The 57,671-nt window shown below is 35.1% G+C and carries 49 protein-coding genes (1 of these 49 running past the window's edge); 23 read left to right on the forward strand and 26 right to left on the reverse strand.

Going from position 1 to position 57,671, the window contains the following annotated elements; all coding sequences use genetic code 11:
* The 5 genes from C1638_RS05695 to C1638_RS05715 form a co-directional block, all read left to right on the forward strand.
* Positions 1-1,226: RHS repeat-associated core domain-containing protein (locus tag C1638_RS05695; RefSeq protein ID WP_317047556.1), on the forward strand; the 1,226-nt coding region annotated here is incomplete at its 5' end.
* Positions 1,207-1,713: a hypothetical protein gene (locus C1638_RS05700; protein WP_123838344.1), complete on the forward strand. Its 507-nt coding sequence runs from the start codon at positions 1,207-1,209 to the stop codon at positions 1,711-1,713. The genes C1638_RS05695 and C1638_RS05700, both read left to right, overlap by 20 nt.
* Positions 1,714-1,812: 99 nt before the next feature.
* A complete protein-coding gene (locus C1638_RS05705) occupies positions 1,813-2,205 on the forward strand; it encodes a hypothetical protein (protein ID WP_109619102.1) in 393 nt (130 codons plus the stop codon).
* Between the two features lie 1,004 nt (positions 2,206-3,209).
* Complete coding sequence (locus C1638_RS22270; protein WP_165826509.1) at positions 3,210-3,374, forward strand: hypothetical protein; 165 nt, start codon at positions 3,210-3,212, stop codon at positions 3,372-3,374.
* Between the two features lie 37 nt (positions 3,375-3,411).
* Positions 3,412-3,630: a hypothetical protein gene (locus C1638_RS05715; protein WP_109619106.1), complete on the forward strand. Its 219-nt coding sequence runs from the start codon at positions 3,412-3,414 to the stop codon at positions 3,628-3,630.
* A 411-nt stretch (positions 3,631-4,041) separates the two neighbouring features.
* Here C1638_RS05715 and C1638_RS05720 read toward each other — a convergent pair whose 3' ends face one another.
* The 3 genes from C1638_RS05720 to C1638_RS05730 all read right to left on the reverse strand — a co-directional run bounded on the left by C1638_RS05720 (position 4,042) and on the right by C1638_RS05730 (position 12,006).
* Entirely contained in the window at positions 4,042-7,125 is a 3,084-nt protein-coding gene (locus C1638_RS05720; RefSeq protein ID WP_109619108.1) for an FIDD domain-containing protein, read from the reverse strand.
* A gap of 89 nt (positions 7,126-7,214) precedes the next feature.
* The gene (locus C1638_RS05725; protein ID WP_228428048.1) at positions 7,215-9,563 is read right to left on the reverse strand and encodes a T9SS type B sorting domain-containing protein; all 2,349 of its coding nucleotides are present in this window, start codon (positions 9,561-9,563) and stop codon (positions 7,215-7,217) included.
* A 157-nt stretch (positions 9,564-9,720) separates the two neighbouring features.
* A complete protein-coding gene (locus tag C1638_RS05730; protein ID WP_109619112.1) occupies positions 9,721-12,006 on the reverse strand; it encodes a fibronectin type III domain-containing protein in 2,286 nt (761 codons plus the stop codon).
* Between the two features lie 382 nt (positions 12,007-12,388).
* Between C1638_RS05730 and C1638_RS05735 the strand changes: the two genes are divergently transcribed.
* Together C1638_RS05735 and C1638_RS05740 are read left to right on the forward strand one after the other, a co-directional pair.
* On the forward strand, positions 12,389-14,035 hold the full coding sequence (locus C1638_RS05735) for a helix-turn-helix domain-containing protein (protein ID WP_109619114.1): 1,647 nt from the start codon (positions 12,389-12,391) through the stop codon (positions 14,033-14,035).
* Positions 14,032-15,162: a hypothetical protein gene (locus tag C1638_RS05740; protein WP_109619116.1), complete on the forward strand. Its 1,131-nt coding sequence runs from the start codon at positions 14,032-14,034 to the stop codon at positions 15,160-15,162. The genes C1638_RS05735 and C1638_RS05740 overlap by 4 nt, the downstream gene beginning before the upstream one ends.
* An 81-nt stretch (positions 15,163-15,243) precedes the next feature.
* On the opposite strand, the gene C1638_RS22825 is transcribed toward C1638_RS05740, so the two are convergent.
* Positions 15,244-15,399 (reverse strand): bacteriocin-like protein, encoded by a 156-nt coding sequence (locus C1638_RS22825; RefSeq protein ID WP_164463034.1) that lies wholly within the window; start codon positions 15,397-15,399, stop codon positions 15,244-15,246.
* Positions 15,400-15,586: 187 nt separating this feature from the next.
* Here C1638_RS22825 and C1638_RS05745 point away from each other — a divergent pair, with 187 nt between their 5' ends.
* Together C1638_RS05745 and C1638_RS22275 are read left to right on the forward strand one after the other, a co-directional pair.
* A complete protein-coding gene (locus C1638_RS05745) occupies positions 15,587-16,162 on the forward strand; it encodes a hypothetical protein (protein ID WP_123838345.1) in 576 nt (191 codons plus the stop codon).
* A 232-nt stretch (positions 16,163-16,394) separates the two neighbouring features.
* Positions 16,395-16,571: a YodC family protein gene (locus tag C1638_RS22275; protein WP_165826510.1), complete on the forward strand. Its 177-nt coding sequence runs from the start codon at positions 16,395-16,397 to the stop codon at positions 16,569-16,571.
* A gap of 183 nt (positions 16,572-16,754) precedes the next feature.
* On the opposite strand, the gene C1638_RS05750 is transcribed toward C1638_RS22275, so the two are convergent.
* The 9 genes from C1638_RS05750 to amaB all read right to left on the reverse strand — a co-directional run bounded on the left by C1638_RS05750 (position 16,755) and on the right by amaB (position 28,581).
* Complete coding sequence (locus tag C1638_RS05750) at positions 16,755-17,465, reverse strand: hypothetical protein (RefSeq protein ID WP_123838346.1); 711 nt, start codon at positions 17,463-17,465, stop codon at positions 16,755-16,757.
* 738 nt (positions 17,466-18,203) lie between these two features.
* Positions 18,204-19,619, reverse strand: a complete 1,416-nt coding sequence (locus tag C1638_RS05755; protein ID WP_109619121.1) for an efflux transporter outer membrane subunit — start codon at positions 19,617-19,619, stop codon at positions 18,204-18,206.
* 97 nt (positions 19,620-19,716) lie between these two features.
* The gene (locus C1638_RS05760; RefSeq protein ID WP_109619123.1) at positions 19,717-22,863 is read right to left on the reverse strand and encodes an efflux RND transporter permease subunit; all 3,147 of its coding nucleotides are present in this window, start codon (positions 22,861-22,863) and stop codon (positions 19,717-19,719) included.
* The gene (locus C1638_RS05765; RefSeq protein ID WP_109619125.1) at positions 22,863-24,050 is read right to left on the reverse strand and encodes an efflux RND transporter periplasmic adaptor subunit; all 1,188 of its coding nucleotides are present in this window, start codon (positions 24,048-24,050) and stop codon (positions 22,863-22,865) included. The genes C1638_RS05760 and C1638_RS05765 overlap by 1 nt, the downstream gene beginning before the upstream one ends.
* Before the next feature lies 1 nt (position 24,051).
* Positions 24,052-24,507 (reverse strand): transcriptional regulator, encoded by a 456-nt coding sequence (locus C1638_RS05770; RefSeq protein ID WP_065394571.1) that lies wholly within the window; start codon positions 24,505-24,507, stop codon positions 24,052-24,054.
* Positions 24,508-24,623: 116 nt separating this feature from the next.
* Positions 24,624-25,136 (reverse strand): GNAT family N-acetyltransferase, encoded by a 513-nt coding sequence (locus tag C1638_RS05775; protein ID WP_109619127.1) that lies wholly within the window; start codon positions 25,134-25,136, stop codon positions 24,624-24,626.
* A 167-nt stretch (positions 25,137-25,303) separates the two neighbouring features.
* On the reverse strand, positions 25,304-25,531 hold the full coding sequence (locus C1638_RS05780) for a DUF2007 domain-containing protein (protein ID WP_109619129.1): 228 nt from the start codon (positions 25,529-25,531) through the stop codon (positions 25,304-25,306).
* Between the two features lie 61 nt (positions 25,532-25,592).
* Positions 25,593-26,918 carry an L-lysine 6-transaminase gene (gene lat, locus C1638_RS05785; RefSeq protein ID WP_109619131.1) on the reverse strand — a complete coding sequence of 442 codons (1,326 nt, stop codon included), beginning with the start codon at positions 26,916-26,918 and terminating at the stop codon, positions 25,593-25,595.
* A gap of 112 nt (positions 26,919-27,030) precedes the next feature.
* Positions 27,031-28,581 (reverse strand): L-piperidine-6-carboxylate dehydrogenase, encoded by a 1,551-nt coding sequence (gene amaB / locus C1638_RS05790; protein WP_109619133.1) that lies wholly within the window; start codon positions 28,579-28,581, stop codon positions 27,031-27,033.
* A gap of 135 nt (positions 28,582-28,716) precedes the next feature.
* Here amaB and C1638_RS22280 point away from each other — a divergent pair, with 135 nt between their 5' ends.
* A complete protein-coding gene (locus C1638_RS22280) occupies positions 28,717-28,866 on the forward strand; it encodes a histidine kinase (protein WP_068943159.1) in 150 nt (49 codons plus the stop codon).
* A gap of 191 nt (positions 28,867-29,057) precedes the next feature.
* Here C1638_RS22280 and C1638_RS05795 read toward each other — a convergent pair whose 3' ends face one another.
* The 7 genes from C1638_RS05795 to C1638_RS05825 all read right to left on the reverse strand — a co-directional run bounded on the left by C1638_RS05795 (position 29,058) and on the right by C1638_RS05825 (position 37,538).
* Positions 29,058-29,246 (reverse strand): type II toxin-antitoxin system antitoxin, encoded by a 189-nt coding sequence (locus C1638_RS05795; RefSeq protein ID WP_109619135.1) that lies wholly within the window; start codon positions 29,244-29,246, stop codon positions 29,058-29,060.
* A 71-nt stretch (positions 29,247-29,317) separates the two neighbouring features.
* Positions 29,318-30,184 carry an SPFH domain-containing protein gene (locus C1638_RS05800; protein ID WP_109619136.1) on the reverse strand — a complete coding sequence of 289 codons (867 nt, stop codon included), beginning with the start codon at positions 30,182-30,184 and terminating at the stop codon, positions 29,318-29,320.
* A gap of 167 nt (positions 30,185-30,351) precedes the next feature.
* Positions 30,352-33,621, reverse strand: coding sequence for a cytochrome c biogenesis protein CcsA (locus tag C1638_RS05805; protein WP_109619138.1), 3,270 nt, complete (start codon positions 33,619-33,621; stop codon positions 30,352-30,354).
* A gap of 290 nt (positions 33,622-33,911) precedes the next feature.
* A complete protein-coding gene (locus tag C1638_RS05810) occupies positions 33,912-34,493 on the reverse strand; it encodes a Crp/Fnr family transcriptional regulator (RefSeq protein ID WP_109619140.1) in 582 nt (193 codons plus the stop codon).
* A 65-nt stretch (positions 34,494-34,558) separates the two neighbouring features.
* Positions 34,559-35,203 (reverse strand): cysteine hydrolase family protein, encoded by a 645-nt coding sequence (locus tag C1638_RS05815; protein WP_109619142.1) that lies wholly within the window; start codon positions 35,201-35,203, stop codon positions 34,559-34,561.
* A gap of 134 nt (positions 35,204-35,337) precedes the next feature.
* Positions 35,338-35,838 (reverse strand): hypothetical protein, encoded by a 501-nt coding sequence (locus tag C1638_RS05820; RefSeq protein ID WP_109619144.1) that lies wholly within the window; start codon positions 35,836-35,838, stop codon positions 35,338-35,340.
* A gap of 11 nt (positions 35,839-35,849) precedes the next feature.
* Entirely contained in the window at positions 35,850-37,538 is a 1,689-nt protein-coding gene (locus C1638_RS05825; protein WP_109619146.1) for a DUF8202 domain-containing protein, read from the reverse strand.
* 642 nt (positions 37,539-38,180) lie between these two features.
* On the opposite strand from C1638_RS05825, the gene C1638_RS05830 reads away from it, so the two are divergent.
* The 5 genes from C1638_RS05830 to C1638_RS05850 all read left to right on the forward strand — a co-directional run bounded on the left by C1638_RS05830 (position 38,181) and on the right by C1638_RS05850 (position 44,589).
* Positions 38,181-40,757 (forward strand): FtsK/SpoIIIE family DNA translocase, encoded by a 2,577-nt coding sequence (locus tag C1638_RS05830; RefSeq protein ID WP_109619148.1) that lies wholly within the window; start codon positions 38,181-38,183, stop codon positions 40,755-40,757.
* A 93-nt stretch (positions 40,758-40,850) separates the two neighbouring features.
* The gene (locus C1638_RS05835) at positions 40,851-41,312 is read left to right on the forward strand and encodes a hypothetical protein (RefSeq protein WP_109619149.1); all 462 of its coding nucleotides are present in this window, start codon (positions 40,851-40,853) and stop codon (positions 41,310-41,312) included.
* A 147-nt stretch (positions 41,313-41,459) separates the two neighbouring features.
* Positions 41,460-42,107 carry an outer membrane lipoprotein periplasmic chaperone LolA1 gene (gene lolA1, locus C1638_RS05840; protein WP_106915813.1) on the forward strand — a complete coding sequence of 216 codons (648 nt, stop codon included), beginning with the start codon at positions 41,460-41,462 and terminating at the stop codon, positions 42,105-42,107.
* Between the two features lie 99 nt (positions 42,108-42,206).
* Positions 42,207-43,664, forward strand: coding sequence for an LptF/LptG family permease (locus C1638_RS05845; protein ID WP_109619151.1), 1,458 nt, complete (start codon positions 42,207-42,209; stop codon positions 43,662-43,664).
* A gap of 127 nt (positions 43,665-43,791) precedes the next feature.
* Entirely contained in the window at positions 43,792-44,589 is a 798-nt protein-coding gene (locus tag C1638_RS05850) for a hypothetical protein (protein WP_109619153.1), read from the forward strand.
* Positions 44,590-44,677: 88 nt separating this feature from the next.
* Here the strand turns inward: C1638_RS05850 and C1638_RS05855 are convergent, their stop codons facing one another.
* Both C1638_RS05855 and frr read right to left on the reverse strand, forming a co-directional pair.
* Positions 44,678-45,739 carry a 3-oxoacyl-ACP synthase III family protein gene (locus C1638_RS05855; protein ID WP_109619155.1) on the reverse strand — a complete coding sequence of 354 codons (1,062 nt, stop codon included), beginning with the start codon at positions 45,737-45,739 and terminating at the stop codon, positions 44,678-44,680.
* A 225-nt stretch (positions 45,740-45,964) separates the two neighbouring features.
* The gene (gene frr / locus C1638_RS05860; protein WP_109619157.1) at positions 45,965-46,519 is read right to left on the reverse strand and encodes a ribosome recycling factor; all 555 of its coding nucleotides are present in this window, start codon (positions 46,517-46,519) and stop codon (positions 45,965-45,967) included.
* A gap of 479 nt (positions 46,520-46,998) precedes the next feature.
* Here frr and C1638_RS05865 point away from each other — a divergent pair, with 479 nt between their 5' ends.
* On the forward strand, positions 46,999-48,357 hold the full coding sequence (locus tag C1638_RS05865) for a lipase family protein (protein WP_109619159.1): 1,359 nt from the start codon (positions 46,999-47,001) through the stop codon (positions 48,355-48,357).
* An 83-nt stretch (positions 48,358-48,440) separates the two neighbouring features.
* Here C1638_RS05865 and pyrH read toward each other — a convergent pair whose 3' ends face one another.
* Positions 48,441-49,148 (reverse strand): UMP kinase, encoded by a 708-nt coding sequence (pyrH, locus tag C1638_RS05870; RefSeq protein WP_045496358.1) that lies wholly within the window; start codon positions 49,146-49,148, stop codon positions 48,441-48,443.
* 167 nt (positions 49,149-49,315) lie between these two features.
* On the opposite strand from pyrH, the gene porQ reads away from it, so the two are divergent.
* From porQ to C1638_RS05895, 5 genes are all read left to right on the forward strand, one after another.
* Entirely contained in the window at positions 49,316-50,308 is a 993-nt protein-coding gene (gene porQ / locus C1638_RS05875; RefSeq protein ID WP_109619161.1) for a type IX secretion system protein PorQ, read from the forward strand.
* 73 nt (positions 50,309-50,381) lie between these two features.
* The gene (cmk, locus tag C1638_RS05880; protein WP_109619163.1) at positions 50,382-51,056 is read left to right on the forward strand and encodes a (d)CMP kinase; all 675 of its coding nucleotides are present in this window, start codon (positions 50,382-50,384) and stop codon (positions 51,054-51,056) included.
* A 95-nt stretch (positions 51,057-51,151) separates the two neighbouring features.
* Complete coding sequence (locus C1638_RS05885; protein ID WP_109619166.1) at positions 51,152-51,502, forward strand: YtxH domain-containing protein; 351 nt, start codon at positions 51,152-51,154, stop codon at positions 51,500-51,502.
* A gap of 80 nt (positions 51,503-51,582) precedes the next feature.
* A complete protein-coding gene (locus C1638_RS05890; protein WP_076355480.1) occupies positions 51,583-51,891 on the forward strand; it encodes a phage holin family protein in 309 nt (102 codons plus the stop codon).
* Positions 51,892-51,894: 3 nt separating this feature from the next.
* Positions 51,895-52,392, forward strand: coding sequence for a phosphoribosyl-ATP pyrophosphatase (locus C1638_RS05895; protein ID WP_109619168.1), 498 nt, complete (start codon positions 51,895-51,897; stop codon positions 52,390-52,392).
* Positions 52,393-52,461: 69 nt separating this feature from the next.
* Here the strand turns inward: C1638_RS05895 and C1638_RS05900 are convergent, their stop codons facing one another.
* Positions 52,462-53,187: a TrmH family RNA methyltransferase gene (locus tag C1638_RS05900; RefSeq protein WP_109619170.1), complete on the reverse strand. Its 726-nt coding sequence runs from the start codon at positions 53,185-53,187 to the stop codon at positions 52,462-52,464.
* On the opposite strand from C1638_RS05900, the gene tamL reads away from it, so the two are divergent.
* Positions 53,173-55,782, forward strand: a complete 2,610-nt coding sequence (gene tamL / locus C1638_RS05905) for a translocation and assembly module lipoprotein TamL (RefSeq protein WP_109619172.1) — start codon at positions 53,173-53,175, stop codon at positions 55,780-55,782. The genes C1638_RS05900 and tamL overlap by 15 nt on opposite strands.
* On the opposite strand, the gene C1638_RS05910 is transcribed toward tamL, so the two are convergent.
* Both C1638_RS05910 and C1638_RS05915 read right to left on the reverse strand, forming a co-directional pair.
* A complete protein-coding gene (locus C1638_RS05910) occupies positions 55,779-56,336 on the reverse strand; it encodes a SanA/YdcF family protein (RefSeq protein WP_394337078.1) in 558 nt (185 codons plus the stop codon). The genes tamL and C1638_RS05910 overlap by 4 nt on opposite strands.
* A gap of 56 nt (positions 56,337-56,392) precedes the next feature.
* A complete protein-coding gene (locus C1638_RS05915) occupies positions 56,393-57,517 on the reverse strand; it encodes a ferredoxin--NADP reductase (protein WP_109619175.1) in 1,125 nt (374 codons plus the stop codon).
* Between the two features lie 33 nt (positions 57,518-57,550).
* Between C1638_RS05915 and C1638_RS05920 the strand changes: the two genes are divergently transcribed.
* On the forward strand, positions 57,551-57,671 hold the beginning of the coding sequence (locus C1638_RS05920) for a TlpA family protein disulfide reductase (protein ID WP_109619177.1). 440 nt of this gene lie beyond the right edge of the window; the window shows 121 of its 561 coding nt (coding positions 1-121); it begins with the start codon at positions 57,551-57,553; its stop codon lies beyond the right edge, outside the window.

The raw sequence follows: 57,671 nt of genomic DNA on the forward strand, positions 1-57,671 counted from the left end.
ATAGAGGGCTTCCCACCACCCGTATGACAGATTATCTGGATGGATTTCAGTATTCCTATCTAGAAGATGGAAGCACATGTTCTACATGTAGAACAGAATCTGCATATGAAATACAGGCCTACTCGAAAGCTATTGGTCCAATAATTTCAAAGCCTAAGTGGAACCTGGATTTTGTACCTACTTCGGAAGGATTTTACAGTTTCACAGAAAACCGTTATATTTACCAGTATAAGGATCATTTGGGTAATGCAAGGGTGAGTTTTGCCAAAAACAGCGTAGGTGTTCTTGAAGTTACTGACACCAATAATTATTATCCGTTTGGATTAAACCATATTGGAGGATCTTCTTCTTCAAAAATTGGAAGTCATTACAGCTATAAGTACAATGGTAAAGAATTACAAGAAACAGGGATGTATGATTATGGAGCAAGGATGTATATGGCAGATTTAGGTAGATGGGGAGTGGTAGATCCTTTGGCGGAAACTTCAAGACGTTGGAGTACATATACTTATGCTTTCAATAATCCAATCAGATTTATTGATCCTGATGGAAGAGCAGCAATTCCTCCAGATGATCATTTTGACCAAAATGGCAATTTTCTTTATACAGATAGTAGAAAAACTAACAATATTGTAGTAAATTATGTATTTGGTAGAAATCAACAGGAGAATATTAGCTTAGCTAAGCTTCAGGCACCTTGGCAGGAAAAAAAACTTAGTCAGGTTGAATTTGATAAAAATAACTATTCGACACTTACAAAAATAGCCAATTATTATGCTAGTGACGCTGGTGTTGATTTAAATACTCTTAATGGTAATAGTACTTCTTTAGGAATTGCAAATTATCATTTCGATGCTGGAAAAATGGTAGGGAAAACATCAGGCTTCAATGGGGGAGAGTTTACAGCAGATGCTCTTATGACTGGTGTAATAGAAACCAAAACAATATCAATAATGGTAGGCAATGGAACAGTATCTTCTTTGCTTGATGACAAATACAATATGATTTCAACCTTAAGCCATGAAGGAGGAAAAAAAGTTAGTCATTTAACTCTTAATCCCCAAACATGGCTAGACGGGCAAAAAGATCACCTAAAAATTTACGATCAGCAAATGAAATCCCCTATATATAAGCTTACTACACCTGAATATAAAAAACAAATGAGGGATAATTATGTAGAAATAGACTATAATATAAAACAATACAATGAAAAATATAGGTTCTAAAAATTACATCTTTTTTATATCAATATTAATTTTTATGTCATGTAAAAAAGACAAGAAAGAATATAATAATGTTTTATGTTCTTTTCAAAATTTAGTGTGTGATTATCCTGTTAATGATAGTATCAATATTAAAAATCTTGAAACTTTTTTGCTTTTCAAAAATAACTCAGATGACACAATGAAGATTTCTCTTAAAGAATTTCAAGAAAATTACAGGCATGTTTATAAAATGGATAGCTTAAAAATCAATTTTGAAGCAATAAGTCCAATATCTATCCCGCCTCATGATTCATTAGGCCTACCTTGTATATCAGCGGTTAACAGAAAAGTATATAAAAATGATATTATACTAAAAGATGGATTTTCAGTCATAAATGTAAAGACAAAAGAAATACTTCCTAAAACATTAAATTATAGAATTAAACAAATGCATGATTTTCAGTTGTACAAGAAATGGGGAAAAAAAAGTAGTAAAGTAGAATTATAATATTGTCAATAGAATTAAATACAAAACTAAAAAATAATAATCAAAGACTACAATAGCAAAGAGAGAATTTAACTGATATAATACAACCAAAATTTTAGTATGAAAATATTTATATATCTAATAAGTTTTGTAATTACTTCTTGTAGTAACATTAAAGAAAATGAATTATATGGAAAATATATTCCAATTTCCTATCATAATACATACGATACTTTGGTTATTAAAAAAAATAAAGAGTATGAAAGAAGAGTTTATAATCATAATAAAAAATTATTATTAGATTATAAATCAACATTTCAATTAGAAAGTTTAGGGTCAATTAAATTTGATAACTTTTATTTGAATCTTGATAGAGATCTGGTTAAAATGCCCGAAGATGTTAAAGATACAGATATGTCGATGACTACAAATTTCGAAAAAAAAGATAAAGACATTATAATTTGCTTTGGATATCATGAGGGAGAAAATTGCTATAAGAAGATTCTAGAATAAGTTCTGACTGGTATGCTCATAGTACTTATGAAAAATTCCCTTATAATGACAGTCGTGAATATTAGATTCATGAATAGCCAGAAAAGAAAAATATTTTAATGGATGATAGAGCTGCCAAATTGGTGGCTCTTTTTCTTTTGTAATATTCACGCTTTTAATATCACGCTTTAAAATAAATCAAAAATCTAAATAACAATTCACACTTTGATAATTCAAATAATAATATTATAGTTTATTTTTCTATATTTAGTGATATAAAAAAACAACTGATATTATTCTGCCCCTAAATTATAATAACCGCTATAATTATTTATTGTCCAGCTAATTGTAATAAAATATTTTTGAACACTAATATTGATAATCATGGGTTACTATTTAATAAACAGAGATGATCCTGATAAAGCATTCTCACAGTATGTAGAAAGAATTGAAGATTTAATATAACATATTTTGAATTCACCTTTTATATACTACCAAAAATCCTTATTTCCTGACTTTAAATCATTTAGAAATAGTTCTTTCTTAATGAAAATATTTAACATTAATTCAGATAATTCGTTTTTATTCGTTTTATATCCATCCAATAAGCTCATGATTAATAGGCTAGAATATGACTTAATTTTCCATACATAATATGGCAAAAGAGAGTTATCAAAGTGTCTCCACTTTGTATAATTGAAGAAGTCTTCAAAATGCACTAAAAGCTTATTAATCCTGCAAAATTTATTTTTTTGCAGGATTTTCTTTTTATATTAGAAATCGCTGAATTTTCAAATACACTCATAAGGTTTGTGTCAAAATCTTTAAATTTTTTCTGGCTTTGATTTTAGTTTAGGTTCCAAACATAATAAGTATTCCCTAATTGGAGATTTAATATAAAAAAATATTTTTTTTCTAGCGATATATGGCCAGATAAGAGGACCAATCACAAATTTGTGATAATATTGAAATACAGCAAAAGATGAAAAATTTGTTTTTTTAAAATAAATTCATTATCTTGAAGTATGAAAAAAAGTGAACGTCAGGATAATATAACACACGCTGGCAAAATTAGTGAACGATCAAAAGCATTGGAAGTTCTTGAAAAAGCAAAGAAAACACAAGGTAAAATTACCTTTCTACGACAAGGTGCGGGAAGAAATTTTAAACCAAAAAATGAGGATTTATAAATTATAATATATCCTCAAAGAATAGTATCTTTACTCCGTGGAAAATCAGGAAGAATTAGAGGCTAAATTTATGGATCTTGTGAAAGAATATCACAAAAAGACCGGAGGAAATAATGGATTAAATTTATATAAACTTGATGAAAAGTTAAACATAAGTTTTAAAGAGCTTTTAGTCTTTGTGGAAAGACTCATGAAAGAAAAGAAAATAGTCTATCTAAACCACCTTAACGGAAGAACAGTTACTTTACCAAAATAAAACCCCTGCATTAACAGGGGTTATTTCTTTCTGTATGTACCTTTTTTCTTGTTGAAAATTGATGCATCCCTCCAAATATAATTCGCCATATTTATGAGCGAAAGAATCTTTATCCTTATTCCTATATTTTTCAGGCATTTTGCTTATTAGCATCGTATCTTCTAAATTTTCAAAAATATTTGGATTACCTATAAATTGACAAAATTTCAGACTGTCAGTTAAAAGCTCATCGGTTCGAATCCGTATTTTCTACAATAAATAAAAGCTCTACTATTAAGTGTGGTTTTTTTATGTTTATCTTTCAATCATAAAAAAGGCAGTACAAATCGAAATCTGCACTGCCTACATTCATCCGCTTAAACCGTCTGCATCATTATATAATAAATCCCCCTTTCAAATTATAGTAAATCCCTAATTCCTATTTTTCACCAGGATCCATCCTGAATAGGCTACCGGAGTTTTAGTGTCTGATTCAGTCCATGTTATTTCATACCAATATGTACCACTGCTTACAGGAGTTCCTCCAATGGAACCATCCCATTTTAGACTATTACTTTTATCTGAAGAAAATAAAAGCTGTCCGTATCTGCTGAATATATTGAATTTCAAATCTTTCAAATAGGCCAGTTCACTATAATCTAAATCGTCATTGATTCCATCACTGTTTGGGGTAATTGTATTGACAAGATTAGGTACTGTAATCTGAACCTTTATAGGATCACAGTTATAGGAGTCCTTTATATAAAAAGTATTACGGCCACGTGGAAGATCCGTAAATACATTGGAGTCTTGCCATATAATACCATCTCTGGAATACTGATAAGGAGGTTCTCCTCCCTCCACAATAATGGTTACTGTATTATTTTTTATATCAATACGCTTAACTCTTGGCCCCGGAACTGCTATTACTTTTACAAACTGCTTGGTCTCGCATCCGTCTGCCGTAAGAATTACCCAATAATTTCCCACCGGTACATTCTGAATAACCTGTGTTGTAGCTCCCGTACTCCATAAATAGGATGTATAACCAGGTCCAGCATCTAATTTGGTGACTGCCAGAGGGCATATATACTGATCTACCAAAAGTGATGATGGTTTTGGAGGAGTAACTTTCAATGTTATTTTAGCAAAGTCAGAACATCCATTAACTGTTGTAATCTTCACAAACACTGTCGTATTTGAGGAAACATATACAGTTGGAGTCATTATCTCATTGGTTCCGTTCACTGCATCGTTAGAGGTTGGATAATAGTTCTTTGTAACAGGATTGGTAGAAGTTACAATTGCTGCTGTTAGGTTAAAAGTTCCCTGACTTGGGTTATTAACAACAAAACACCCAGAAAGTGTGGCATCCATAACATCAGGTGCACGATAATACTGAAGTGTAATCTTTGCATTGGCTGTACATCCTTCCGTTGTGGTCACTTTTACATACACTGTAGCCGGTACTGTTGATGGATAGGCATTTGCCGGGAGAATCTCATTGATTCCTGCATTTAAATCTGTTAGTGTCGGATAATATTTTCTAACAGCTGTAGCAGGGCCTCCCACATTGGCTGTCGTTAAATCAAAAATACCGGAGCCATTTACATTACAAGTACTTACAGTAGCGTCTGTAAGAACTAAAGGTTGTACTGTAACGTTTATCTTAACCTGCTCACAATCTGTAAATAGAGGGTCATTTCCACAAAATTTATAGGTAAAAGTATCAACAGTTGTTCCTGCGTTGGCAGTATAGGTCAATATACCTGTAACAGGATCTATTGTTAAAGTTCCGTTTGCCGGTGGTATTATAACCTGTACGGTACCAGGAACGGGAATCTGCGTCGAATTACTGAATGTCGGGGTAATTAGCGTAGGTCTTCCTGCAGTACAGGCATTGAGTGGTTTTATGGTATTCACCAAACAAGAATAAACTTTGTAAGGATACGTTGTGAACACACAATTTTCTTTAGTGATAGATACCGTATAACTTCCTCCTTGTGTAGGAGAAAAGGTATTGGTAGTGGCTCCCGGAATAGGATTTCCGTTAAGATTCCATTGATAATGGGTAAAACCACTTTCAACCTGTAAAACAATTCCCGGAGCACATTCTCCTAAAGATTTACTGATTACCGGAATAGAATTGAACCCTGCAAAATATCCCCCATACCCTAAGTTTCCACTACCTCCTGCTATTCCTGCAGTTACTGCATTGGTAGAAGTTACAGTAATGTTTCCTGTAATATTAGGAATAGAATATGAAACCCAATCTGTAGTTCCCGTTACAGGAAAAGGACCTTGTGCTGCCGTTGGGGCAACACCGTTTACAGTTACATTTCCTCCTGTTTGTGTAAGGATATTAAGTTTTACAAAAAGTGGCGGGCTAAATGTAGTAGAGTAAGGAAGCTCCCCTATTTTTCCAATTTCATCGATAGTTTTAGGCAAAAAACAGTTTAGAGGCGGAATATAATTAAATCCTTCTGTGGCATCGTTATCTGCAGTACCGGATAAAAGCTGGTAGGTATAGACATTTTTACTTGTTTTGATATACATATTAAGATGGGCAGGGCCATTCACTATATAACCGTTAGCTTTCACTCGATAATAATCACCTTCATTGAGTGTTGCAACAGGAGTAGGATTATTATTTATCCAGATTTTAGTGTCATTTTCAGTAGCTACAATAATGGCTCCCTCAATTTCAGGAAGAAGATTTCCCATCCCTTTGATAAGGACAAACTCATTTCCTAAACGTTCAACAGGAACTGACTGGTCCATAATAATATCCTCACCATTATACGGCGGAGTAAGCCCAAACTGGCCCCGAAAGTTTCCATTGGTTACTGAAACCGGTTTGGTGGCTTCTATCTTAGCTCCAATAAACCCATCTTTATTTCCTGGTTTAGTAGCAAGTCCTGCAAATATATAGGATTGACCTTTATTTAAAGTGATGGTAATGGAAGGATGAGTAAGCCCGTTAAAATTATTGTAAAACCAGGTGGTCATGTTATATCCTGAAACTTTAATCTGCGTATTATCTTCAGTAGCCAGAATACCACAGGTGAAATTTAAGGTGTTTGAATTATTCATCAATGGAGCATAAACTGCATAAAATGTAGTTCCAATTCCGGCCTTTCCTTTAGAAGTTAAAATCTCACCATGGTTAACTTCTGAAAACCTGTACGTTGCAAAAAAAGGAAAATCACCATGAAGATGAAGACCTCTTGTTTTTACGCTCATGGCATCAGCAGGATTTTGACCCAGCATGAGATTTATGGGAACATCAAATGTCTGAGGGTTTCCTTTACTGATGGTAACCGTTCCTATTACAGCATTATTATTATAAATGGTAACAGGAAAAGGAGTTATATTGTCTGTAGATAAATATAAAGCCTGCTTTGGGCTTCCGTTGGCAAGACTTCCTGCCATAGGTGCAAACCAATGATCTGTATCTCTCTGAGCCTGAATAGAAAGAGATAGAAAGAGTATAAAAATAAATAAGATCCTTTTCATAAATTATAAGGAAGTTTTTAAATTAAGCAAACCACAACGCTGTTTAACAAGCTTTCTTGTTGATGATATTGCGATTAATAAGTGTTGAGTTATTCTCTGTTTTTCAATAAAATCCAACCGGTATATTTAATGACTGTATTTTGTAGAGCCGGTTCTTTCCAAGAGATTTCATACCAATATGTTCCGGAGAGCATGGTCTTGTTACCAAACTTTCCGTCCCATGTATAATTGTTGAATGCCGTGCCTTTAAAAACATTATTTCCGTATCGATCATAGACTGAAAAGGATAAATCTTTCTTATAGCCTAGTTCAGAATAGGAAATCGTATCGTTAATATGATCTCCGTTTGGAGTAATGGCATTAATAATATTGATAAGGGTTATTTCTACTCCTATAGGTTCGCAGTTATAAGCATCCTTTACATAAAACTTGTTCTGTCCGTTTGGCAGATTGATAAATGTATTAGAGCTTTGCCAGTTTACATTGTTTGTAGAATACATATAGGGAGGCTTTCCTCCGATTACGGTGATTGTAGCTTTTTTATTCTCAATATCAATATTTTTGATTACCGGTTTCGGAGCGGGTTTTACGGATACATCGTATTTGTTGAAACATCCATTATATCCCAGAATAACCCAATAATCTCCGATTCCTACATTGGATATAGACTGTGTGGTAGCTCCTGTACTCCATTCATAGGATTGGAAGCCTGGGCCTGCATCCAGAGTTGTTGTTTCATCAGCACAGATCATCTTATCAGCAAGTAAATTAGGAAGTTGAGGAGGCATCACCACTTCAAATACCGGGGTTGTTGCGGAAGGGCAGCTTCCTCCTACAGATACAGTTACTGTATAATTTCCTGCTTTAGTTGGAGAATAAGTATTGGTAGTTGCCCCTGTAATGGGACTTCCATTAAAGTACCATTGATAAGAAACGTAGCTGTCATCTACTTCCAACACCATTCCCGGAATACAATTTCCATTCTTCTTGGCAATAACAGGCATAGAAGAGAATCCTGCAAAATACCCACCGTAGCCTACCGCTTCATGACTTGCTGCTATTCCTGCAGTGACGGCTTTGGTAGAACTTACCGTAACATTACCGGTTACATTTTCCAATGAATAAGTTTGCCAATTCGGGTTTCCTGTTACAGGATACGGCCCTTGAACACCAGATAAAGTTGTTCCATTTACGGATACAGTAGCTCCAGTTTCGGTAATAATATTCAACCTAACTTTAGGATCGATAGTTGTGAAATAAGGTAACGCATTAATCATACCTATTTCATCTATTTTTTTGGGAAGAAAACAATTGATGGCAGGAATATAATTAGCTCCACCTGTATTGTAATATGTTCCTGAGGTACCCCCCGACAAAAGCTGATAGACATAAATTTTCTTGGTACTTTTAATCCGCATATTATAATGGCCACTAAAATTTTGACTGATGTATCCCGTTGAAAGAATTCTGTAGAATTGTCCTTCATTCAAAGTTGTAACAGGAGTGGTTTCATCATTTAAGAACACTTGAGTATTATTTTCTGTGGCAACAACTACTGCTCCTTCAAGTTCATAGGCAATGGGAGCCATTCCTTTCATTAATATATATTCATCACCTAATCGTTCTACCGGAATAGACTGGTCCATATAAATATCGTTTCCCCCTGCTCCATTTCCAATTGCCGTGTGTTGACCTGTAAAATTACCATTGGTTACCGAGATAGGTTTATCCGCAACTATTTTTGCTCCAATAAAACCCGTTAAATTGGATATAAAGTTGCCGTTTCCTTCAATAATATAGGACTCCCCTTTCTTTAAACTAAAAGTTATAACAGGATTACCGGCTCCTGTAGTTCCATTAGAAAACTGAACAGAAGGATTATAACCGGAAACCGTTACTGTAGTATTATCTTCTGTTGCTAAAATTCCGCAGGTAAAATTAAAACTGGGATTTTTATCGGACAATGGTGCATAGGCTGCATAAAACTTGGTTCCTATTCCGGCTTTACCTTTAGAAGTTAGGATTTCTCCATGTTTATCTACCGAAAATCTGAACGTGCAGAAAAAAGGTTTTTCTCCTTTTACATACAACCCTCTTGTTTTGATATTGAATATTTCAGATTGAGAATCTGTAATCATAACATCTTTAGGAATCTCGAATGATTTAGGATTTCCTTTACTGATTGTTACGGTTCCGATAGCAATGTTGTTATTGTAAATGGTAACAGGAAAAGGCGCAGCAGAATCTGTGGATAAAAATAAAGCTTGCTTGTTAGTCGTATTAATATGTGCTTCCTTAATAGGGGCAAACCAATGTTCGGTATCTCTTTGTGAAAAAAGAGGATTGCTGGCAAAAAACATCAATAAAAAACTAAACAAAAGCTTCTTTGAAAATACGGGCCATTGTTTTGTATGATGAGGAATATTATTAGGGATCATTAAATATTTTTGTTTTTATAATAGAAAATAGGTACAGGTTTTAATCATCTTTATATACTTTTCTAGGATAAAGATTGCACCTTGAATGATCAGTATTAAAATCTGCCATACAAGCGACGAAAAGATTTCGCCGCTTATAATGGCAGAGACAACATATTTATTTTTTTACTGCTTTTATTACTTTAGAAGATCCATTTTTCATGATTAGTTTTATCATATACATCCCGGAGTTCAGTTCATGCAATGAAATTGTTTTTTCAGAAGATCTTATTTCTTTCACTATTTTACCTGAAGCATCATATACAGAAAGAGATTTCAATTCTAGTTCTCCTGAAATAGTAATCGTGTCTGTAAATGGATTAGGGTAAATAATGATATCATGTTTGGTTGTTACATCATTTACTCCCAAATCAATAGTAGGAACCCATGATACATCATCATAGTAATAGTTAATATTGGCACCATTTACAAATATGGCAAGCCTAGCCGTTGCAGGAACCGTATTAGGAACAACAATACTATATTCACTCGCTCCTGCATAGGCAGTGTTGGTAATATTAACATCCTGAATCAATACAAATGAGGCAATATTTGTAGGATCCGTTACATATCCAATATGCATTACCCCAGCATTGGTACTGCAATATGCTCTGAACTTCAATGAATGTGTTCCAGCATTAATATTGCTCAATTCAGGTAAAATAGCCATAGAAGATCCTGTGATAGGTCTTTGTAATATATGCTTCGTTCCAGAATAAGCTCCAGTACTAGTAATACTTACATTTCCTGATCCCGTAGCCAATCTTCCCCAGCAAGGAGCATTATTTATAAGCCCGGCATTATAAGAATCAAAATTTTCAAAAAGTGATGTTTTGGGGGCACAAAGTGTCAATGCAGAAACTACATTTGTCCATGCACTCTGATCTGTTGTGCTGCATCTTGCTCTTACCCAGAAATAATAGGTAGTGGCAGAATTAAGTCCTTGCAATGTATAAGGGTTTCCTGTTACTCCTATCACATTAGGTACTGTAGAAGAAGTTGGAGGAGTATTGCTTGTACTGTAGTAAATATCATATCCTGAAGCAGGATTAGGTATAGATGCTGTCCAGCCAATAGTGGCAGATGCACTGGTAATATCAGATAACACTATATTGGATGGGGCCATACATGTAGGCTTAGGTTCCCAATATACATTATCCAGATACAAACTGGTAGATGTTGTACCTCCGCTTCTTATTGCAAGTCTTGCATTAGCAGGAACAGTATTAGGAACAACTACTGAATATTCGTAGCCATCAAAAACATTATTTACAATATTTACAGATTGAATGTTTACAAACGAAGACGCATCCGTATCATTGGTTACATACCCAATATCTAAAGGGCCTTGCGTAGAACTAGCATATCTGGCCTTAAATCTCAACCAATGAGTTCCGGTATTTACATTACTGAAAGCCGGAAGAATAGCAATAACCATATTAGCAGCACCGCTTGCGCTTTGATATAACCCTTTTGTACTATTGACTCCACTTCCCGCACTAACAGCTTGGTAGCCATTTCCTAAAATAATTTTATCCCAACAATCTAAATTATAAAAAGTTCCGGTAGTAGCGTTTTCAAAATCTTCAAACATTGAAGTTATAGCATTGCACTTGGTTTTAAATACACCTCTTAAAGACCACGCACTTTTATTAGAAGTACCACAAACCGATCTTACATAATAGTAATACGAAGTAAACGGAGTTAATCCACCAATCGTTGCAGATGTTGTTGTACTTATCCCTGATATTGGCGTAGAAGCATCCGGAACAATAGCAGAAGAAGTATAATAATACTCATAGCCACTTCCTGGGATGGAAGCAGGAGCCGTCCATGAAATTGTAGCCGTATTTGTTGTTATATTATTTGAAATAAGGGCAGATGGAGCGAAGCAAGTAGGAACTGTAGGTTCAACTTTTAAACTGAAATCTACAAAATTACCATTGCTACCTGTATTAGGACCACATGGATTTGGTGAACTATTAAGGTTTGTTCCTGTCTGTACTCTTATTCTGTATATTCCCGCGGCCTGACTTGGTGGAATAAAGAATTCATCATCAACTGTTGAGTAGGGAGATGTACCTATAGGGTTTTCATAAAAATCATTGAAATCCCCATTTCCATTCCAGTCTACCCAAACCAATGATTTGGTCCCGCCACCAGCAAATTCCAAATGCACTTTCACCGTTCCCCCCGGATAAGAAGTTACGATATGACTTGTAGAGTTGTCAACATACCCCTGATATGCAGCAGCATCATAATACAAAGTTCCCTGATCCGAAAAAAATGCATTTTTTAAATAATAGTTAGTGGATGTTCCCGCAACCGGTACACAATAGGTCTGTGCATTCAGCGATAAAAACGGAATAAGTAAAATCATCCATAATAGATAATGCTTTCTCATTTTTTATTTTTTAGAGTTAAGAAATAGTATCGTTGTTAAAGAATTTATACCCTTATATATGATTTCATACTTATCATTCTACCTAAATTTTAGGGCTACAAAAGAGACAAAATGATATCCTCTCCCACTTATCTTTATTTATTAAATCTTCATTGAATATGATTATTTTTTTTACAACCATAGCATCATATAAGTATGATAAATTCATCAAAATATCCAGATAAGTCTAATATTTTCAATCAACTCAAAGGTTTAAACAATATTAGCGTTATATTTGCCCCTTATGAAGAGATTAGCTTGCATAATTCGTGCATTTTACAAGAATAAAAAATGTAAAAATCTAATATTCAGATAATTAAAAATCAAGCTTAAAAAAAGGCGGATGCCAATAATATCTAAGAAAAACAAGCTAAACAGAAACTATTTGCTGCAAAAAATACTGAAAAGTAATATCTGGATATTATTTTTCATCTCATTGTTTCCCATTTTTATCAGCGGGCAGGCAGCTCCTGATTTTAGTATTTTAACAGATAAAGCTTTTCAGAAACTCTATCAAAATCCGGATGACTGCATCACTTATTCACAAAGCCTTTTGATTAGTGACAAAAACCCAGAGCATAAGGTTATTCTTAGAAAAATTATTTCACAGGCCTTCGCTCTGCAAGGAAACTATGTGCAAGCAGTCAATATATCCAATCAAAAAGAAGATGAAAGTCAAAATGAAAACCTCTCCCACTTCATACAGTTATTTAGAGATTATAATCTGGCGGACCAGTACCAGAATTTAGGACTATACAATCAGTCTAAGAAAATCATTACAGGAATATTGGCGGACCGTAAGCTTTTAAAAAGCATTCATGTAATGGAAAGAATGACCATTGCAAAGCTCTTTCAGTTGCAGGCTATTAATTCGGGGGTTACCCGTGATTACGGCATAGCTCTCCAATATCTTGATAAAAGCAATCAGTATCTTGACCAAAATAATGAAGAAAATAGGATTATGAGGCAGGAAAATATCATTTTCCGTTCTACATTTCTGATGAAGCTCAACAAGCTGGAGGAGTCTAAAAAATTACTGGATCTGGTAATAAAGGACATAGAAAGCCATGGAGACCCTGCTTTTCTTTCTGCATTTGCCTACGAGAGTATGTCCCGCTATTTTTTCCTGAAAGAAGATTATCTATCCTCTTTGAAGTATCTTAATGATGGATTTTCAAAAATTGAAAACCTACCTTACAATGACATGAAATCTATTTTCTATGAATTGTATGCAAAAAATTATCTGGCTCTCAATAATGATGAAAAATATCATTACTATAATAACCTTTATACTGAACTAAAAACGAAGATCAATTCCAGTAAGAAAGAAGGAATACAATATATTGTAAAACTGATTGAAACCTATCATCATAAAAACATTCAATTTCAGAAACAAAGCAAATTCAATCAGTTGAAAATCAATACAGTTATTATTCTGCTTCTTATTTTAGGCTTGGCCGCCTACCTTTTATACGAATCAGGAAGAAGTAAGGATCTGAAAAAGCAAGTTGTTTTTTTTGAAAAGCTGGTAGAAAGAGAAAAGGCAATATCTGTACAAGGGGAAAGGGTAAAAAATGAAATACAGAAAGCAACTAAAAATCAGGAAAAAGATCCTCCAAAGATCTCAAAGGAAAAAGAATACGAGATTCTTCAGTGTCTAAAAGAATGGGAACAGACAGATAATTATCTGAACAAAAGTATGTCTATTTCTGTTCTTTCTGCACAGACAGGGATTAATACAAAATATCTTTCAGAAGTTATCAATAATAATAAAGAGAAAAACTTCAATGGGTATATTAATGAACTGAGAATTAATCACATTGCGCACTTGCTAAAGACAGATACAGCTTATCTCAATTACAAGGTAAGCTATCTTGCAGAATATTCAGGGTTTTCTTCACATGGAGCCTTTACCAACGTTTTTAAATCCGTAACGGGGATGTCACCTAATACTTACATTCAGGAAATCATTAAAAATAAAAGATCATGAAATTAATTACCCGAATTATTCTGCTTACGGTACTGCTTTGTCAAGTTCCGCTTTTGGGGCAAAAAATTTCAGATGATTCTCTGTTAAAAAAAGCCAATCAGGAAATTTATAACAATCCTGACAATGCCATCCGCATAGGAAAAAAGCTACTTCAAAAAGAGAAAGACATCAATAAATCCATCAAGATCTATCTGCTTTTGTCTACCGCTGAAATTGCCAAACGAAATTTTGACGAATCACTCAAGCATATTCTAAAGGCCAGAGAGCTTGTTAGGAAAACCCATGATCCGAAAATACAAGCCAGTTTTTTTATTTCGACAGCTGTTTTGTTCCAGCAGATGGAGCTTTACAGTAAAAGTCTCGAGACACTGGATGAGGCAGACGAATATTTAGCCAAGCTTCCGGACGGACTATCTTATAAATATTTTGAGACAGCCAGAAGCTATGCTTTACGGGGAATGATCTATAAGAGCCAGTCTAATCCCGAAATTGCTCTTCAGGAATTCTTAATAGCTGTTCAAAATTTTGAAAAAGTAAAAGATCAAAAGACCACTTTCTTTAACCAGAGTATCATGTATTATAATATCGGATATTGTTATCTTAATCTTAACCAGTCAGAAAATGCAGAAACAGCATTTATAAGGTCAAGGGATTTTGCCGACCTTATTAAAGCTAAAAGTCTGGAAGCTTTTGCCTTAAAGGGTATGGCTGAAGTACAGAAGCAGAAACATCAGAATCAAACTGCATTAGAACTGCTGATTAAAGCTCAGGAACTTGGGAAAGAATCAGGAGATCTTACCCTCAATGAGGGAATTTACAAAGAAATGTCGGATAATTATCTGGCCATGGGAGAACAGGATATGTACCAGATATACAGTAAAAAGTATATAGAAAATAAATTCAAAAGAGAACAAAGTGAATTAAGCTCTATCAACAATGCTATTGACGCTCATAATATAGAAACCCAGAGAAAAAGTAATGAAGTAACAAAGCACTATGATAATTTCATTATTGTTTCAGTCATTACAGGTTTTATTATTCTCGCTCTCATTGTCATTATGATTTTAAAAACGAGAAGACGTAATAAAAACTATAAGAAAAAAATTCAGCAGCTTCTCAGATCTTAGAAAAAGTATTGATTCGAGTCCTGTACTTAAATTAGGAAAAGAATCGAAATAGAAAATCCCTCTAATGGAGGGATTATATTTTTAAAAATCAGGACATTCTAATGTCAGTTGCTCCGCATAACATTGCGGGATCGGACTGTTAGGGCAATGCATTGGCTTCGATCCCTGAGGACATATTTTTTGGCTACCTTTTACTTCTTTTAGCTGATCTCTTGAAATTTTTTTCAAATTTTTCATGGTTTTGATTTTAGTTTAGGTGTTAAATATAATAAGAATTCTCCATATAGAGATTTAACATAAAAAAAATAATATAAAAAGACTTAAAAATAAATTTTAAAGATAAGATCCAATTTTATACAATAATTTTTAATCAATACAACAGTGACAATTATCATTTATTTTTATTTAATCTAAATAAAAATAAATGATAGATTTGTATAAATTAAAAATAACTAATACCATGAGAATTAAAATTCCTTTCAAAGCTATTGCATGCTCAATAGTGATTCTTTCATTTCTAAATTCTTGCGAACAAGATAATAACATTGAAAATAATATAGAAACTAAAAAAAACACTACCGTTAATAATAAAATAGAAGCTAAAATTATAAACGGAAAATCTGTTTTAAAATTCACTACTGAAAAAGATGTAAAATATTTAGATAATTATTTACTTAAAGATACAAATACTTTTCTTTCAAGCCTAGATAATAACCTTACCGTGAAAAGATTAAACAACAATAATACGTCTAAAAACGGTCCTAGAATTGTGATTAACAATGATCTTTATTTAGGTGATGGATATATGATATCAGCTTGTCAAGGTGAAGCTGTTACTAGTATTGAAGTTATAGAAATTAAAGGACAACTGTGGATTAAAGAAGGCTCAACAACAGCAACAGCAACAACTATAACTTTAGAAAATCTAAATTCATTTGAATTAGCTTATTTTAGATGTTTATCAGATCATGATTTAAATGGTGTCATATCAATAGAATAACTTACAACCCCATTTAATAAAGTGGGGTTTTCTTTTATATTTGAACTATTGATTTCATAATTAATTAGCTGAATATTTATGAGACGTGATTTACTTTGAATTTTTAAGTTGCAATGCTCTCTAGTAAAAAGACTGACTATCTTTTTTCCATTCATAACCTTTCCTTTAAAGTATGATCATAAAATAATTTTCAATTTCACTATATTTGAATTTAACTTTAAACTAAAATTACATGGAATTAAAAATAGGTGATACCGTTTATTTAAAATCAGATGCCAGAACTATAATAACAATCAATGATTTGGGATTGAGAGGTCCTGAATATTACGAATGTATCTGGTTTGCTCAGGAAATTCTACAAATAGGTGAATTTCACAGAGATACTTTAATAAAATATGATAGAGAATAATATATAAAAGCCCCTTAATTGGGGCTTTTTCTTCTAAAATTCAAAAATAATCAAGACAGGAAAACTTTGCTCTACTCAAAAAATAGCATTCTTGTTTGTAAAGATATCAAGAGCTTTCCAGTAATAAAGCCAAAAAGATTGTCAAAAATCAGACAGCCTTTTTAACAAACAGATAAGCTTGTACTATTTTAATCTTTTTATCGTAACCTGGCTAACTGGACCACTCCCTGTAGTTCCAGTACTTAATGCCTTTATCACAGTTGCTGTACCATTAGAAGCTACTCTAAATGAATAAGTATGTGTAGAATCCATATTAATAGAAGTTATTAGAGTAAATGTTTGTAAAACCGTATCAGTTGCGGTAGGTGTCTGAATTCTATCATTTACACGAGCAACCCAACTGCCTAAAGTATCATCCCAAATTCCAACAACAGGATTTCCGCTATTTGTATTGGAAATCTGCATATTCATAATAACTTGATATACACCGCTTGCATTAACAGTAAATGAATTTGATGTCGCTGTTCCTACATAGGTATTGTCATTATCAATAATTTCTACATTTAAATTACCAATTGGAAAAGCTGCCGGTGATGGAGCTGTAAAATCCGATGACAATTGTACCGTAATTTCTTGTGCAACTAATAATTGACCGTTCACAGCTATCACTGAACCGTTAGCGTTCGGTACAATACCCGCGAATGTTTGCCAAGAGGGTGCTACTCCAGGCCCATTAGACACTAAATACTGTCCTAATGTTCCTGCATTACCTGCTGTATTAGCGTTTCCGCCAACATTTATTTCATTTGTTACCTGCAAACTTCCATTAACATGAAGCTGCTTTTGTGGGGTTAATGTATTAATACCAATTTGAGAAAAAGTAGTATTCGACAACAATACTCCGGCTAATAGAATAAGATTTTTTTTCATTGTTTTTAATTTGTGTGTTAATAAAGAGTCGTTAATTTAACATTATCTAAATACATTATAAACAACCACTTAACACCCTTAAAAGATTACATTTAAAGTACTTAATTACATGACAAAAATATAAAGTATCAAATATTGATCTTTTTTTGAAGCTGCTTTTGTGGGGGTTATTGTATTAATACCAGTTTAGGGAAAAGTGGTATTCGAGAACAATACTCCGGTTAATGGAGTAAGATTTTTTTTCATTGTTTTCAATTTGTGTGTTAATAAAGAGTTGTTAATTTAATACTGAATAAATAAACCATACAGAGTTATTCAACTTTCTGAAAGATTATATTTAACTTACTTAATTACATGACAAAGATATAAAATATCAAATATCAAAATTATTTTTTTTGACATTTTTTACTCAGTACAAAAAAAATCATTTCAGAGTTTCCAGAAATGCTGATTTAACTTAGTAAAAGTGAGTTAAAGGGAAATAAATTTAATATATAATTCAGGAATTTGTATCACGATTTTTTGTAATAAAGCTGTGAATTACCCAAGCTTGATCAACTAAAATAGGTATGAAGATTTTACAGAAATGGCAGAACTTTTGACCACTGTATCTCCATGATTTAAAAAAAAATGAGTCAGATAAAGAAAAAACGTATGCCATTGCTAACATACGTTTTTATTATACTGTATTACAAAATACGATTATTTCCAGCCTCCGCCTAAAGCCTGATAAAGCTCTACTGATGCTTTCATTTTGTTGTATTGTGCATTGGAAATATTAAGTTCAGCATTCAATGAATTAACGCTTGCATTCAAAACTTCAAGATAATTCGCCATACCATAGTTTACCAATTCCTGAGAATAGTCCACTGATTTTTTGTAGGCATTCAGTTCTTTTTGCTTTAATTCAATAAATGAATCTTGTACAGAGAAAACCCTGATAGCATCAGAAACTTCTTTCCCTGCAGTAAGAACAGTCTTTCTAAAATTCAGATACGCTGTTTCCTGATTGGCAAGACTTACATCGTAGTTGGTCTTAATTTGTCTCTTATTCAAGATGGGTTGTGCTAATCCTGCTACCACATTGGCAAATAATGAATTTACACTGAACAAGTGATCAATATCTACAGATTGAAGCCCTCCTGATCCTGTAAGTTTTAATGTTGGATAAAACTGAGCTTTCGCAGCATTGGTCAGTTCAAATGCATTCATTAAGGTATACTCTGCTCTCATTACATCCGGACGATTAGCCAGCAATTGAGTTGGATACCCAAGCTTTACATCGCTCGGAAGATTCTGTCCCTCTAAGGTAGATCTTTCAATCGTATGAGATGAGTCTCCCATTAAAAGGCTCATTGTATTCTCCAGCAATTGAATTTGTGTATCAATATCAATCAATAGAGATTTTGCATTGAAAACAAGTGCTTCACTCTGCTGTACGGCTACTTCTGTAAGAGATCCTGAAGCTTTCAAAGCCTTTGTTGCCTCCAGATTCTTCTCACGAACCGCAATGGTTTCTGTAATGATCTTTTTCTGAGAATCAAAAGTCAGTAATTGATAATAAGCAGAAGCAATAGAGGCAACTAGGCTGCTTTTTACCGCTTTATGAGCCGCAACAGTTCCTAAATAAGTTGCCAGCTGTGCTTTTTCCTGTGCTTTTAGTTTTCCCCAAATATCTGCTTCCCATCCAATAGTTCCTGTGATATCGAACTGATTGACATACCGTCTCTCTCCAATAATCTGCCCAAACTGGGTGTTGATAGACTGGGTTTGGAAAGTATAATTGGGACCAATAGATAGTGTTGGCTGATAGGCTGCTTTGCTCTGTTTCAGGTAGGCTTCTGCAGAATTAATGCTTTGCAGCGCAATTCTAATATCCAGATTGTTCTCTAAAGCCTTGGAAATATGTCCCTGAAGGATAGGATCTGTAAAGATTTCTTTCCATGAAACATTGGCAATGGTAGCACTGTCTGAAGGAAGCATATCGGTACGGAAAAGCTTTTCGTCAACAACGTTCTTCGGTCTCTCATACTCTTTTCTGGCCATACAAGATGTGATGGCTCCCAGTATGATTGCTGAGAAAGTTATTCCTTTTATGATGTTTAATAAACTCTTCATTGTTTAAAATTAAAAGTTAAAAATTAGAAAATAGAGGTTAGAAGCTGAGCATTAGATTAATTTCTAAGCTCTAACTTCTAGCTTCTCTAATTCATTTTTACTCTGCTAAATTGATTTCTTCTTTCTTTAGAGGTTTGATCTTTTCCTGTAGGGTTTCAAAAATCACATACAGTACCGGAATTACAAAAAGCCCTAAAATAGTACCTATCAATAATCCTATAGCAGCACCGGTTGCAATAGATCTGTTACCCACGGCACCAATTCCGCTTGCTAATACCAACGGTAATAAACCGAAGATAAAGGCAAATGATGTCATTAGAATAGGTCTCACCCTGGCTTTAGCTGCGTTGATAGCAGACATTACAATGGTTTCGCCATGATGTCTTCTCTGAACAGCAAATTCTACAATAAGAATCGCATTTTTCGCCAATAGTCCCACAAGCATGATCAGAGCAATCTGGAAATAAATATTATTTTCCAAGCCCATCAGCTTCTGTCCTAAGTAAGCTCCCATTACCCCTAAAGGAAGAGAGATTACAACAACCAGCGGAAGGATATAACTTTCATACTGTGCAGAAAGAATAAAGTATACAAAAATTAAACTCAATGCAAAGATCAATAACGTTTGAGATCCTGAATTTAACTCTTCTCTTGTTAACCCGGTAAATTCCACTGCATAGTTTTGATTCAGGGTTTCATTGGCCACCTGCTGTACAGCGGTAATGGCATCCCCGGAACTGTATCCCTCAGAGTTTGCTCCTGTTACTTTCACGGATGTAAATAAGTTATAACGGCTTACAGATTGAGGTCCGTATGCTTTTGTCAATGTTACAAATTGTGAAATCGGAGACATAATACCTGAACCTGTTCTTATATAAAGTTCATTTAGGTTTTCAATGTTCTTTCTGTTCTCAGGAAGTGCCTGAACCATAACTCTGAACTGTTTACCATACTTGGTAAAGTCGGCAGTATAAATACCACCAATATACCCCTGCATGGTAGCCAGAATATCATTTACAGAAACCCCAAGTTGCTTGCTCAGAGGAACATTAATTTCCATCTGATACTGAGGGTATTTAGTATTGAATGACGTTTGTGCAAATTGAATTTCTGGTCTCTGCATCAGCTTACCGATGAATTCATTTGTTTTATTATCCAGATCAGCATAGTCTCCACCTGATTTGTCCAGCAATACCATTTCAAAACCTGCACTACTACCAAAACCTGGTACACTTGGAGGTTGGAAAAATACAACTTTGGCATCAGGAACAGATCCTACAATTCCAAATAGTTTTTTTGTAATATCTTCAGAGGTTTGCCCACCTGCTTTTCTTTCTTCAAATGGCTTCAGTTTAACAAAGGCAAGACCATTGTTACTTCCGTTTCCGGATAAGAATCCTCTACCGGTAGAAATGGTAACGTTTTGCACTCCCGGAACTTTCATTGCTTTGGCCTGAAGAGTTTTCAAAGCATTGTAAGTTCTTTCCATAGAAGCACCCGGAGGAAGCTGAACATCTGTAAAGATAATCCCTCTGTCTTCTGTAGGCACAAACCCTTTCTTCATACTGCTGCTTGCCCAGAATAAAATACCTCCGGTAACTGCGAAAATAATCAGGGTAACCCATTTATGTCTTAAAAGGAATACAAATCCTCTTCCGTAACGTTCAGTAGTTGTTTTAAAAGCAATATTAAACTTATAGAAAAACTTCTGTAGCAGGTTTAGGTTCTTATATTCTGCATGATGCTCTGCGTGAGGTTTTAAGAATAATGAACATAAAACCGGACTCAAGGTTAATGCGTTAATAGCAGAAATGATGATTGCAATGATCAGCGTAATACCAAACTGCTGGTAGAATACCCCTGTGGGTCCCGTAATAAACGTCACTGGAATAAATACAGCTGCCATTACCAAAGTAATAGAAATAATAGCTCCTGTAATCTCATCCATTGCTTCTACCGTTGCTTTTTTCGCATCAGAAATACCGTGCTCCATCTTCGCATGGACTGCCTCGACGACGACAATAGCGTCATCCACCACAATACCAATGGCCAGTACTAATGCAAATAAGGTTAAGAGGTTCAATGAATACCCGAAGAGATTCAGGAAGAAGAACGCTCCTACAATAGATACCGGAACTGCGATGGCAGGAATCAGAGTTGATCTGAAATCCTGAAGGAAAATATATACTACAATAAATACCAGGATAAAAGCCTCAATCAGTGTATGTACTACCTTTTCAATAGAAGCTTCCAGGAATTCGTTGGTATCAAAGTTAAAAGTATATTTGATTCCTTTAGGAAAAGTTCCCTCTGCAGATTTCAGATAAGTTTTGATATTTTTAATAATCTCCTGAGCATTAGACCCTGGTGTCTGGAAGATCCCCATACTGATCGAAGGATTATTTCCGTTTTCCCCGATACCAGTGTAAGACTGTCCTGCCAACTCTACTTTGGCAACATCTTTCAGCATCAGGTTTTGTCCGTTTGCAAGAGATTTGATGATGATATTATCGTACTGTTCTTTATCGTTGAATTTACCTACATATTTGATAATATATTCAAAAGAACTTCCACTGTTTTGACCGATAGAACCCGCTGCAGCTTCTCTACTCTGCTCATTGATAGCATTGGTAACATCTGTAGGAGTTACACTATAAGCAGCCATTTTTGCAGGATCCAGCCAGATTCTCATCGAATAATTTTTACCTCCGAAAACATTGGCATCCCCTACACCATTTACCCTTTTCAGGTTTGGAATAATGTTGATGTTCAAAAAGTTCTGAAGGTATACGTCATCAAGATCTTTATTTTCAGAGTAGAAAGACATATACATCAAGGCACTGGTCTGCTGTTTCTGAGTTACAACCCCAGAACGGGTTACTTCAGACGGTAGAAGAGGTGTCGCTCTGGCTACACGGTTCTGTACGTTTACCGCAGCAATATCCGGATCTATTCCTTGTTTGAAGAAAACCTGGATCTGGGCAGAACCATCGTTCCCGGCGCTGGAAGTAATATAATCCATTCCTTCCACCCCGTTGATCTGTTCTTCCAAAGGTACTACTACACTTTTCATCACCGTCTCAGCATTAGCTCCTGTATAGTTTGCAGAAACACTTACCGTAGGCGGTGCAATATCCGGATACTGTGTAACCGGTAACGAGATCAGTCCTAGCACACCGAGAATCACAATCAAAATTGAGATTACGGTAGATAAAACCGGTCTGTTAATAAAGTTTTTTATCATTAGAATTTCGGTTTTATTGATTGAACAAGACTATCCATTTTGATCGGCTTCGGCTTCACGGCTGTTCCCGGTTTTAAACCTCCAATACCAGCTGCAACAATTGTTTCTCCTTTATTAAGTCCTGATTTGATAAGGGCTAAATTGTCAATTCTGTCAATAACATTTACCACAACATTTCTTGCAGTATCTCCTTTTTCTACTTTGTATACGTAAACAATACCTTGCTGTTCGTAAGTAGCACTTTCAGGAACAACCAATACATTGTCGTATCGATGTGGAAATCTGATCGTTCCACTGTTACCATTGCTTAATAATTTTTGAGCATTGGAGAACGCAACTCTGAACTGAATGGTTCCTGTTGTGGGATCAATCTGGCCTGTGATAGCTTCAATTTTTCCTTTTTCAGGATAAAGGCTTCCATTGGCTAACTGAAGTTCTACCATTGGTAAGTTTTTGATTTTCTCAGGCATAGAAGCTCCGGGAGATTTTTCAAGGAAATCAAAATAATCTTTTTCATTCATTGCAAAATAGGCAAAGATCTCAGAAGTATCAGAAATCGTTGTCAGTGGTGTCTGATCAGACGGTCCTACCAAACTTCCTACTTTTAACGGAAGTCTTCCTATTACCCCTGAAATAGGAGCACGAATGATAGAGTATTCTATGTTCGCCTCTACTCCTTTGTAATTAGCTTCAGCTTGTCTTTTTGCTGCATGCGCTTGTTGCAACTGTGCCTGTGCCTGTGCCAGCTGAGCCTGTGCCGTTTGTAGCTGTACATTACTAATAATATTTTTTTGTACAAGCGGTTTCAGTTTGTTCACTTCTACTTGTGCAGCGTTTACAGAGGCCTGTGCAGCAGCAATAGTAGATTCTGCAGCACCAATTCCTGCTTTGGAAGCAGCCGCATTTTCAGTCAGAATATTGGTTTCCAGACGGAACAAAGGCTGTCCTTTTGTAACATACTGCCCCTCATCTACCAATAGCTGGGTGATATAACCTTGTATTTTTGCACGCACATCATTGTTTACCCTACCTTGGATGGTAGCCGGAAACGTCTGATAACCCACTATATTTTTTGACTCCACAGAAACAACAGGAAACGGCTTGGCACCATCCTGTTTTGGAGCTTCTTTTTTGCAGGCAGTCAATGAGAATGCCGCAATCGAAAGTATAACTAGCTTATTATTCATTTTATAGTTTATTAAGAGATTCCTGAATATTTTCTATGTTTTTATTTAAGAGTGCTTTGTAAACTTCTATTCTTTCGTTGTATCCATCGTCTTTACTTTTTTTAAAATTGTTTAAATCATCTAATAGTTTTAGTTCGTCCTGCATTTTCTGGACAATTTTCTCGAATCGAATTTTCTTATATTCATCATTGATGAAAAAATACCGTTTTCGCTCATCCATTTTGTTATGATCTACAATGAGCTGAGCATTCAATAGTAATGAAATACTGGTAGATACTGAACTTTTGCTTGCTGAAAGGACTTCAACAAACTCGTCAAAAGTAATTCCTACTTTCTCATAGTCAAAAAGAAGGTAGGAATAAATTTTTGAAGCTAAAGGGGGTAAGCTGAACACGGTGCCGTAGAATTTTACGGCATCTTGAAAAATTTTTTCATCAATCTCTATACTTTGGTGCATAATATAAAAATTTTAACAAAAGTAAAAATTAGTTCAGAACCAAACGAACAAACCTGATAGAGATTATAAATACAGAGCGTTTTAAAAATTCAATGAAAGTTGATTTAACTTTTTGCTTAAATTATAATCTTCTCAAAGGCCTTTCTCATTCCATCTGCCAAAAGGACCTCTCCACAATAAGAATATCCTTTGCTTTCAAGGATTTTCAACATGGCTATATTGTCGTGGTTCGTATCTACCTTAACACTCTGAACTCCATGGGATCTGGTAAAATCCTCAATATGGTCAAAAAGTTTTTTGGTCATCCCCTGACCTGCAAATTTTTCATCAATGGCTACTCTATGAACAACAACAAATTCTCCATTGCTTAACCACGCTCCTTCAATTTTGCTGTAAGCAGGCTCGTCATTCAGAATCAGGGCTGCATACACTGCAATTTCTCCATCTACTGTAAGAACATACCCAAATCCTTTGGCAATATCACTTTCCACTGTTCCAAGATTAGGATATCCGTTCTGCCATTGTGTACTTCCATCCTGTCTTCTTCTTTCGATGGACTGTTGGATGATTTCCCAAATAATGTTTCTGTCTTCAATTTCCGCTTTTCTTAGTTTAGTTTCTGAATTCATGTAATTTATTTTTTGACTAAAAACTGGAAGATTAAAAAATTGGAGTCATTTAATTCTTTAATCTTTTAATGATTGATTGTTTTATTAATTAAAAAAACCGAAAATTAATTATGAAATTAATTTTCGGTTTGAAGTAGTAAAATTTAAAATTATGAAATTGTTTTTTATTAATTTTCACTTTGTTGAAGATAAGCATCTATAATTTCGAATGCTTTCTTTTCATCTTCCAAATCCACCATTACCTTTAGCGATGTAGCTGTGGGAGTTGTGGTAAATGTAAGATAATTGTTTTCAACGGCGTTTGTAATTTGCGCATCATCCAATTTAGACTTAACCAACTGAATTTCTGAAGGGTTATCACTTTCATAAACTGATACTCTCGTACTTCTTTCCATATTCTAATTGTTTGAGTATCTAAATGTACAATGTTTTTTTGAAAATTACAAATCTTTGGTTTTAAATTTTATTAATATTATTTTCAATTTTATCTAATGCCAATTGGATTTCTTCCTTGGTAACGTTCAGGTGTGGTCTGAAACGTAGAGACTGGTCTCCACATGGAAGAATGATCAATCCATCATTAAATAATTCATTCATCATCTTATTTCTGTCTTCTCCGGATGGAAGATCAACAGCACACATTAGTCCTCTACCTCTTGCATTAGAAATTTTCTCAGGATATTTCTCAGCTAGCGCTTTTAGGCTTTCTAATAGGAAATTTCCAACTACTCTTGCATTTTCCACAAGGTTTTCTTTTTCAATCACTTCCATCACCAATTGGAAACGAAGCATATCGATAAAGTTACCTCCAAATGTAGAGTTGATTCTTGAGCTTTCTCTGAAAACATTGTTCGGAACTTGGTCAAATTTTTCTTTGTTAGCTAATACTCCGCAAACCTGAGCTTTTTTCCCGAAAGAAATGATGTCCGGTTTTGCTGTAAAGTGTTGGAATGCCCACATTTTACCTGTAATCGCAATACCTGTCTGAACTTCGTCAAATATTAATAAAATTTCGTTGTTATCACAAATTTGTCTTAATCCCACTAGGAATTCATCTCTGAAGTGATTGTCACCACCTTCTGCCTGAATAGGTTCAATGATGATACAAGCTACTTTATCAGGATTCATCAAGATGGCTTCTTCAATCTGAACCAAAGCCAAATTCTCGTTCTTGATGGTTTCTTCAAGGTTTTCTTCTGTAATCGGGAATGTTAATTTTGGATTTAAGATTCTCGGCCAGTTAAACAGTGGGAAATATTGATACTTTCTAGGATCAGAAGTATTTGTTAAGCTTAAGGTATACCCACTTCTTCCGTGGAATGCCTGCTTGAAGTGGATACAGATTCCTGCTTCTGTCTGAAGTCCTTTTTCAAAATTCTTACGAGTTTTCCAGTCGAAACATGCTTTCATAGCATTTTCAACACCTAGAGACCCTCCTTCGATAAAGAAAGCGTATTGTAATTCTTCAGGAATAACCACTCTTTCAAATACTTCCAAAAAGTGAGCATATTCTTCTGAGTAAACGTCTGCTAATGTTGGTTTGTTGACAGCCATTCTTCCCAACCATTCTGATCTTTCCAGAAGGTAAGGGTGATTGTAGCCGATGGAAGCTGATGCAAACATAGAGAACATATCCAGGTATTCTCTATCTGTAAGTTTATCGTAAAGCCATGAACCGTGTGATTTTTCAATATCCATCACGAAATCAAAGCCGTCTGCCAGAACATGTTTTCCTACGGTTTCTTTTACTTTGTTTGCTTGTATATCTAATGTGTGTTCCATAATAAATTGTTGTGTGATTTAATAAGCGAATGATTAAACGGCCAAAAAGCTGAGCAAGTAATCATTCAGGTTATTAAGTTTTATAGTTTTTTGGGTGCTTTAAGTAAAGCTTTTATAAATCAAATTTAATTCCTTGTGCTAAAGGAAGATGTGCCGTATAATTTATAGTATTGGTTTGTCTTCTCATATAGTATTTCCAAGCGTCTGATCCAGACTCTCTTCCTCCTCCGGTTTCTTTTTCTCCACCGAAAGCACCTCCGATTTCAGCACCTGAAGTACCAATGTTTACGTTAGCAATACCACAATCTGACCCTGCATGAGAAAGGAATAATTCTGCTTCTCTAAGGTTCTGAGTCATGATTGCAGAAGATAATCCTTGTGGAACATCATTCTGAATAGCAATAGCATCCTCTAAAGTTTTGTATTTGATTAGATATAAGATGGGTGCAAAAGTTTCATGCTGAACAATTTCGTAAGAGTTCTTTACTTCTGCAACACAAGGTTTCACATAGCAACCTGATTCATATTCTTTTCCGGATAAAACTCCGCCTTCAACAGCGAATTTCCCTCCTTCTTTTTTACATTTCTTGATTGATTCTTCGTACTGGTTTACAGCGTCAACGTCGATCAATGGTCCTACGTGATTCGCTTCATCCAATGGATTTCCAATTTTTAATTGCCCATAAGCTTTTACCAATCTTGATTTCACTTCATCATAAACATCTTCATGAATGATTAATCTTCTTGTAGATGTACATCTTTGTCCTGCAGTTCCTACAGCTCCGAAAACAGCTCCAATGATAGACATGTTAAGGTCTGCTTCCTTGGTGATGATGATGGCATTGTTTCCTCCCAATTCAAGGATAGATTTCCCGAATCTTTCTGCTACTTTAGAAGAAACCATTCTTCCTACTCTTGTAGAACCAGTGAAAGATACTAAGGCAACTCTTTTATCATCTACCAATTTCTGTCCTATTTCATGATCTGCTACCAATACACTTGAAATTCCTTCGGAAAGATTATTTTCCTTTAAAACTTCATTCATGATATTTTGACATGCAATAGCACAAAGTGGAGTTTTTTCTGATGGTTTCCAAATCGTAACGTTACCACAGATCCAAGCTAAAGCAGTGTTCCAAGACCATACCGCTACCGGAAAGTTGAAAGCTGTGATGATTCCAACCACTCCAAGTGGGTGATATTGTTCGTACATTCTGTGACCTGGTCTTTCGGAGTGCATTGTGTATCCCTGAAGTTGTCTGGAAAGACCTACCGCGAAATCGCAGATATCAATCATTTCCTGAACTTCTCCAAGTCCCTCCTGTAATGATTTACCCATTTCATAAGAAACAAGTTTACCAAGATCATCTTTATATTCTCTTAATTTTAAGCCAAGCTGTCTTACGATCTCTCCTCTTTTAGGAGCCGGGATCAGCCTGAATTCCTGAAATGCCTTTTGAGCCGTTTCAATTACTTTGTCATAATCACTTTCTCCGGAAGTTTTTACTTTAGCAATCAACTTTCCATCTACAGGAGAAATGCTTTCTATCACCTTTCCTGAAGCGAAATATTTCCCGCCCACTGAAGTCCCTTTGTTCTCTTCTTTAATCCCAAGGTTTTTGAGTGTTTTTTCGATTCCGAAATCCTTTACTTTTTTTGACATAAAATCTTACTTTTCGTTCTCTCTAAAGATAAAAATATTATGCGAACCTCAAAACTTTAATTTTTAATATGCTTTTTATTTGGACTAATTATAAACATGCTTATCTTTGCAGGGTAATCCTTTTGACAATCACCGATGGAAAATTCACAAGAAAACAACTCAAAGTTTAAAAAGTGGTTCAAGCGTGTAGGATGGGCAGGCTTTGCTTTCTTTACCATTAAAGGCTTGATTTGGCTCGTAATATTCTACTTTGGAGCAGATTCTCTTCAGAGTTGTATGAAATAAAAAAGCAGAGAAAATTTCTCTGCTTTCTTTTTTTGTAAAAGGTTAACTGAATTGTCATTTTTTTATTGAAACGCTAAAAAAACAAACCTTTTTTGTGTTTTCTGTAATTTAAAAATGGAAATAAATACCAAGTTTTAATTGATACATTGCCTGAAAAGATCATTTATCATCTTAAACTTACTCTTTTCATGCTATTCATTCTTCTTCCTCCCTGCATTGACCAGGCTCTGATGCAACAGGTATTCTATCTGTCCATTCACACTTCTGAATTCATCATTCGCCCACTTTTCAAGAAGTTTATAAGTAGACTCATCTATCCTTATGACAAAAGACTTTTTGTTTTTATTTTCTGAAGTGTTTTGAGCTTTTTCTGATTTCATTGTTCTTGTTTTTAATGCAAGATTTACTTTCAGGCTTACAGGTACGTAAACGTGAAGTTTTAGTTATTATTTTAGTTATACAGGGTTCCTGCATTCAAGATTGGAGTTGCCGCTTTTTCGCCACATAAAACCACCATCAGATTGCTTACCATTGCCGCTTTTCTTTCATCGTCAAGTTCAACGATATTTTCTTCGGAAAGCTTTTTCAAGGCAAGATCTACCATTCCCACAGCTCCTTCTACAATCTTAGTTCTTGCTGCTACAATTGCTGTTGCCTGCTGTCTCTGAAGCATTGCTCCCGCTATTTCTGAGGCATAAGCCAGGTGAGAAATTCTTGCTTCCTGAATAACAATTCCTGCTTTTGAAAGACGATCTGTAAGTTCCTGTTCTAAAATCGAATTGATTTTGTCTCCGCCTTCTCTTAAAGTAATCGGTGCATGATCATCTTCTAAATTATCATAAGGAAAGCTCATCGCCAAGTGACGTACTGCAGCCTCACTCTGCATTCTTACAAAGTCAGAATAACGTTCTACATCGAAAGCCGCTTTGTAAGTATCTCCTACTTTCCATACCATTACCACTGCAATTTCGATGGGGTTACCCATTTTATCATTTACTTTCAAAGTCTGTCCTTGTAAGTTTTCAGAACGTAATGACATTTTCTGAGATGAATACAAAGGATTGATGAAAAACAGTCCGTTATCTTTTACAGATCCAACATATTTTCCAAAGAAGTTCAACACTCTCGAATGATTAGGCTGAATAATCATTAGCCCTTTTAAGAAAAAGCAAGAAACAAGAAAGCAAAGCATCGCTAAAATAACGAAAGTAATACTCTGGTCTACCCCACTTACAAAAAAGTAAATAGAGGCTACAAACAAAACGAGACAAATCACTAATGTTAAATAGCCAGACATGGGTTTTAAGATTTTTTCCATATAGATATAATTTTTAATTTGATATTATTTTGATATCATAAAGATATGAGTAAATTTTGGATTTTGAATCATAAATAATGATTTTTTGATGGGCTCCAAATCTCAGATAAAAACAAAAAAAATCCCGGAAAATAAATTCCAGGATTTTAAATTATATGTTTAGCGTTTTATTTCTTCGTTAATTTTTTAAACTTGAAATAAGATACAGCTGATAAAGTAATCATTGTTGCAATTCCGATGTATACCCAAGCCGGAACCGGAACCGGATCACCTGCAGCATAAGAGTGAAGTCCGCTTAGATAATAATTTACTCCAAAGTAAGTCATTACCATTGAGCAGAACGCAAACATCGTTGCTACGTGGAATGCCCATCTGCTTCTTAACCCTGGTACCAATCTCATGTGCAATACAAAAGCATATACCATGATAGAGATGAAAGCCCAAGTTTCTTTTGGATCCCAGCTCCAATATCTTCCCCAAGATTCGTTGGCCCAGATACCTCCAAGGAAGTTTCCAACGGTTAAAGCAAAAAGACCGATTGTTAATGACATTTCAGAAACAATTACCAGTTCCTTTAATGTAGTATCATGGTGAATTTTATAGGTTTCTTTCTTTGATATAATATAGAATATCAAGGATAGCACAGCAATAATCATTGACAGGGCAAAGAAACCATAACTTGAGGTAATAATTGCTACGTGAACAATTAACCAGTAAGATTTCAATACCGGAACAAGAGGCGTAATTTGTGGATCAAGTGCTGAACCTCCATGTGCAAATCCCATCATGATAACTGCTACCATAAATCCGGACGCCGGAATCAATGCATTTGAATTTCTATACAGCGCCAGACCTGCTGTAATACCTACCCAAGAGATGAAGATAATAGCTTCATATCCGTTACTCCATGGTGCATGTCCTGAAATATACCATCTTGCTACAAGCCCAAGGAAGTGGCATAGGTATCCTATTAAACCCACTGCAATAATAATCTTAATGGCTTTGTTTAATCTTTTATCCGGCTTGAATAATTCAACAAACCCCAAAATTAAAATAAGACCTCCAATGATTGTATAGAAAATTAATAATTTGAAGTTAATATCCGCTTTATTCATGAAAACCTCAAGATCAACTTTGGATTTTGCAGGAACTACTGCTTTCCCCCATTTCTGCTGGTAGTCTGAAAGCTTAGCTAATTCTGTATCTGCTTTGCTCCAGTTTCCTGATTTTTGAGCAGTAAGAGCTTCAGCAAAATAAGGTCCCATTACCTGTTGAGATTCCATATCCGGTTCAAATTTCTGGTCAAGCCATGAATGCCATGTGTGGTTAGCATCGTTCTTTACAGGAACAATTCTCATAAACTGCCCGCTAAAGAACTCGTTGAAGATCTGTACTCTTTCGTTTACAGCAATTACTTCTTTATCATAATTGGTCTGCTCAGCCGGTTTTTTACGGAAAGCTGTATTATAATCATGCTCTAAGATATACGTCAGGTTTCCATTGGCATCTGCAGGGAAAAGATTCATTAATGACGTGTATCCTTCTTCATCGGCTTTTGTTTTATTCTTTAGCTCATCCCCTCCTTTTGGTCCAACTTTAATCATTGGAACCATTGTCCAGCTTGGCGTATCTGTATTGATAGAAAGAAACCATTGGTTAGCAGTCAGGGATTTACCATCTGTTCCTTTGAAGCTATCATGCTTGTAAAGTTTTCTTAAAACCTCTAAAGCTTGTGTGTTCATTGGAACAATTCTTCCCTCAAAATTCTGAACTAAAAGATATCCGAATTTATCAGCGTGTTCTTTACTGATTTTGTTTCTTGCAATGATTTCATCGGGAGTAATTGATCTCATTTTCCCCATTGGAGTAGCCAATGAGTTCTGCTTTGGTGCAGCACCGTCAAGCGGTTGAGCATTCGGAGCCGGAGCGTGGCTATGTCCATCGCCCTCTACATGTACATGTTCTCTGCTTCCGTCAGTAGTACCATGTGTTTCAATTTTCTGTGCATTTAAACCTAAGCTTAAAAGCACCAATAATACTGCAGCAGCTTTCTTCTTACTAGCATCTACAAGCATTTTATTTAATTTCCAGAAGTGTGTTCCTTTCCAGAAGAAAATAACAAACATTCCTAAGAATAAAAGACCATATCCGATATAAGAGATCAAAGTTCCCCAGAAGTCATGGTTTACAGAAAGTACTGTTCCCATTCTGTCTGGATCAAAACTTGACTGGAAGAAACGGTATCCACTATGATTTAGAACGTGGTTCATATAAATTTTATAAGGAGTTTCTTTTCCGCCATCAATGATTTTAATGTGACTTTCATATGCACTCGGAGATGAACTTCCCGGATAAGTTTCCATAACGAAGTCATCTAATTTTAATGCAAATGGTGTATTGTAAACTTTAGGTCCGTATCCAACCATAATGTTTAAGCCATCCATTGTTATTTGTTTGTAGGCATTTGGATTTCCTTTTTCGACGGAAAGATCAACCAATTGCTTTGTTTTTGGTCCTTGTAGCTCGATTTGAAGCATATCTGGAACATTAGCATCTTTCTTTCTGTCTCCTTCAATAGCCATCAGTCTTCCTTTCTTAAGACCTTCAGGAACTACAAGTTTTAATTCATTGATTGTATATAAACTTCTCAATGCTAAAGGCTGGAATTCATTCTTTACTGTACTTCCGGTAGCTTGAGTAGCCATCGTCATAAAGCTTGCATCCACAGGAGTCTTTATGAATAATTTACCACCTTCATTTTTGAATTCCACAGCGCCTTCAATTGCTCTGTTGAATGTTACCAAAGTTCCGTTGATGGATTTTGTTTCTCCCGGTTTGATGTAGATGTTTTGTCTGCCGGTGCTTCCTGTAGAAACAAGGTGAAGATATTCAGCGCCGTTTGGCTCAGCTACTAAGCTGTCTTTTTTTCTCTGAATATATTCCTTGGCAAAAATCTTTACTTCTTTTCCGTGGAAATCATAAGTTGCACTCAAATCCTTGTGCAATGGAGACATTAGATAAGGAATATCCTTATAATTAAGGACGTCTCCCTTTTCTTCGATCTGAATTTTAAGAAAGTTTTTATCCGTTACAATTTCGTTGGATGTTTCCCCTTCTCTAATGTGCATGGTACCCTCGAAACTAATGTATCTTGTGATAGCACCACCAATAAAAATGAATATAAAGGCAAGGTGAAAAACTAAAACCGGCCACTTTTCTCTTTTCCAAAGTCTATATCTTCCGATATTTCCAATGAAGTTCAGAATAAGCAGAACCATAATCAGTTCAAACCATTTTGCCTCATAAATTAATGCTTTTGCTGTAGGAGTTCCGTAGTCGTTTTCTAAGAACGTTGCATAGGCCATTGCAAATGCGTAAACCAGTAACAATACAGCCATTGTCCTGGTTGAGATAAGAATATCTTGGAGCTTCTTCATGATTTATATGTACTTGACATGCAAAAATAAGGATGATAAACTACAAAGTGCTGAAAAAAAGCTGTTTTTTGTCATTTTGAAGCCCGTTTGGCTTATTTTGAACCGTTCTTAATAACATTGGAATTATTAGGAAAAATTCAATCTTTAATTCCAAAAAAATACAAATTTAAAATACCTATTCCCATGATTGAAGACTTCTATACTATTAAGCCTAACAATAAATACAATACACTCATAAACAAATAATTAAATATAGAACCAATTCGAAAATCTTAATTAAAATTGGAACGTCATTTTCCTAAGGAGGTCTTTTTTCTGATCTTACTTAAAAATTCATGGGTAATTCCAAGGTATGACGCCACTTGCTGCTGGGTAAGCTTTTGTTCAAGGCCGGGGTATTTTTCCAAGAATTCAAGGTAGCGTTTATCTGCTGTTTTACCCGTTAATGATAAAATTCGTCTCTGTAATGCGACTGATGACTGTTGATTCATAATCCTGAAAAGTTTCTCCACCTGTGGCAATGTTTCATACAGATATTCTTTATCTTTTTTTGAAATCATTAGTACACCACTATCCTGAAGAGCCTCAATATTCAATATGCTCGGAACATCATTAATCAGGCTGTCTATATCCGTAATCCACCATCCCTCAACAGCAAAATAGAGGGTTTGTTCAAATCCAGTTTCATTAAGGTAGTAAACTTTAAAACAACCATTCAAAACAAAGCCCTCGAAAAGACAATAATCTCCCTCTTTCAGAATCACATCTTTCTTTTTAAAGCTTTTATATTGAAAACGCGAACTCAATTCCCCAAATTCGTCCTCTGAAAGCTCAATATATTTGTTGATATTTTTATAAAGCTGATCGAACATGTTATTATTTAACAGAATAAAGATACCAATATTTAGTATTGATACCTTTATTATTCATGATACTTTTACTTCCCTTTTACAAAATCATCTGTATTGGTAATACGGGTATAAAGATTTCCAAGTGCAGATATACCTGCCAAAAATGACCTTTGGATCTCTTCTGCTTTCACAACTTTTCCGTTCAGTTCTCGGTCTCTTGTTGCCGTAGCATCTCCAATAATTGTATTAGTGAAACCAAAATCAAAGGAAGCTCTAGTGGTTGCTTCTACACATACATCCGTCATCATTCCTGTAATGACAAGCTTTTCAATATTTTTAGACTGAAGATATTCCAACAGATCAGTCTCCCGAAAACTGTTGGGAAAATGTTTCACAATCACTTTTTCATTAGCCAAAGGTGAAACCAAAGAATGAATACCTGCGCCTGTAGTTTCCGGTAAAAAGAAAGTAGCCCCCTCGTTTGTTGAAATATGCTTAATATGAATAACGGGAAGGTTATTCTTTCTAAAGTATTCTAAAATTTCTTTTGCGTTTTCACCAGCCTGCTCTGCTCCCTCCAATGTCATTTTTCCTCCCGGAAAATAATCGTTTTGTACGTCGATAATTAATAATGCCGTGTTTTCCATTTTTCTTTTTTGTTGTGCGTTAATTTGTACCAGTGATAGTAAAGCAAGACATACAGTCAAAATGCTTTTTAATAAATTTTTCATAGACTCAATTTTATGGGACAAAATTATTAAGACGATTACTCTTTACATTTGAACTAGTTCAAAAAATGCATCAAAGGACAAAATAAAAACCGGAAGAAAATCTTCCGGTTGTATCATTAGTCTTCATTAATATATTATTTCCAATAGCTCCATTTTAATCCATCAAACACAGCCATGCTTTTACTCACCGTATCATAGCAGATCATACCGGGATATGGATTTTTAACATTGATATGAGGGGCTGCAATTTTCGGAAGAATAAGTGCTTTGTCTGCAGACTCCAGCACCAATACTCCGGGAGCGCTAGTTGCATCGGATCCCATGATAACTCTATTTTGTCCGGGAATTTCCCCATTGGTATTGAAAACAGCTCCTGTAACAGAGCCTTCATCACTTAAAGGAACCCAGGCAGATTCTACATTCATTTTTAATGTTTTATCATTTTTATCCATGAGAAGGGTTCCTGAGGAAGCATCAGATGGAAGTGTTTCTACAATAGGCAAAAGAATACCTTTTGTGGTATTAGCCGGAAAATCTAAAAGACCGTCCCCATCAACCTGGCTTTTCTCAATGGCAACTTGTGCGGAAATTACCACTGCATAAAGCGTTATTATTATTGTGAATACTTTTCTCATTTTTAAGTTTTTTAATCATTACAAGATCTGACGATACAATTCCAAGTCGTTCCGTTATACAGCTTAAAGCATTTATCCGTTGTATCATAAATCAACATTCCCTCAACAGGCAAAGCTATGTTTGCTGAAGTAGTTCTCGTAATTACTAATCCTTTATTATTGGATTCAAGGGCCAAAAATCCATTAGGAACATTTCCGGGCCAACCGTTCTGTACCTGAGTATGTCCCGTGATTCCTACTGTTGTGACAGCATCCGGAGTTCCTGTTGCAGGATCTTTGGTACAATAGCTTTGAAGATTAGTCCCAAATGTAAAGTACTTATTAGCAGGAAATGAATACTTAAATATAGCTTTACCATTAACAAAACTTGTTGCAGAAATCATTTGTACATTCTGTGTAAATCCAGCATCATCTGCAGTCATCATTAATATCTTATCTGTAGGCAATATTTCCGTATATCTTGAAAGATCAGCCTGCAACCAAACCGAACCCGTATCATTAGTCTTTTGGGCCAGCCACGTTCTTTGGATAATTTTTCCGGAAGTTGTTCCAAAATTAACTAAAGGAAGTGCCTGAACATTATTATCCCCTAATACCAAGAAAGTTTTATCCTGAGAAAAAGCGACTCTGCCGGAATCCGCATTAGGTAAGACAAAGTTATTGGTTGTAGCCAGTGTAAGCATAATATTATTTTCTTCATTAATACTGTTACTCACCATTTGGTTCAAAACTGACATATCATCTTTCGCAATACCAAAAATATTATTGTTAAAAGTAGTATTCAGAGCGGAATTCCATGTAGCTGCCTGATCAGAATTCAGATAATTTTGTGGTTGCTGTAAGGTGATCCCATACTTGATGGCCAGATAAGAATTCACCCTCTGCCTTTCTTCCGCAGTTTGTGTTTCCGAATATAAAATAAACTCTCCTATTCTGTCTCCTTCTAAGGAAGTAGAACCAGAACCACCGTCATTATCCATCAAAAGAACCATCCCCGGATAGTTTGCTGTTGATGAAACATTATTTGATGGACCTCCATAAAACTGACCGTTATTATCAAAGAAATATTTTATATCACTACCTGTTAAATCATTATAATAAGATTGAATGCTGGGGACATTACTCCCTACTGTATTGATAACATCTGTCCCGAAGAATACATCTCCAGATTCTTTTTCATTATAAAATTCAGGACGATTGGTTTTTGTTCCAAAAAACGGGGATTGCCATACTCCTGCAATGCTTGTAGTATTTGAGCTTTGGGCCGTACCATTCATTACAAATAAAGTTCTGTAGGTAGCTGACGCCGTTCTGGTAAGATGGGTATATGAAGTAAGTGACTTAGTGATATTATCGGGAAATCCTGAAGGAAATTTGTATCCGGATCTATAGCCGTTCGTGCTTACGATTTCTATAGCAGGATTAAAATTAAAGCTGGAAATTGCCGTTGCTGAGCGATAAACGGGCATTGAGCTTATCCCGGGGTCAGCATAATAACCCGGTATTCCCTGGTTGGCAATTCCGTTTACCCCACCAGTTTTTTGATTCTCCCATATGGAGACTTGTGTATTGTCTGTTGTTGCGCCTGTACCTGCATCTGCTTTCACCCATATCTGCAAATTATTGGAAACACCACCCGGAGATTGTGCCCACAGAGTACAATTACCCAACAAGAATACAAAGAATAACTGCTTTCTCATTGATGTATTTTTAAATATTCTTGTCTATTTTTTAAAGTTGGCGAATCCAATTAAGAAATGTCAACTCATTAGGAAAAATGGAATATAGAAGTTGATTAAAAAGTAAAGTCTATCAACTACTTTTACTATTAAAACATTGCTGTGCACAATAAATCATACTATTATTTAAAATAATAAAACAGCACAACAAAAAGTATATATCATTTACTATAGATATACAAATATATGACATATTTATTCAATCAAACAGCAAGCATCTAATTGAAAACGTTAATATTATACCTGTTTTAGATTAAATACCCACTAAATCATCAACAGAAAGCAAATATCTATTTTATAATATTAACTTTTATTTTTTAATTATTGTTTTTTTTCCACTCTTATACATCGCAGTTAAAAATATTCCTGCTTTTTGAAGAGCTATATGAAAGAAATAAGAGTCAATTAATATAATTTAACAGGTATGTATTTGGATAAACAAAAAAAATAACCTTATTTTTATTTCAGCCAATATTATAAGGGAAAATATTTTTTAATCAATTTTAAATAATCGTAGTAAAAAGCGGGCATTACAAAATGTTTTTTGAAGAAAAAAGATTCTTATTAGTATTGAAAAAACATTAAATTTGCCACATTGATATTATGGACAAAAAGACACAAAAAAAACCGACTGAATCGCTTGAAAAAGGCAGAATTTTATCTAAGCCACGTATTTTTTTCGGGCTTACCTTTATATTATTTTCCGCTGTTCTCGCCTTATCATTTATCTCTTATTTAATGAACTGGAAGGCAGACCAAAGCCAGGCTGGAACTATGCTCGACAAGAGTATAAAATCATCAAACATTTTCGGTAAGGCCGGAGATTGGTTTGGGAACATCTTTATATTTGAAAGTATCGGGATTGCTTCATTTATTATTGCATTCCTATTTCTGGTTGTGGGGACTCTTATCCTTAAGAAGAAAACTTTCAAGCCTTGGAAGACCATTGGTCATTCTCTGTTTTTCATCTGCTGGCTTCCTATTTTCATGGGAGCGCTTACAAAAGGACAGGGAGTTTTGGGAGGCGTCTATGGATTTCAAATCATGGACTATCTTAATTCTATTATCGGTAGTGTAGGTTTATGGACGGTATTGGCAGCAAGCATTCTTTTGTATTTCATCCTTGAATTTAATCTTCGTCCAAGCTCCGTTAAGGCAAAATTGAATAAGATCAATGAAAACACTATTGGAAGAGTAAAATCTATGATGCCGGATTCTGATGAAGACTTTGAAGCTGATGAAGATTTAAAAGAAGAAGCAGACGAAGCTGAAGCTGGGAAAATAACAGCACCTAATGTTACAGTAAGTGACATTCCAAACCCCGTTTCCAATAATCCTATCAATAAAGCTAAAGAACAGGAACCTGTAAATGCTCCAAAAGGATTTCCTGAAGTTCCCGTTTCTACAAATATAGAAACCATTACTACTCCTAATCATACTTCCTTTGATGATGAACCGAAAGAAGTGCCTCAACCTGTAAGTCTGAATCTTTCAACTAAACCGGTTGTTCCTGTTTCCACTCCGGAGGAAGCATTTGATATCAGACCTTCTACACCAGCTCCTGCAGCTCCAGCACAGGAAAACATTAAGTTCAATGTGGAAGTAGCGCAAGTAGTTGACATCCTGGATGATTCTGACAGAAAATCTCAGGAATTGGTAGAAAAACATGGTTTATACGATCACAAATTGGATTTGGCTAATTTCCACATGCCACCGGTTGATCTTTTGAAAGACTATGGTAGCGAAGAAATCTCCATCAATCAGGAAGAATTAGAAGAAAATAAAAATAAAATCGTTGGACTTTTAAAGAACTTCAACGTAGGAATTTCAGAGATCAAGGCTACGATTGGGCCAACCGTTACGCTATATGAAATTGTACCGGAAGCAGGAATCAGAGTGGCGGCTATTAAAAAGCTTCAGGATGATATTGCATTGAATCTTTCTGCTTTAGGGATCAGAATTATTGCTCCAATGCCAGGAAAAGGAACAATTGGAATTGAGGTACCAAGAAAAAATCCTACCATGGTTTCTATGCGTTCTGTGATTGCTTCTCAAAAATTCCAGAATACAGATATGGATCTTCCTGTAGTTTTCGGAAAAACAATTTCCAACGAAATCTTCATGGCTGACCTTTCAAAAATGCCTCACTTATTGATGGCAGGGGCAACAGGGCAGGGTAAATCTGTAGGGATTAACGCCATCCTTACTTCCCTACTCTACAAGAAACACCCAAGCGAACTGAAATTCGTAATGGTGGATCCTAAAAAAGTGGAACTTTCTTTATATTCAAAAATAGAAAGACATTATTTAGCAAAGTTACCAGATGCAGAAGAAGCAATCATAACAGATACCAATAAAGTAATCAATACCCTGAATTCTTTATGTATTGAAATGGACACGAGATATGATCTTCTTAAAAATGCATTCTGTAAAAATTTAAAGGAATACAATAAAAAGTTTACCGAAAGAAAATTAAATCCTGAAAACGGGCACCGTTTCTTACCTTATATAGTTTTGGTAGTAGATGAGTTTGCAGATTTGATCATGACAGCAGGTAAAGAAGTTGAATTGCCTATTGCCAGATTAGCACAGCTTGCAAGAGCCGTAGGAATCCACTTAATTGTTGCTACCCAGAGACCATCTGTAAATGTAATCACAGGTATGATTAAGGCCAACTTCCCTGCAAGAGCTGCCTTCAGAGTAATCTCCAGTGTGGATTCAAGAACGATCCTTGACTCTCCGGGAGCAGATCAGCTGATTGGTAAAGGAGATATGCTTTATTTCAATGGTAACGAAATCCTTAGACTTCAGTGTGCCTTTGTAGATACTCCGGAAGTTGAAAGACTTGCAGAGTTCATTGGGGAACAAAAAGGATATGCATCTGCATTCCTTCTTCCTGAATATGTTTCTGAGGATTCTACAAGTACTGTAGGAGCATTCGATCCAAATGAAAAGGATGCTTTATTTGAAGATGCTGCAAGAATCATCGTTTCAACACAACAAGGTTCTACTTCAATGCTTCAGAGACAGCTTAAATTAGGGTACAACAGAGCGGGGAGAATCATGGATCAGCTGGAAGCAAGTGGTATCGTAGGCGGATTTAATGGAGCCAAAGCAAGAGAAGTTATCATCAGTGATCTTCATTCTTTGGAACAGTTCCTTGAAGATTTAAGAAGCTAATCAACTATAAAAATTATCAATATACAAATAAATCCCGGGCATTCTTACATAAAAGAACCCGGGAAATAAAAACACTCAAACTAAACTATTACCATGAAAATTTCAATAAAACAAACTATTAAATTGGGTCTTTTTGCATGTACACTCACATTATCTTCATGTGCATTAAGAACTGTTCCCAGTGACTACACTTCTGTAAAATTGGATGTCATTGATCATAATACCCTGGGAAATGGCAAAGTACTTATTTATAATGGTGCCGGAATTCTTCATAAAATGGATAATACTGCAAGATTAAATATTGGATTGGATGGTAAATCATTAGGACAAATCAGACCAAAAGAATATGTTATTGTTGATTTAGGAAAAGGAAATCATGAGTTTACAGCTCTTCATATAGATATGGTGAATATGAGAAGTAAACATCCGGTTGAGATTAATGATAATACTAAAGTGATTAAAATTGAACCAACCATCACTTCTAATAAATTAACTGTCACCAATATTCTCCCTGAAAATTTTGAGCAATATATTGAAAGACCGGAGACAAGATAATTGGTAAAACATTATCGATAATAATGTATCCAGCATAGCAAGGCGGCTTTTGGAACAGTTTTTGGAAGATCTGCATAGTTAAAGGGAAAAACGAATAGTTTTAACCTTAAGAGTTAAAAAAAATCTAACGATTATTAAATTAAGAAAATGAAAAATATTATTTCAAAAGTTATATTGGGAAGTTTTGTTGTAGGTGCAGTAGGTATGGCTAATGCTCAGAAAATAGATGCAAAAGCTAAAAAGATATTGGATGATATTACAGCCAACTATAATTCTAAAAAGAATTCTTACTTCAAATTTTCTTTTGGAAGCGGTCTAAACGGACAGGTGACAAAGACTGAACCCGGCATTTATTATGCTGCAGGAGATAAATATAAACTGAAGATCATGGATACAGAACAGATCTTCGATGGAAATAAAATCTACAACATCAATGCTGATGATATGGAGGTAACGATTGCAAAACCTAACGGAAGCAGCACCATGTTCTCCCCTATCAACTACCTTACAACTTATAGAAACGATTACAACGTAACTTATAATGGTAAGAAAACAGTAAACGGTGTAAATGCAGACTTTATTAAGCTGACTCCTGTAAAGGCAAACGGAATACAATATGTTTATATTTTTGTAGATTCAGCGAAAAAACAAATGGTAAAATTAGAACAACACGGAAACAACAAGGATGTTGCAGTAATTGCCATTAAAGAATACAAAGAAAACCAAACTTTGGATCCTAATATGTTTGTTTTTGACAAGAATAAGTTTAAAAACTACGTTATTACAGAACTTTAAAAAACTTAGAAGTAAATTAATTAGCAAATCTGCTTTTTAAGTAAAAAATAACAAAATATAAAAGCCGCAAGTTTGCGGCTTTTTGATTAATTTTGGCGCATGTTAAAAATACTAGACAGATATATCATAAAAACCTTCTTTGGACCGTTTTTCTTTATATTCAGCGTATTGTTTTTCATTTTTATTGTAAACATTATCTGGGTTCAGTTAGGGCAGTTTATGGGGAAAGGATTAAGCTACTGGCAGATCCTAAAACTTCTTTTTTACCTTGGGGTAAACGTTATCAGTATGGTTCTCCCGCTGACCATTCTTTTGGCAAGTATCATGTCATTTGGGGAATTTGGGGAACGCTATGAACTTGCCGCTATGAAAGCCGCAGGTATTCCGTTGACCAGAGTAATGACTCCTTTGTTTGGAATAGCCACTTTACTTGCCATTATGCTATTTTTCTTTTCAAACAGTGTTATTCCTGATTTTCAGAAAAAGGCAAAGAATATGTTGTTCAATATTGCCCAGACCAAACCGGCAATCAACTTCACTCCGGGACAGTTTATTGACCAGATTCCAGGATACATGGTAAAGTTTGATAAAATATACGGAGAAAACGGAGAAAATATTGAAGGGGTATTTGTTCATAAAAAGGCTAATACCTACGAGAACCAACAGTCTGTTGTTGCAGAAAAAGGAAAATTTGTTCCGGCTGCCAATAAGAACTTTTTAAAGCTTGTTCTTCATAATGGATATGTGTTTGAAGACAGCTTCGAAGGAAAAGGAGATAATGTAAGAAGAAAACAACCTGATCAGGCCATTAAATTTGATACATTGGTTTCCCATTTCGATATCAGTGCGATCATTAACAAAGCCATTGAGAAGGAACAAATTACTGATGATTATCGTTTTGAGACTTACAATCAGCTGAACCAGACCATAGGAAAAAGCAAAAAGGAGAATGAGTTATTCTTTAAAAACATTGGAAACGATGTTCTCAACCAAACCAATTCTACGATTACTTATATGGATAAGGGCAACAAACATAAAGTAGCTCCAAAGTCTCAAATAAAATTAGATACCATAAAAGGAGACAAGAAACTGGACATCCTTTATAATTCTTATAACAGACTAGACAACCTTAAATCTACATTGGAATCCAAAAAGAATGAATTCAGTTCGAATGTAAAATACTTTAGCAAGGTAGTTATCTACCAACAAAGAATGGTATCTTATTCTGTAACTTGTATTATATTTTTCTTGATTGGATCGAGTTTAGGTTCCATCATTAGAAAAGGAGGTATGGGACTACCGGTAATTATTGCCATTGTTATTTTCATTATCTTTTATGTAATGAATGTTGGGGTGGAAAACATGTCATGGAGTGGAAAAATGAATCCATATCTAGCAGCATGGCTTCCTAATTTTATCCTTCTTCCGTTTGGAATCTGGATGACCTACAAAGCCCTTACAGATTCACAATTATTTGATGCAGAAAAATACAAAGCATTATTTAAGCCTATTACAAAGAGATTCTCGAAAAGTAAAGAACATAAGAGATATCAATAATTTTCTAAAATTAAGAGATACAGACCTGGATTTTTCCGGGTCTTTTTATTTTCAAACAAACTTAAATCATTCGTTCTTCTTCAAAACATAAAAGATTATATTTACAAAAAATTAAAACTATAACTACATGAAAAAAGTACTGGCACTAGGCCTGTTTACATTGGTTTGCTTGAACGTACATGCTCAAGAAGACGGCAATACCGACTATGAATTAAGAGGAGATGAAAAATACGGTTATATCATCGATAAAAGCGGCAAAAAGGTTGAAGGAATTGTAAGGATGAACGGAGACGATTTGTATCCTTGGAATAATCAAAAGAAAGTTAAATTTGTCGCCGTTACAGATATTGACAAGTCTAAAAAGAAACAAAAGTTCAAGAATCTCGACACAGATGATATTAAGGAATACGTAGCCATTGATAACAACAATAACGAAAGGCATTTCGAAACAATCAAGTATACGAATACCAAAGAGGGTTTCAATACAGCTACGGGTGGCTTGAGTGGTAATATTAAGGCATTTAATAACCTTACAAAAAATACACAATTTGCTGAAATTGTAAAAGATGGTAAGATCAGGGTATATAAGTTATACGGATATCCCACAACATTCTCTGCGGGTACCAGCCAAATAACAGCAGCCGAGGAAGAAACCAAAAGAATGAGACAGAACCCATCCTATATTTATAGTAAAAAAGGAGGTAAAATTGAAGAGCTTACTTTTGCCAAAGCTAAGATCATCACTGCAGACTGTAGCTATGTAAAAGGAAAGCTAACCAGCGGTTCATATGCTTCCATGAAGAATGATGAAAAGAAAAGATCAGGCTTGGGAAAGCTTATTAAAAGTCAGATTGACGATGTAATGTCTAATGTTCCTGAGATTGTAGAAGAAGTCATCACTGACTATAATGATAACTGCAAATAAATTTTAACACTACAAAAGAGAGGCTTCAGATTTGAAGTCTCTCTTTTTATTTTTATGTGGATAACAGAATTCTGTTTCGCTTTAAAATTTAAAATTGATAAACAAAAGAATTGATATTCATCCCCGCACCTACGGAAGCAAATAAAACCACATCACCCTTTTGAATACTATGCTGCTCCAATTCACCATTTAAAATCATAGTTAATAAAGACGGAATAGTCGCCACACTACTGTTCCCCAGCTTACTGATCACCATAGGCATTATATTCTCAGGAACCGGAGTATCATACAATTGATAAAACCTGTTAACAATGGCTTCATCCATTTTTTCGTTGGCCTGATGAATAATAATTTTACTTAACTGATTAATAGAATATCCGCTATTATCTAAACATTTTTTCATAGCATCTGGCACATTCAGAAGAGCAAACTCATAGATCTTTCTTCCGTCCATTTTAATGAACTTCGTATCCGGACATCCATCATTATTATAGGTTTTCCCAAAATACAGATAATCCTTTTCCTTGAATGTATAAGAAGCAGATAAATGAGATTTTATCCCCGCTCCATCATCGTTCCCCACTTCCAAAATAACAGCCCCCGCACCGTCCGCATAAATCATACTATCTCTATCATGAATATCTACAACACGGGAAAGCGTTTCTCCTCCAATTACCAGGCAACGTTTTGCAATTCCAGACTTGATGAATGCATTAGCTTGTATAACTCCCTCAATCCATCCCGGACATCCGAACAAAACATCATAAGCCACACAAAAGTTATTTTTAATTCCTAATGTATGTTTTACTCTTGCAGCAAGACTGGGAACCATATCAGATTGAATTGTTCCGAAACGGACATCTCCAAAATTGTGAGCAAATATAATATAGTCTAATGTTTCAGGATCTATCCCTGCATTTTTTATCGCAGCCTGAGCAGCAATAACACCTAAATCCGAAGTTACCTGAGTATTATCAGCATATCTTCTCTCTTCAATCCCTGTGATTTTCTTTAATTTCTCTGTAATGGATGCATTATCTTCTTTTAATAAAATACCATTCTCATTCAGAAAAACATGCTGATCAAAAAAGAGATTGGTTATAGTCTTCGATGGAATGTAGTTTCCTACCCCAATAATTTTAGTCATTATTTTAATCTTTAATTTCCCGTTTTAGTAATGTTTCAGGAATAATTTTATAAATATAATGAATTAACGCAGATACTTATTAATATATTATTATGCAAGGCCTTTATTTCGATAAAAATCTAAAATAACTCAACAAAAAAAGCCTCAAAAAACATAGATAAACTGATCAAACACAAAAAAATAGGCCTCCAAATTGGAAGCCTATTTTATATTTTAAAAAACTTAAAATTATACTTTCATAATTTCAGCCTCTTTTGTTTTAAGATGCTCTTCGCAAAGTTTTACATACTTGTCTGTATAAGTTTGGATTTCTTCTTCCACTCCTTTCACAACATCTTCAGAAACTCCATCTAACTTTTTAAGTTCTTTCAAACCGTCCTGTCTTGCGTTTCTTACTGTAACTTTAGTATTTTCAGCTTCTACCTTAGCCTGTTTTGCCAGTTCTCTTCTTCTTTCCTCTGTTAAAGGCGGAACATTAAGAATAATATTCTCTCCGTTATTAGAAGGTGCAAAACCTAAGTTTGAATTGATGATAGCTTTTTCAATAGCGTTAATCGCTGTTCTGTCCCAAGGTTGAATAGAAATGGTCATTGCATCTGGAACAGAAACATTGGCCACCTGGTTGATAGGAGTTGGTGCTCCATAATATTCAACCATTACATCCTGAACCATTGACGTAGAAGCACGTCCTGCTCTGATTCTTTGAAATGCATGATCCAAGTGCTTTACAGCCGCGTCCATATCATGTTTTACAGATTCTAATATAAGATCTAATTCTTCCATTATTATATTAAAGTTTGATAAATTACACATGTGTTAATAATACTGAATACCAATTAGTTAAATTCTTCAAAACACCTATAAATAAAAGTGTTTTTTACTGTTTATAAACTATTTTTTGCTATTTAGTGCTGCAAAAATAATAATTGTTTTCGAATAATAGGTATTTCCATAGATGGATTTTATGGACTTCTGTCTGCTTTGGAAGAAAGGATCCTTTTTTTAACCCTCCTATTTACCTTAAAGTGAAAGGATTCAGGACAAATACTTATATCCTATTTTGGTTATTTCTACTTACTCATATATCATTTTTAATAACTTATTTTACCTTATTCTATTGAAACGAAGAACATGACTGATTCTTAAATTTGATAATAAATTAAGATGACTTGTCATGATGAAAGCGGAAAGGCTTGCGAAAGGCTATTCTATGAAAAAACAACTAATACTCATCTTTAAACTAATTTTAAACCAATCACATTATGACAAATCCATCTTTAGATGCCTATCAACAAGTTTTTGGTATGGCAACTCTTGCAAACCGCGCCGGAGGTTACAATGGCACCGGTCTTCAATTGCAGCTACAACTTCAGTACGACTTATCTTTTTATTTCAACAATGTTCCACCGGTTAAGATCATGGGACAAAATGATCCTTCAACAGCCGACCCCTCAATTATCCCGTTTTTAGGCGACTGGGATCTTGTCTGGGGACCTGCTCTGATTGAAGAAACTGACGAAAAAGGCAAGCCTACCGGGGTTGCCGACAACGCATTATATGTAGCGCAGTGTAACACTGTCGCATTTCCGGGAGGACCTACATTACCAACTTACGTTGTAGCTATTGCTGCTACCAATCCTTCTTCGCTTTATGATTGGGAAACAGAAGATTTTTCCGTGTCAGAAGTAGTGAACTGGGCAACGTATGATCCTGCTAACTTCACTCCGTCACCTTATAATGGTACTGATCCTTATATTTCAAAAGGTACGGCTACAGGTATTGGTATACTTCTGGGACTCATAAGTCCGAATCATGCAGCTTCACCCAACACTACGTTACAACAGTTTCTAAGAGGTTTAAACCCAGACCCAAGTACAGCTATTATATTTTGCGGACACAGTCTTGCAGGAGCACTATCGCCTACCCTAGCCCTTTATCTAAAAGAAAATAAGGATCTTGATGCTTTTGGGGTCACGCTTGTTTACCCTACTGCAGGACCTACTCCTGGAGAAACAGCATTTGCAAATCTTTTCAATAATGCTTTTCCTCCGCTACCTTCCGGATGGAAAGCCCAAACAGGAGATTATCAGAATTGGAACACCATGCACTGGAATGATCTGGATGTAGTCCCTCATGCCTGGCCAGTGTCAGAATTGGGAGAAATCGCAAATATATATGGACAGGCAACTACCAATATGACAGCATCCATATTAAAAGCTTTACAAAAGATAGCTATCGATGATTCATCAAAATCAGGAGCTAACTATACAAGAATACAAAACAAATCACTTCCAGGTCAACTTCAAAATTCAGACGGGCCCTCGATTAGTATTAAAACACCTCCTGAGACTTTGCATGACTATATGCTTCAGTTAGCATTACAACATGTGGGTATGTATACCGGTATTCCTGCTGCAGGATCCGATCCTCAGGTAAATGGTCTTATTTTACCACAGCCATTACCACAACAAACCCCATTGAAACTTGTACCTGGAGTAATTAAAGTCCCTCAACTTGAAATTATAATGAAAATAATAAGTCAGATCATTGGCTGGATTTCTTCCCATTACGTTTTGGTTGAAAAAGAAAATGCCACGCAAAATGTTGAGGCAGATAAATAATCACTAAAAACTAATATTAAAACAAAAACACCTGCCACGATAATCGTGACAGGTGTTCTTTATATTTTTTCTACTAAAATTGATTATAAATCAACCAAAGTACCTACATTCTCTCCGTCTACAATTTTTACTAAATTCCCATCCTTGTTCATATCAAATACAATGATAGGCAATTTGTTTTCGTGGCTTAAAGTAAATGCAGTCATATCCATAACCTTAAGATTCTTTTCAAATACTTCATCAAATGATAATGAATTGTATTTTACAGCATCAGCATTTTTTTCAGGATCACTGTCGTAGATTCCGTCTACTCTTGTTCCTTTAAGGATTACATCTGCTCCAATTTCGATAGCTCTTAATGTTGCAGCGGTATCTGTTGTAAAATAAGGATTTCCTGTTCCTGCCCCGAAGATAACTACTCTTCCTTTTTCAAGGTGTCTTACCGCTCTTCTTTTGATGAAAGGTTCAGCTACCTTATCCATTTCAATAGCAGACTGAAGTCTTGTCTTGATTCCTGCATCCTCCAAAGCACCCTGAAGCGCCATACCATTAATTACAGTAGCTAACATTCCCATGTAGTCACCCTGTACTCTATCCATCCCTTTTGCAGCGCCTGCAACACCACGGAAAATATTTCCTCCTCCAATGACGATCGCTACTTCACAGCCTTTTTCAACCACTTTCTTGATCTCTGCAGCATATTCCTGCAGTCTCTCGTTGTCGATACCGTATTGTCTGTTCCCCATTAAGGCCTCACCACTCAGTTTTAGAAGGATTCTTTTATATTTCATCTTTTATTTTTAATAAGCTTTTATTAGGCTTGGTTTCCCAAAAATTTGATTTTGCAAATATAATCATTAAAAATATTGATAAAAGAAAAATATTTAATTAGAAATAATGTAAGAAATATTTTGAAAAGTACGAAAAAGGATTATTTTTGCATTAATTATAAATTGAGTTGAAGAAAATTATCATTTTTTCATTATTTCTATCAGGAATTGTTTCTTATGCGCAAACAGGAACAAATGTTTATCCGTTCTTAAATGTACCTGTATCTGCAAGACAGGCTGCTCTGGGTGGAGATGCAATTTCGATAAGAGATTATGATGTTTCCTTTGCTATTGCAAACCCAGCCCTGTTAAATAAAGATTCTGATAAGCAGCTTTCTGTAAATGCTACAGCCTACCTGGCTGATTCAAAATACGGAACTATTGCCTATGCCAAGGACTTTGAGAATGGTCACATGGCCACCATTAATGCCCGTTACATGAGCTACGGAAGCATTCCTAGGACAGACGAAAGTGGCTTTCAGGATGGTGAATATAAGGCTTCGGATGTTGCCATTGGAGCCGGCTATGCCTATCAGTTTGAAGAAGACTGGACCATTGGTGGAGGATTAAACTTCGTTACCTCAAAAATTGATAATTATACCTCTTCCGCTATTTCAGGAACTGCGGGAGTTACCTACCACAACAAAAAAAATAAGGAAGTTCTTTCCCTTGTATTAAGAAATTTCGGTTTCCAGTTGAAATCATTCAACGGAGTACGTGAAAATCTTCCATTCAGAATTGATCTGGGATATACCAAAATACTAAAGAATTTCCCTCTTGCTATTACGATTACCGCACACGACCTTCAGAAATTTGATATTTCATCAGAATATAATGTAGAAGGGCAAAAGGTTAATTCCGGAAGAAAAATTGCCGATCACTTCTCTTTAGGAGCAGAACTATTCCCGGAAAAAAGCTTTAATATCAGATTGGGATATAATGTAAAAAGAGGAAATGAACTTGCCGTGGCAGATCAGAGAAACTTTTCAGGACTGTCTGCAGGATTTGGAATTAAGGTTTCAAGGTTTCGTATAGATTATGCACATGTAAGATACCACAACTCATCGAATGTCAACCAGATAGGTGTTTCTATGGATCTTTCCAGCCACAGAGGAGAGTAAGAAAAATCTTAAATCCATCTTAAAATTTCTTATTATTCCTTGATTTTCTAAAAAAAATCTTGAAATTTGCAGTATGAAAAAACCTGTAATAGCTATCGATGGGTACTCGTCTACCGGAAAAAGTTCTATCTCCAAGATCATTGCTGATAAGCTAGGACTTATTCATATGGATACAGGAGCGCTTTACAGAGGAGTTACCTGGTTTGCTTTACAGCACTGTTTGAATGATGATGGCCAAATTGATCTGAATACCCTATTCTCTTCTTTAGATCAAATTCAACTTGAATTTAAGAATAACAACGGAACATTAATCCTCTATCTTAATAATACAGATATCTCCAAGGAAATCCGTTCCAATGAAGTTTCTGATAACGTAAGCCTTGTTGCCAAGCAAAAGGAAGTAAGAGACTTTTTGTTGCAATCCCAACGTTCTTTGGCAGAAAAAGGCGGAGTAATTATGGATGGACGTGACATAGGGACAGTAGTTCTGCCAAATGCGGACTATAAGTTCTTTCTTACTGCCAGCATTGATGAAAGAACCAACAGAAGATTTCTTGAGTTAAAAGGACTTGGAATTGAAGCCGATAAGGAACAGGTAAAGCAGAATCTTATCGAAAGAGATAAAATTGATAGCGAGCGTGAAATAGCCCCATTGAAGCAGGCTGACGACGCTATTATTATTGATAATTCTGAATTGACTAAGGAGGAAACTATTGAACTTATCCTTTCTTACATTGAAAAGATTTAACAATTTTTAATAGGAATAAAACCTCCTTTGGTATACAAATTGCAAGTTTTATCAGTGTAAAAACTAATCTATTATTAACTATTAAAAAACTTATAATGTCTAAAAACGGAAAAAATACAGCAGGTATATTAGCGGGACTTCTTGCAGGTGCTGCAGCAGGTGTAATCTTAGGAATGTTATATGCTCCTGAAGAAGGAAAAGAAACTAGAAAAAAAATCAAGAATAAGGCTGATGATTTGAAAGATCAGGCTAAAAACAAATACGGTGAAGTTTCTGAAAAAGTGAAAGACCAATATGGTAATATCTCTTCTACTTTCAAGGAAACAGCAAACAACGTAGCACATACTATGAAAGACGGGTATGATAAATACAAAGATCAGATTGTTTCTAAAACTGCAGATGTAGTAAAGGATGTAGAAGCAGAATTAAACGATCTTAAAAAATAAGTAATTTATCTTTTTTAAGTAAATTACAGAAAGGAACTTTTGTGCGAAAGTTCCTTTTTTTGTAACTTTAAAAAAAAACAATGATAGAAACTATTAAAGAATACGCCTCGAAGAGAATAGATCTTCTGAAAATTGAAGCTACTGAAAAGTCTTCTCTTTCTGCCGGGCTCATTACCTACTTTGTAGTACTGCTTGTTGCTTTTGCTTTTTTTATTATCCTTTTCAACTTTGGAATTGCATTCCTTATCGGGAAAGCATTGGATAATTATTCTTACGGATTCTTAATTGTTGCAGCCTTTTATGCTGTTGTAATGGCCTTTGTCATTTCATTCAAAAATAAGATTGTCAATACTGTTGCAGACCAGGTTATTAAATTTTTAAATCATTAAACCATGAGCAGAAAATACGAAAGCATAGAAGAACTAAGAAGAAAGAAAAAACTGCTTCAGGGGGAAATAAATGATTTGGAGAACCTTCTTACCTTTAAGAATACAAAAGAAAGCCTCAGTGCATTTACCAATGGCCTGAGTGATCAGTATCTTCAGGAAAAAGTAGATGAGGACGGTGATGAAAAAGTAGTTTTAAGAAAGGATGTCATTGCCAAACAGCTTACCTCGGAAGTAAAAGATCTATTGATTAGTAAGAATACAGCTGTGGGACTTGCAAATTCTGCATTCAAGGGAAATATTGCAGACAGCCTCGTTAAACTGGGTGTTACAGCAATTGTGGGCAACTATGCCAAAAAAAATATGAAAAGCTCTAACTGGAAGAACAAACTTGTAGGTGCAGCTTTGATATATCTGGCTCCTATTGCCTTGAAATTCGTGAGAAAAAAACTGGAAGAATACCAGAAAAACAAAAGCGTTTCCAGCATGGAACAGCTTATATAGAAGTTAGAAGCTAGAGGTTAGCATGAATCTATTGATAACATCTGACTTCTAGCTTCTAATATCTAATTTCTATTTTGAAAATAACTGCCCTAAAATAATCCCGGCCGCCATTGATACATTCAGGCTTTCCGTAGACTGGGCTTTTCCAAACCTTGGAATCGTGATGCATTTTTGCAGCAGTTTTTCCGTTTCGGGCCTCATTCCGTTTCCTTCGTTTCCTAAAATTAGATTGATCTTTTCAGGCCTGTCAAAGGTATAGAGGTTTTCTCCATCCATATCCGTTCCGATATTCACATTCTCTGTTTTAGAAAGATACTCAACAAGGTCTGTATAAACCATATTTACCCTTGTGAATGATCCCATGGTAGCCTGAATCACCTTTGGATTGTAAAAATCCACAGTATCTTCACTGCAAATGATCTGTTCTATCCCAAACCAGTCTGCCAATCGGATAATGGTTCCTAAATTTCCCGGATCCTGAATACCATCCAAAACGAGTTGTATATTCTTATCCACCCACGTTTCTTCTTCTGCCAGATAACACACGGCAACAGAATCTTTTGGGGTTTTAAGAAAACTGATTTTTTTTAACTCATTTTCAGAGATATGAGTCACAGGGATATCGGTACGGTCCAATTTTTGTGGATCGGTTGATAATATTTCTTTAACTTTAAAGTTAGAATTAAAAAGTTCACAAATGATTTTATTACCTTCAACCAAAAACAAATTGTATTTTTGTCTGAACTTCTTTTTATCTAAAGATTGTAAAACTTTTATTGTATGAGCTGTAAGCATTATAAGAATTCTCCTCAAAAATATTATAAAATTATCTCATTTGCAACATTTGTTGGTCTCCTTTATGCTTGTAGTACAACAAAAAAAGTTCCGGACGGTGAATATCTCCTTACTACGAACAAATTTGAGTTCGAAGATAAGAAAGAATTTTTCGATGAAGAACTGAAAGATTACGTTCAGCAAAAGCCCAATAAAAAGCAAGTTCTTTTTATGCCACTAGGCCTAATGTTTTACAATATGGCCAATCCCAAATACGACACGATCCTTAATGAATACATGACCTACCCCGGTGAAATGAGAAATCAGAAGCTAAGGGATTCATTATTTATCAAATATAATATGAAAAGTAGTGTAGGAAAAAATCTTTTCTTTGACCGTCTTTTGCATAGCTGGGGCTCTCCTCCTTCAATACTGGATCAAACCAGAAGTGAAAAAAGTGCAGAGTCTATCAAAAAAAGACTTACCTATAGAGGATTTTGGGATGCAGAAGTGAAATACAGACATGATCTGGATTCTGCATCTAAAAAAGCGGCAGTAAACTATTTTGTCAAGCATAATGAACCTACCCGCATTAAGGATTATTATTACAATATTCCAGATCAGGGAATTAAAGGATATTATACTCATAATCTTAATAGAAGTTTTATAAGATCAGGCCAGATTCTCGATCAGACTATTCTTGAAAGAGAAGTAACGAGAATTACTGATCTGATGAGGGAGTTTGGATATTATAAATTTAATGCATCCAATGATGAGGTTTATTTTGTTGCCGACTCTTTGAAAAGTAAAAAACAAGTTCCTCTTACCCTAGAAATCCATAAAGATTCTCTGGACACTCCTTATAAGGTGGCTACTTTTGGAAACATAGATGTTGCCATTGTAGATGAACCTGGTGATTATCCTAAAAACACGGTTAAGGATAGCTTAAGAAGGATCAGATTCCATAAGATGAACAATAAGTATAAAACATCTTCATTATGGAGAGCTATTATTGCTGACAACAAACAGGTTTTTGACCAAAAGAAACTGGATGTTACCAAAAGGAATCTTATGTCTATGAACAATTTTAGTATTGTAAAAGCAAGAGACTCCTTAAGACAGGGCGGAATGTCTTCTCCTAATGATAGTATTGTAGACGTTCTATATGTATTGAAACCGCTTCCAAAGTATGAACTTAAAGTGGGTACGGATGTTAATTACTCTCAGGTACTAAATCTTGGGGTATCCCCTTCTGTAGATCTTACTACCCGAAACGTATTCAGAGGGGCAGAAAACCTTTTCACCAGTATTTCCGGAACATTCGGATCTATCAGGAGTACAAAAGACATTGATAAAAGAACAACAGCCTACGAAATATCTGCTCAGGCATCCCTTAATTTCCCAAGGTTGCTACTTCCTTTTAATTATTATAAGTTTATGCCTAAAAGGTATACGCCTACATCTTCTATTTTGCTGGGAGCTTCCATCCAAAATAATATAGGTTTGGGTAGAGTTAACTTTAATACCGGATTAAATTATCAGGCGAATGTTAATGAACAGGTATACCATAAGCTAACGTTATTTAATACTCAGATCAGTTTAACAAAGAACAAGGATGCTTATTATGATTACTTTCCTAATGATGAAAAAATTAGAGCTGATATTTTTGAGAACTATTCTACCTTTAATGCCGATTCCCACCAGGAGTATCAGGATTATTTAAATGGAAAATTGAGTATTGAAGATGTTTCTAAGAGAATAATACAGAATGAACCTTACAGAAATTCACTTAACCAACAAGGAACTGATCTTTTAACAGCGTTCAGAGGGACTTTGGTGAATAAGGACAGACAAACACAGGATGTTTTGATCTCTTCCATGATCTATAACTTTGTTTATAATGAAATTGGAAAAAAAGAGTATCCTAATGCATTTTATTTCAACGGAAAAGTTGAATTGGCGGGTAATTTATTAAGTATATTCAATAAAAAAGATGATGGCGGAGGACTTGTTACATCTCCTCAGAGAACCATCTTTGGAATTCCCTACGCACAATTCGTAAAGTTTGATGTTGATGTCAGAAAATATTTTAAATTCAATGGTAATCAGACATTGGTTCTTCGCCAGTTTGTGGGAGTTGGAATCCCGTATGGAAACTCTGAAGACATGCCCATCATCAAGTCTTACTTTAACGGAGGATCCAATGATATCAGAGCTTGGGTAGCATTTGGAGGATTAGGTCCTGCAGATTCTCAGGTAGATGAAAGAGTACGTACCTATATGACGGACAACGTAAAGCTTACCACCAATATTGAATACAGAATCCCTTTCAACAAGATGTATGAGGGAGCATTATTTACAGATATTGGGAATACGTGGAGTCTTCGTAATTATAATGACGGTTACGGAGATGAATTTAAATTTAATAAATTCCTAGGTCAAGTTGGTGTTGGTAGTGGGTTTGGTTTAAGAATCAATGTAGCCTACATTACATTCAGACTAGACTTTGCTTATAAGATGTATGATCCTAATAAGGCTGAAGGCGACAGATGGAGAGTTAAAAACTTCCAGCCTTTCAAACCTACAGTTAATTTTGCTTTCGGATATCCTTTCTAATCCGGAGAAACTCCAAGAATAAAATAAACTACAGCAATTACACGGGCGAGAATTTCTCTCGCCTGATTTCTGTAGAAACTTTCTGGTTTTGTGACATCCTGTGCATCAAATCCTAATGCGTTCATATCATTATTTCTTGCAAAAAATAAGGCACGGAGGTTATGATATCCTTGTGAAACGATAATCACATTTTTCTTTTTATATACATCCTTACAACGAAGAATACTTTTATAGGTATTAAACCCTTTCGGGTCCTCAATAATAATATCTTCAGGAACCCCTTCTTGGTAGATCAAATAATTTTTCATAGCAGCAGGTTCATTATAACCTTTGCTTTTTTCGCCACTTACGATGATTTTTTTAATTTTCCCATGATGATAAAGAAGAGATGCAGCATCCATTCTTTTCGTAAAATAAGGATTGGAAACTCCGGATCTCATCTTTGGAGAAGTGCCTAGTACCAAAGCAATCTCTCTGGGTGGGATTTTAGAAATTTTAGTATAAGTACGTCCGTTGGTAAGTCCAAAAACCCACACATTACAGAAGCATATCATTAAAATTCCTAATTCTAATGATATAAAACCTAAATTAAATATGTTTCTAATAATTCTCAACTAAGATCAAAGTTAAGCTTTATTTTTTTACTTTTCACAATTGACATGCAAGCTAGTATATGGCCTTGATTTTCTTCCTTTTCTGTAAGATACTCATTTTCTAACAGTTCCACTTCTCCTTCTTCCAACGAGCATTCACAGCTTCCACAAATTCCGGACTTGCAGGAATAAGGGACAGGAAATTTTTGAAGCAAGAGCTGTTGAAGAATTCTATCCTTATTATCAGGAAGTTGAGCCGTATATTTTTTTCCTAGCATAGTAAATTCCACCTCTATATTCTCAATAAGCGGAAATTCTTTTTCTACAGGGTAAATATCATCATTATATTCCTCAAAAAGTTCAAAATGAATATTTCTTTTCGGGATTCCGTGGTGGTAACAAGCATTTGCCAATGTTTTAATCATCTCTCCTTTTCCACAGATAAGAACTTCATCCACAGCATCCCAAATGGTAGACTCCTCATCCGTATCATCCAAATGAAGAATTTGATTGATAATTAAATTTAATTTCTTTTCATCCAATCTACCATAGAAAAACTGATCACCTGTTTTTTCCTGTGAAAAAAAGTAAAAAATCTGGAGTCTGTCGCCACAAGTTCTGGCAAGATTATCCAATTGATCTCGATAGATCAAATCATCTGAACTTTTATTTCCAAAAAACAAAAACAGCCTTGTTCTGGGTTCATTATGAAGAATATTTTTAAAATGGCTTAAAATAGGAGTAATTCCAATGCCGGCAGCAAAGGCAACAATTGTTCTGAATTCACTGGGTTTAGACACCAAAGTAAATCTTCCCGCAGGTTCACTTATCTGAATTTCATCTCCGACATTATAGTTCTTAAACAGTTGGAAAGTAGCTCCCTCAGTAGAGTTAACCTTTATTCCCAGACATATTTTCCCTTCATAAGGAGCAGAAGTCATTGAATAATCATTAATAACCTCTTTACCATGGGATTGAAATTTAACACTTACAAACTGGCCGGCTTCAAACTTAAAGTTTTCTTTCAAATTCTCCGGAATATCGAACTCCAGAGAAAAAGTATTTTTGGTCAGCTCTACCTTTTTCGCTATTTTTAACGGATGAAACTGTATAAGTTTCCCTTTATAGATTTGTTGTTCCATAACTTCAATTCAAAAATAGATAAAAAATAATTTATGAAGAAGATAATTTTATCAACGTTAATCCTGACTGCTGTTTACAGTTGCAAAAAAGAAAGTCCAAAGACTGATGGTACTCCCACTACAGATTCTCTTTCTGTAACTCAAAATACAACAG

The sequence above is a fragment of the Chryseobacterium oncorhynchi genome (assembly GCF_002899895.1).
Taxonomy (GTDB): Bacteria; Bacteroidota; Bacteroidia; order Flavobacteriales; family Weeksellaceae; genus Chryseobacterium; species Chryseobacterium oncorhynchi.

What these genes read in the sequence shown, in the direction of transcription:
- C1638_RS05700 (WP_123838344.1), top strand. Translation starts at nt 1,207, where the DNA reads ATGAAAAATATAGGTTCTAAAAATTACATCTTTTTTATATCAATATTA.
- C1638_RS05705 (WP_109619102.1), top strand. Translation starts at nt 1,813, where the DNA reads ATGAAAATATTTATATATCTAATAAGTTTTGTAATTACTTCTTGTAGT.
- C1638_RS22270 (WP_165826509.1), top strand. Translation starts at nt 3,210, where the DNA reads ATGAAAAAAAGTGAACGTCAGGATAATATAACACACGCTGGCAAAATT.
- C1638_RS05720 (WP_109619108.1), bottom strand. Translation starts at nt 7,125, where the DNA reads ATGAAAAGGATCTTATTTATTTTTATACTCTTTCTATCTCTTTCTATT.
- C1638_RS05725 (WP_228428048.1), bottom strand. Translation starts at nt 9,563, where the DNA reads ATGATCCCTAATAATATTCCTCATCATACAAAACAATGGCCCGTATTT.
- C1638_RS05730 (WP_109619112.1), bottom strand. Translation starts at nt 12,006, where the DNA reads ATGAGAAAGCATTATCTATTATGGATGATTTTACTTATTCCGTTTTTA.
- C1638_RS05735 (WP_109619114.1), top strand. Translation starts at nt 12,389, where the DNA reads ATGCCAATAATATCTAAGAAAAACAAGCTAAACAGAAACTATTTGCTG.
- C1638_RS05740 (WP_109619116.1), top strand. Translation starts at nt 14,032, where the DNA reads ATGAAATTAATTACCCGAATTATTCTGCTTACGGTACTGCTTTGTCAA.
- C1638_RS22825 (WP_164463034.1), bottom strand. Translation starts at nt 15,399, where the DNA reads ATGAAAAATTTGAAAAAAATTTCAAGAGATCAGCTAAAAGAAGTAAAA.
- C1638_RS05745 (WP_123838345.1), top strand. Translation starts at nt 15,587, where the DNA reads ATGATAGATTTGTATAAATTAAAAATAACTAATACCATGAGAATTAAA.
- C1638_RS22275 (WP_165826510.1), top strand. Translation starts at nt 16,395, where the DNA reads ATGGAATTAAAAATAGGTGATACCGTTTATTTAAAATCAGATGCCAGA.
- C1638_RS05755 (WP_109619121.1), bottom strand. Translation starts at nt 19,619, where the DNA reads ATGAAGAGTTTATTAAACATCATAAAAGGAATAACTTTCTCAGCAATC.
- C1638_RS05760 (WP_109619123.1), bottom strand. Translation starts at nt 22,863, where the DNA reads ATGATAAAAAACTTTATTAACAGACCGGTTTTATCTACCGTAATCTCA.
- C1638_RS05765 (WP_109619125.1), bottom strand. Translation starts at nt 24,050, where the DNA reads ATGAATAATAAGCTAGTTATACTTTCGATTGCGGCATTCTCATTGACT.
- C1638_RS05770 (WP_065394571.1), bottom strand. Translation starts at nt 24,507, where the DNA reads ATGCACCAAAGTATAGAGATTGATGAAAAAATTTTTCAAGATGCCGTA.
- C1638_RS05775 (WP_109619127.1), bottom strand. Translation starts at nt 25,136, where the DNA reads ATGAATTCAGAAACTAAACTAAGAAAAGCGGAAATTGAAGACAGAAAC.
- C1638_RS05780 (WP_109619129.1), bottom strand. Translation starts at nt 25,531, where the DNA reads ATGGAAAGAAGTACGAGAGTATCAGTTTATGAAAGTGATAACCCTTCA.
- lat (WP_109619131.1), bottom strand. Translation starts at nt 26,918, where the DNA reads ATGGAACACACATTAGATATACAAGCAAACAAAGTAAAAGAAACCGTA.
- amaB (WP_109619133.1), bottom strand. Translation starts at nt 28,581, where the DNA reads ATGTCAAAAAAAGTAAAGGATTTCGGAATCGAAAAAACACTCAAAAAC.
- C1638_RS22280 (WP_068943159.1), top strand. Translation starts at nt 28,717, where the DNA reads ATGGAAAATTCACAAGAAAACAACTCAAAGTTTAAAAAGTGGTTCAAG.
- C1638_RS05795 (WP_109619135.1), bottom strand. Translation starts at nt 29,246, where the DNA reads ATGAAATCAGAAAAAGCTCAAAACACTTCAGAAAATAAAAACAAAAAG.
- C1638_RS05800 (WP_109619136.1), bottom strand. Translation starts at nt 30,184, where the DNA reads ATGGAAAAAATCTTAAAACCCATGTCTGGCTATTTAACATTAGTGATT.
- C1638_RS05805 (WP_109619138.1), bottom strand. Translation starts at nt 33,621, where the DNA reads ATGAAGAAGCTCCAAGATATTCTTATCTCAACCAGGACAATGGCTGTA.
- C1638_RS05810 (WP_109619140.1), bottom strand. Translation starts at nt 34,493, where the DNA reads ATGTTCGATCAGCTTTATAAAAATATCAACAAATATATTGAGCTTTCA.
- C1638_RS05815 (WP_109619142.1), bottom strand. Translation starts at nt 35,203, where the DNA reads ATGAAAAATTTATTAAAAAGCATTTTGACTGTATGTCTTGCTTTACTA.
- C1638_RS05820 (WP_109619144.1), bottom strand. Translation starts at nt 35,838, where the DNA reads ATGAGAAAAGTATTCACAATAATAATAACGCTTTATGCAGTGGTAATT.
- C1638_RS05825 (WP_109619146.1), bottom strand. Translation starts at nt 37,538, where the DNA reads ATGAGAAAGCAGTTATTCTTTGTATTCTTGTTGGGTAATTGTACTCTG.
- C1638_RS05830 (WP_109619148.1), top strand. Translation starts at nt 38,181, where the DNA reads ATGGACAAAAAGACACAAAAAAAACCGACTGAATCGCTTGAAAAAGGC.
- C1638_RS05835 (WP_109619149.1), top strand. Translation starts at nt 40,851, where the DNA reads ATGAAAATTTCAATAAAACAAACTATTAAATTGGGTCTTTTTGCATGT.
- lolA1 (WP_106915813.1), top strand. Translation starts at nt 41,460, where the DNA reads ATGAAAAATATTATTTCAAAAGTTATATTGGGAAGTTTTGTTGTAGGT.
- C1638_RS05845 (WP_109619151.1), top strand. Translation starts at nt 42,207, where the DNA reads ATGTTAAAAATACTAGACAGATATATCATAAAAACCTTCTTTGGACCG.
- C1638_RS05850 (WP_109619153.1), top strand. Translation starts at nt 43,792, where the DNA reads ATGAAAAAAGTACTGGCACTAGGCCTGTTTACATTGGTTTGCTTGAAC.
- frr (WP_109619157.1), bottom strand. Translation starts at nt 46,519, where the DNA reads ATGGAAGAATTAGATCTTATATTAGAATCTGTAAAACATGATATGGAC.
- C1638_RS05865 (WP_109619159.1), top strand. Translation starts at nt 46,999, where the DNA reads ATGACAAATCCATCTTTAGATGCCTATCAACAAGTTTTTGGTATGGCA.
- pyrH (WP_045496358.1), bottom strand. Translation starts at nt 49,148, where the DNA reads ATGAAATATAAAAGAATCCTTCTAAAACTGAGTGGTGAGGCCTTAATG.
- cmk (WP_109619163.1), top strand. Translation starts at nt 50,382, where the DNA reads ATGAAAAAACCTGTAATAGCTATCGATGGGTACTCGTCTACCGGAAAA.
- C1638_RS05885 (WP_109619166.1), top strand. Translation starts at nt 51,152, where the DNA reads ATGTCTAAAAACGGAAAAAATACAGCAGGTATATTAGCGGGACTTCTT.
- C1638_RS05890 (WP_076355480.1), top strand. Translation starts at nt 51,583, where the DNA reads ATGATAGAAACTATTAAAGAATACGCCTCGAAGAGAATAGATCTTCTG.
- C1638_RS05895 (WP_109619168.1), top strand. Translation starts at nt 51,895, where the DNA reads ATGAGCAGAAAATACGAAAGCATAGAAGAACTAAGAAGAAAGAAAAAA.
- tamL (WP_109619172.1), top strand. Translation starts at nt 53,173, where the DNA reads ATGAGCTGTAAGCATTATAAGAATTCTCCTCAAAAATATTATAAAATT.
- C1638_RS05900 (WP_109619170.1), bottom strand. Translation starts at nt 53,187, where the DNA reads ATGCTTACAGCTCATACAATAAAAGTTTTACAATCTTTAGATAAAAAG.
- C1638_RS05910 (WP_394337078.1), bottom strand. Translation starts at nt 56,336, where the DNA reads ATGATATGCTTCTGTAATGTGTGGGTTTTTGGACTTACCAACGGACGT.
- C1638_RS05915 (WP_109619175.1), bottom strand. Translation starts at nt 57,517, where the DNA reads ATGGAACAACAAATCTATAAAGGGAAACTTATACAGTTTCATCCGTTA.